Source organism: Micromonospora sp. NPDC049366, from assembly GCF_044466625.1.
Taxonomy (GTDB): Bacteria; Actinomycetota; Actinomycetes; order Mycobacteriales; family Micromonosporaceae; genus Micromonospora.
Window position 1 is genome coordinate 1 of sequence record NZ_JBITMV010000026.1, and the last position, 55,838, is coordinate 55,838.

Below are 55,838 nucleotides of genomic sequence, written 5' to 3' on the forward strand. Positions count from 1 at the left end.
CGCCATCTGGCACAACCGGACCACCGGACAACCCGTGACCAGGTCCCTCATCGCCTACGACCACTGACCAGGGTTAGGACTTACTCGTCTAGAGGATCGCCCGTGACGTCCGAGCCCACGCCCGCCGCCCGCCGGGCCCTGGTGACCGGCGCGACCGCCGGCATCGGCGCGGCGTTCGCCCGCCGGTTGGCCGCGGACGGCTGGCACCTGGTGCTGGTCGCCCGGGACGCCACCCGCCTCGGCGAGATGGCGACCGAGCTGACCGATCGGCACGGGCACGAGGTCGAAGTGCTCCCGGCCGATCTGTCCACCGACGACGGTTGCGCGGCGGTCGAGGCGCGACTGGCCGACGGCAGCCGCGTCGACCTGTTGGTGAACAACGCCGGAATCAGTCTGAACAAGCCTTTCCTGCGCTCGACCGCCGACGACGAGGCCCGCCTGCTCCGCCTCAACGTGCACGCCGTGATGCGACTGACGCTGGCCGCGGTGCGACCGATGACCGAAAGGCGGGACGGGGCAGTGATAAATGTCTCTTCCGTCGCCGGATTCGGCGCGGTGATGCCCGGCTCGACCTACTCGGCCAGCAAGGCGTGGGTCACCAACTTCAGCGAGTCGGTCGGCCAGTCGACTCAGCCGTTCGGCGTACGCGTGATGGCCTTGTGTCCCGGCTACACCCGCACCGAATTCCACGACCGGGCCGGCATCAACATGTCGAAGACGCCGGAGTGGATGTGGCTCAACGCCGACGACGTCGTCGACGAAGCCTTGCGTGACCTGCGGAAAGGTCGCCTGATCAGCGTTCCGGCGTGGAAGTACAAGCTCGCCGTCGCAGGGCTGCGGCACGCGCCGCGACGCCTGCTGCACGCGGTCTCCCGCGACACCCGGGGCCGGATCGGCCGCGACGAGAGCTGACCGCGCCACCACGGCGTGAGACGGACCGGTCACGGCCGCCGACGCCGAGCGATCCCGGGCGGTCGCACAGCGTAGCGGTACATCGCCACTCATCTGTCCCCCGGCCGGGTTGCCCCAGGTGGACCCCACATCCGGCGTCCAGACTCGAGCAGTACGCTCTATCGCCATGGGGGACCACGACGACCTGCGTAAATTCATCACCGACCTGGCTGTGGTCCACGGTCGGGTGGTGCTCTCCTCGGGCCGCGAAGCGGACTGGTATGTGGACCTGCGACGCGTCACGCTCCATCACCAGGCCGCACCGCTGATCGGGCGGGTGATGCTCGACCTGACCGCCGACTGGGACTACGAGGCGGTCGGCGGGCTGACGCTGGGTGCCGACCCGGTGGCGCTGTCGATGCTGCACGCCGCCCCTGCCGACCGAAATCTGGACGCCTTCGTGGTCCGCAAGGCCGGCAAGGCGCACGGGTTGCAGCGGCGGATCGAGGGACCGGAGGTGGCCGGCCGGCGGGTGCTGGCGGTGGAGGACACATCGACGACGGGTGGCAGTGTGCTGACCGCGGTCGAGGCGTTGCGTGAGGCCGGAGCCGAGGTCGTCGGGGTTGCGGTTATTGTTGATCGAGGCGCCGGCGACGCGGTGCGAGCCGCCGGACTGCCGTATCGGGCGGCCTATACGTTGGCTGACCTCGGCCTTGTGGCGTAAAAGTCTGCCGATTCGGATCTGCTGATATGCAGGCGGATCGATGCTGCTGGTGGAAGGATGGAAAACGTGGGAACTGCGTTGGCTGAAATGACTATGCCTCAGATCTCGCCGCTTGCTGGCGAGCCGATCGAACGTGCCGATGCCGAGCGCCTCGCCGGGGTCCTCAAGGCCCTCGCCGACCCCGCGCGGCTCCGGCTGCTCAGCCTGATCCAGTCGGCGCCCGAGGGTGAGGCGTGCGTCTGCGATCTGACCGCACCGCTCGGCCTCTCCCAGCCGACGGTCAGCCATCACCTCCGTATCCTCACCGAGGCCGGCCTGCTGGAGCGGGAGAAGCGCGGTGTGTGGGCCTACTACCGGCTGGTGCCGACCGCGATCGCCACGATCGCCGATCTGCTGACCCCGCCGCGCAAGCGGGCCACGAAGAAGGCCCGCTGACCCGTACCGATCGTCCGGTGCCATCCCCGAGCAGGGACGGCGCCGGACGGCCGGCCGGTGGTCAGTGCTTGCCGTAGTGCTGCCGGGTCTCCCGGATCGCCTCCTCGGCGGCGGCCCGCTCCGCGGCCGTCGCCCCGCGCTTCGCGGCCATCCGCGCCCGGAGCAGCTCGATCGCGATCGGGATCACCGAGATCGCCACGATCGCGATCAGGATGAACTCGATGTTCGCCTTCACGAACGGGATCTGGCCGAGGAAGTAGCCGAGCACCGTCACGCCCGTGCCCCAGAGCACGCCGCCGATGATGTTGTAGACCACGAACGTCCGGTAGTTCATCCGGCTGACACCGGCCACGATCGGCGTGAACGTGCGAACGATCGGCACGAAGCGGGCCAGGACGATGGAGCGGGCGCCGTACTTCTCGAAGAACTCGTGCGCCTTCAGCACGTTCTCCTGCTTGAACAGCCGTGAATTGGGGCGGCGGAACAACGCCGGGCCGACCTTGCGGCCGAACGCGTACCCCACCTGGTCGCCGGCGATCGCCGCAACCGTGATCAGCAGGCACACCAACCACAGCGGGTAGGTGATGTACTGCCCGTCGGCGGTCAGCAGGCCCGCGGTGAACAGCAGCGAGTCGCCCGGCAGGAAGAAGCCGATCAGCAGGCCGGACTCGGCGAAGACGATGGCCAGGATGCCGAGCAGCCCGAACGTCGAGATCAACCACTCCGGATCGAGCCAGTCCGGCCCCAGGGCCAGGGTGGTGGTGGGCGTCGGCACGAGCGACCTCCGTTGTCTGCCGGGTGAGGGTGGTGATCGGTCGCCAGGAGCGACGGCAACCCCCGTAGTCTAGGTGGCCCTCCGACACGCCCGGTGCTCGACGTCACACCTGCGCCCGCCCGCCTGGTCAGCCGGACGTCGGCCCGCTCGGCCGGATACGACGGTGCCCCGCCGCCCGTCGGGTCGGCGGGGCACCGGGTGCGGCACTGGTACGTACCGCTGACGCGGGCGTACCGCGTCAGCGGGGTGCGTGCCGGGTCAGGCCACGAAGCGGGTCCGGCGGCGCTTGGCCACCACGTAGCCGCCGACGCCGGCGACGAGCAGCAGGGCGCCGAGGCCGGCGATCAGACCGGTCGACGTACCCGTGACCGGAAGGCCGCCGTCGCCGCCGCCCTGGCCGCCGTCGGCGGCCGGGTTCACCACGAGCCTCGCGTTGTCGTTGGCCGGGTTCGTGTCGTCGACGAAGCCCTCGCACTCGCACTTGGTGTTGATGACGACCTTGCCCTCGGCGTTCGCCGTCACGGTGTCGATCCGGAGACCGAGGTCGACGGTCTGCTCCTCGTCCTTGGCGATGTAGTAGTCCGGGTAGCAACGGTAGGCATTCGCCCCCGGCTCGCCCGCGTGCTCCCAGTCCGCGTTCTCCCCGTCGAAAGGCATGCAGACATCCGGCACCTCGACCGCGGTGGTGCCGGTCGGGATGGTGACGTCGATCTTGGTGACCGGGGTGCCGCTGCGGTTGAAGTCCAGCGACGCGGGGCCGTTGTTGCGGACGCCCACGGTGGCGGTGACGACCGCCCCCGCCTTGCCGGAGACCATGTCACCGATCGCGGCGAGGTCGACGCCGTTCTTGCCGGTAACCGTGATCTCCATGCCGGACCAGTTGTTCTCCGGGTCGACGTCAGCCTGGAACGAACCGCGCTGCGTCATCTTCTGCCCGGTCAGCGTGAGGGGCCCGTCGGTGCCCGGCTTTCCGATGGTGACGCCCATGCTCGAGAGGTAGCCGACGAAGTCGTCGAACTCCGACAGGGTCATCCAGTTGTGGTAGCCGTACTCCCGGCCCGGGGCGTAGGTGTCCGCGCCCAGCAGGTACGGGACCTCCGCGGTGAGGGTGTCGCCCGGCTCCACCGTGTCGGTGAAGCGGCAGGTGCGCAGCTGGTCACCCTCGTACGTGCAGTTGCTGTAGTGCTTGCCCGGGCGGATCGCACGGTCGTTGTCGAAGATCGCAACAGCACCCTTGGCCGCCGTCTTGCCGACGTTGGCGAGGACCAGGGACGAGGTGAAGGCGTCACCCGGCTTGCCGGTGATCTTCACCTCGGTGCCGCCAGCCAGGTCGACCCCTTCACCGATCTTCACAGTGGAGGTGTGGCTGGCCGGCTGGAGACCTTCGGCGCTCAGCGTGACCTTGAGGTCTCCGGAATCGCCGTCCTCGGCGTCCTTCGTGGGCGCGATTGCGACGCTGAACAGGCCGCCAATGCCCCAGTCGTCGAGGCCGACCTCGAACGGGTCCTGGCAGACGAGGACGTTCTCTTCCGGGGTTGAGCACTCGCCGCTGATCTCAGGCTTGAGCGTGACCTTGCCGGCCAGGTCGCGGTAGTCGTAGCGAACGGTGAGACCGTTCACGACGATCGGCTCGGAGGCGTACAGGGTCGGTGAGTCGACCTTGCCCTCGGTGCCGACCGCGATGGTCATGTCCGTCATGTGCACGCCCAGCTCGACCGCCGGTTCTTCGGCGGCGGCGGGGGTGGCGGAGGCGGCGACGAACGCGCCTACGACGCCCAACCCGGCGAGCCAGCGCCGGGTGGAGTTCTTCAGCATGGGGTTCCCTCGGGTGGGGGGACGAAAGGTGAAGCCAGCGGATCTTAAGGATCCGCTAAGGTTCGGCGCTGTCCCGGACCGACGCCCGGTTGCTGATCTTGGCCGAACGGCTGATCGGAACCACCGCAACGTCCGGCGCCCCCTACCCGAAGTCGGGTCAGCGGTAGTCGTCCTCGTCGCCGACGACCACCCGCGCCTGCTCCATCGCGTCCCAGTCGTCGACCTCCAAGCCGCGGTGCGGCTCGGCGTCACCCTCGGTCGGGCCGACGACAGCGGCCTGCTCGACCGCGTCGGCGGTCTCGGCCTCCGGGTCGCGCTCCTCCGGGCCGAGGTGAGCGCTGGGGGTGAAGTCCTCGTCGGGCTGACCCATCGTCCCTCCCTGGATCTCGGCGCACCGCTACCCCACACACCGTACGGGCTCCGCCGGCCGCCCGCTCGGGTCGCGCCGTCGATCATCGGCCGAGTCGACGGAATCGGCCCACCAGGGCGTACGCCCGATGCCAGGATGGTGCCGTGGGCTTCCTGATCCGGCTGGCGATCACCGCGGTGGCGCTGTGGATCACCACGTTGATCGTGCCCGGCGTCCACGTCAGCGGCCGGACCGGCGCGAACACGGTGCTCACGCTGATCGTGGTGGCGCTGATCTTCGGCGTCGTGAACGCCGTGCTGAAGCCGGTGATCAAGGTGATCGGGTGCCTCTTCTACCTGCTCACCCTGGGCCTGTTCGCGCTCGTCGTGAACGCGTTGCTCTTCCTGCTGACCGACTGGATCGCCCACGTGCTGCGCCTACCGTTCCAGGTGGACGGATTCTGGGCGGCGTTCTGGGGCGCCATCGTGATGGCGGTGGTCACCTGGCTGATCAGTGTCGTCGTTCCGGACCGCCTGGAGGGCCGGTGACCGGCCGCGTCGGGTGGGCGGGCGCCGGGTCGGTTGCGTCGGCGCCGGCCGGCTGCGGGATACTGCCGGGCGGAGGACAGCGCGGTCCGGCGCACCCATGGACAACAGCGGCCTGCACGGCCGAGAGCGGTAAGTAAGGAGCGTTTGACATGCCCATCGCTTCCCCCGAGGCTTACGCGGAGATGCTGGACCGCGCCAAGGCCGGCCGGTACGCGTACCCCGCGATCAACGTGACCTCCTCCCAGACGCTCAACGCGGCGCTCAAGGGCTTCGCCGACGCGGAGAGCGACGGCATCATCCAGGTCTCCACCGGTGGCGCCGAGTACCTGTCCGGTCCCTCGATCAAGGACATGGTCACCGGTGCCGTCGCGTTCGCCGCGTACGCCCACGAGGTGGCCAAGAAGTACCCGGTGAACATCGCCCTGCACACCGACCACTGCCCGAAGGACAAGCTGGACAAGTTCGTCCGGCCGCTGATGGCCATCTCGCAGGAGCGGGTGAAGGGCGGCCAGGAGCCGCTGTTCCAGTCGCACATGTGGGACGGCTCCGCGGTGCCGGTGGCCGAGAACCTGCAGATCGCCGAGCAGCTGCTCACCGAGGCCGCCAAGGGCAAGATCGTCCTGGAGATCGAGGTCGGCGTCGTCGGCGGCGAGGAGGACGGCGTCGAGAACGCCATCAACGACAAGCTCTACACCACCGTCGAGGACGGCCTGGCCATGGTCGACGCGCTCGGCCTCGGCGAGAAGGGCCGCTACATGGCGGCGCTGACCTTCGGCAACGTGCACGGCGTCTACAAGCCGGGCAACGTGAAGCTCCGCCCCGAGGTGCTGAAGCACATCCAGGAGGCGGTCGGCGCCAAGTACGGCAAGGAGAAGCCGCTCAGCCTGGTTTTCCACGGCGGCTCCGGCTCGCTGCTGTCGGAGATCCGCGAGGCGCTGGACTACGGCGTGGTGAAGATGAACATCGACACCGACACCCAGTACGCCTTCACCCGGCCCGTCGCGGACCACATGTTCCGCAACTACGACGGCGTGCTGAAGATCGACGGCGAGGTCGGCAACAAGAAGCAGTACGACCCGCGCACCTGGGGCAAGGCGGCCGAGGCCGGCCTCGCCGCCCGGGTGGTCGAGGCGTGCGAGCACCTGCGCTCGACCGGCACCACGATGACCAAGTAACACCCGCACGGCACCGACGGCCGGCTCCCGCTCACCGGGGCCGGCCGTCGCCGTACCCGGCCGGCGCAGGTCGCCGCAGGTTCCCGGCCGGACGGTCAGGCCGTCGCGGTGAGCACCCGGACGGCCTCGCGCACGTCGTCGGTGAGGTGGATCGTCGACGACAGGTCACCGAACGGCGAGGCGGCGAGCAGGGGCCGCAGCAGCGCCTCGACCGGCAACTCCCGGGTCCAGTAGGCGCGGTCCAGGAAGACGTACGCGCCGCTGGCGCCGTCGGTGCCGTAGAAGGTCTTGGTGGCCGCCTGGAACACCTCCTGCACCGTCCCGGCCCGACCGGGCGCGAACACGATCCCGCCCCGGGCGAGCCGCAGGATGGTGTCCTCCCGGATGGCGTTGGAGAAGTACTTGGCGATCCGACCGGCGAACAGGTTCGCCGGCTCGTGGCCGTACAGCCAGGTCGGAATGGACAACCCGCCGGTCCGCGCCCACTCCAGTTCCGCGCCGCGCTGGCGGGGCACCGGCGGCGGCGTGTACCGCTCGCGGACCCGCAACGCCACCGCCGTGTACCGGTCGTGGTCGGTGAAGTCGGGCGCCGTCGCGAGCAGGTCGATCGCGGCGGTCAACTCCTCCGCCGGTCGACCCGCGAGGTAGGCGCCGAGATTCGCCGCCTCCATCACCCCCGGCCCACCGCCGGTGACCACCAGCCGGTCGGCCCGGGCCAGCTCCCAACCCAGCACGGCGGCCATCCGGTACGACGCACTGCCGCGCGGCACCGCGTGCCCGCCCATGATCCCCACCACCGACTGCGGCCCGTACGCGGCCAGCCACGCCCGCGTCGCGTCGGCCAGCGCGTTGTCGACGCCGTGATCGTGCAACCGCTGCCCGAGCGCCTCCCGTACGTCCGGCAGCGCGCCACCGCGCGCTCGGAAGTGCGCGTACACCCGGGTGTCGTACATCCCCGCGAAGCCCGCCTCGGCGAAGCCGGCGGCCAGCTCCTCTGGCGTGTAGAGGTGCGACGGCTGCGTCGGGTAGGGCAGCCCGGAGAAGGGCGGCACCACGTTGGCGCCCCGCCGGACCAGATCGGCGCCGACCTCCCGGGAGGCGAACCGGCAGCCGACGAAGAGCGTCCCGGCCACCGTGACGGCGGTGAGGTCCGGCGCCGGGTCGAGGTCCAGACGGAGACCCTGAATGGTCAACCCGGCGAGGTTGCCGGTGGCGAGTCGCCGGTCGAACTCGGCGCGGGTCTCGACCTCGTCGGTGGCGTGCGGTTCGAGAACGTCGGCGGGCGGTGGGGTCGGCACCCGGCCATCCTGCCCCCGTCAGCCGGCCCGCCGCACATCGGGCCGCTGTCCACCGGGTGTCCGGCTGCTGGTCGGCCCCGGGATCCGGCTGCTGGTGCCCCCGGTTGTCGGTGTTCGTGCCGGCCGACGTCGGGTGACCGTGCCCCGGACCGACAGGAGCCCGGCGGCCTGGACCACCGGGCTCCTGCGTAACCGGGTCCTGGGGAGGCTCCGGACCATTAGTTGTAGTGGAAAACAACTCCGTGCGGCATAGGCCACAGGCGTGACCAACTCCTCAGCCTTTCAGCCAGCCGGGTCCGTCGACCCTCTCGCATGTCGGTCGGCGAAGCGGGTTGAATGGGGCGATGCAGAACCTCATGCCGGAGCCACCGGCCACCCTCCTCCCCGCGTACGACGAGGCCGACGCCGCCCTGGTCGCCGCCGAACAGGCCGACGACGACGGCGCGTTCGCCGAGGTGGCGGCGCGCTATCCGACGTACAGCGCGGCGTGGGGCGCGCTGGGGGCCCGGGCGCTCGCGACGGGCCAGGTCGTTCCGGCGTACGCGTACGCCCGCACCGGCTACCACCGGGGCCTGGACCAGCTGCGCCGCAACGGCTGGAAGGGGCACGGCCCGGTGCCGTGGTCGCACGAGCCCAACCGCGGCTTCCTTCGCTGCCTCTACGTGCTGTCCCGGGCGGCCGACGAGATCGGCGAGGCGGACGAGGCGGCCCGCTGCGCCCAGTTCCTTCGCGACTGCGACCCCGCCGCGGCCGACGCCCTGGCCAGCAACTAACCCCCTCCCGCTCCTCTCCTCCCCGCGATCTTGCAGTTCCGGCCCTCGGTTCAGGGCGTTCGCCCGTTCTGTCGGGGCGCCAACTGCAAGATCGCGGGGCGGGGGCGGGGCTGGGGTCAGAGGCCTTCGGCTACGGCGGCGGCGATTTTCAGCCAGGCATCCCGGGTGGCGGACGAGAGAGCGCCGTAGCGGATCGGCTCGCCGCTGTCGATGAGCCGCTCGTACGGTGCCAGCAGCACCGCCCGCGTACGGGCGGCGAAGTGCTCCTGGATCGCCGGCAGGTCGATCTCCTTACGGGACGGTGGCATCGACACCACCGTGACCGCCTGCCGGACCAACCGCTGCCGACCGCTCTGCTCCAGGTGGTCGAGCATCCGGGCGGCCGTCTCGGCGGAGTCGTTCCGGGCCGACATGGTGACCACCAACTGGTCGGTGGCGTCCATCGCGGCCTGCCAGTTCTGCGCCCGGACGTTGTTCCCGGTGTCCACAAAGATCAACTTGTAGAAGCGGCTCACCACCTCGCGGATCTCGGCGAACGCCGCCGCCGTGAGCATCTCGCCGCCGGTGGCCGACTCGTCCGAGGCGAGCACGTCGAACATGCCCTCGCCCTGGGACCGCACGTACTGGGAGAGGTCGCCGACCCGCCCGTGTGCGCCATGGAACTGACCGAGGTCGCGCAGCATGTCCCGCACGGTGCGGGAGTGGAAGTCCTGCTGCGCGCGCATGCCGAGGGTGCCCTGGGTCTCGTTGTTGTCCCAGGCCAGCACGTAGCCGCCGCGCTTCTGCCCGAACGTCATCGCGAGCAGGAGGATGGCGACCGTCTTGCCGGCACCGCCCTTCGGGTTGACCACCGTCACCTGGCGCAGCCCGCCGAAGTTGCGGCGCACCATCTCGATGTCCCGCTTGCGCTCCTGCTCGTGCCGCCCGGGCGGAAGCTTCAGGCCGATCTTGTTGGCCATCGCCCGTACGCCCATGGTGGCCACTGGGTTGGCGGGCCGTACCTGTCGGCGGCGGGCGAAGTCCTCGGCCGTGGGCGGGGCGGCCTGCGGCGCGGCGTTCGGATCGGGGTGACCGGACGGCATGGCGGTGACGCCGGGGGCCGGCGGGTAGTGCTGCGGGGGTACCGGAGGCGCCCCGGCGCCACCCTGCCACGGCGGTGGGTACCAGCCGGGCGACGGCGGGAACGGGCCCGGCGGTGGGGCGGGCGGCGGAGGCAGGGTCGGCCCAGCCTGGGGCACTGGCGGGACCGGGCCGGGCGGTTGCGGGATCGGCGGGGGCACAGCCCCCTCGTGGGCGACGCCCGACCACAGTGCCGCCGGCGGTGCCCCGCCGGCACCCGCACCGGCGAACGACGTGCCCTCGGTCGGCACCGCACCGGTCGCGCCGCCCTCGGTGCCTGGCATCGCACCAGCCGCGCGGCTGTCAGTGCCGGGCGCGCCGACCTCCGCACCCGGCACCGGGCCGGCCGCGCCGCTGTCCGGGCCCAGCACCGGGCCGGTCGCGCCGCGTTCGGTGCTCGGTGGCGTGACGCCCGTCGCGCCGACGGCCGGCACTGGCCCGCCCGTGGTCGGAGCGACTTGCGCGGTCTCGTCCCGCCCGGAAGTGCTGGTGGGGCGCTGCGGCGGATGGGCCCACGGCGACTCGGCCGGCCGGCCCGAGGTGGCGGATCCGCTGGTCGGGGTGACGACCTTCGCCTCGCCCGTCGTGTCCGGTGCGCTCTCCTCGGCAGTCGTCGCCTGGGATTCGGGCGTGGCGGACCCGGCGGGCCGCGTGGCTGGGACCCCCGGGCTGGCCGGCCGGGCGGCTGCCTCGGCCGTGGTCGCACCGGCCTGCGTTGCGCGGGGGTGCTCGCCGCCGGCGGCGACCGCGGCACCGTCGGAAGCGGCCGGCGCGGACGGCGGGACGGGTACGCCCCGAGCGGCGGGCGGCAGCGGTGGCTGGTCGAGGCTGAACGGCAGGTCCAGGTCGACCTGGCCGCTGGCGGCCGGCCGGCCCGCTACACCCGGCGTGGCGGCACTGCCCGACGCGCCGTTCGTCGTCGGGCCGGGCGTGGCCGTGGTGGTCTGACCCGCCGGTGGCGGGGCAACGTCGGCCGGACCGGCGGTAGGTGGCGGGGCGGGCGATCCCGCGGCGCCGCCGGTGACCTCGGCGGGCTCGGCGGGCTCGGGTGCCGCCGGGGGCCAGGCGGGCCGCGTCACGGGGGCGCCCGAGGCGCGGGGAGCACCCGGCGCGCCACCGGTGGGCGTCTCCGCCCCGGCCGTGGCCCCGGTCGCGGGCGGCCAGGCGGCCCGCGCCGGGGGTGCGCCGCCGGCAGCGGTGCCCGCGCCCGCGCCGGTGGCGGAGCCGGCATCCGAGTCGGTGCCGGGGGCGGCGGGCGCCCACGCCGGCTGCGTCGCCGGTGGTTGCCAACCCCGCTGTGCGGGCGCCCAGCCGGAGGCCGGTGGCGGTGGTGGCGGCGGGGGCGCCCAGTTACCGCCCGGCGGCGGCAACGCACCGGTCAGCGAGGGGTAGTCCGTTGAGGACGGCGGTGGGCCCTCGACGCCGTTGTCGGCCGTGGAGGCGCCGGTCGTCGAGGGAGCCTTCGGGTCAGCGGCCGATGTGGAGGGTGCCGGCGATTCGGCGATCGGGTGCCGCACCACGGCAGCCCAGGGCGGCGCCGACGCGCCCGGATCCGTCGGCCAGGGCGGTTCGATGTCCCGCTCCGGCACCGGCTGCTGGCCGGGCGTACGCGCCCGGTCGGCGTTCTCGTCCACCACGGTTCCTCCCCATTCCTCCTGCCGAGGATAGGCCCACCAGCCGACGAGGGCTGGCCAGCGAGCGGGGCGGCGAGGTCAGACGGCCCAGACCGCCCAGGCGCCCCGCTCGGTCCACCAGGACCGCTTCCGGCTCAGCTCGCCCTCGACGCCGTCATCGAGGAACGGCACCTTCTCGTCACGCGGCACCACGGCGACCGCGCGACCGCGGGCCCGGCGCACCTCCAGGCGTACGCGCCTGCGGCCGAACCGGGACCGGGTCACCACCGGGACGGCCACGGCGACCTCGACCAGACCGTCGGTCGGGTCCGGCGCGGCCAGCAGGGCCACGTCGTCCAGGGTGGCGTACCCACCCGCGTTGCCGACCGCGCAGGCCAGCAGCGGGTCGTCGCCGTTGGTGAGCACGGTGTCGTCCACCTCGACCCGACCCCGCCAGTGCAACGGCCGACCGGCGTCGTCGGCGGCGCCGAGCAGCGCGCCGTCCAGGGTCACCGAGCCGCCGTCGGTGCGCAGCAGGTCCAGGCGGCGGGCTGTGCCGTCGAGGACCGCCGCGGCCACCGCCGCCGGGTCACGCGGCAACCCGAGCTGTGCGGCCAGGTCGCGGTGCCCGCCGCTGCGGGCCGGATCGAGCGGGAGTACGCCGATCGGCGGCAGGTCCGGCACCGTACGCCCGACGGGCAGGTCCTCGGGGCGCCGGCTGGGCGGCGGAGCGTACCGCCGGACGAGTCGGCGCAGCACGGCGCGCAACTGTGCGTCGCTGGCGGTGGCGACGACGAGCCGGATCTTGGAGTCCGGGTCGGGCCAGGTGAGGCCGTCGGCGCGCGCCGGGCCGTCCAGCCGGGCCAGCACCTCGTCGATCTCCTGGTCCGACCGGGCGGTGATCGTCTCGACGCGGGCGCCGCGGGCGGTCAGCGCGTCCGCGCACGCCAGCACCGGTACGCGCGGCGTCTCGCACCGTTCCGCCTGGTCCGGAGCGTCGTGCTCACCCTCCGTGACGCCACCGCAGCAGGCCCCACCGCTGCCGCAGCCACCGGACGAGTCCCGCTGCGAGGCGAGGGTGAGCAGCACCACGTCGTACACGGGAGGAGCCTCCTACCTGTCGACGCGACCCCTGCCGACCACGTCGTTACCTCTTGTTAGCCTGACACCCCGGGCTCGCCGAGCGGTCGCCACCTGGCACCCGAGCCTTTCTGGAGGCGAGAGACATGCCAGCGATCGTGCTCATCGGCGCTCAGTGGGGCGACGAGGGCAAGGGCAAGGTTACCGACCTGCTGGGTGAGCGGGTCGACTACGTGGTGCGTTACTCAGGCGGCAACAACGCCGGGCACACGGTGATCACGCCGGATGGCCAGAAGTACGCGCTGCACCTGATGCCCTCCGGAGCACTCTCGCCCAGCGCGAAGATCATCATCGGCAACGGTGTCGTGGTCGACCCGAAGGTGCTGCTCACCGAGATCGACGGCCTCGCCGAGCGGGGCGTGGACGTCTCCCGGCTGCGGATCTCCGGCGACGCGCACCTGATCATGCCGCACCACCGGGCGCTGGACCGGGTGGTCGAGCGTTACCTCGGCTCCTCCCGCATCGGCACCACCGGCCGGGGCATCGGCCCGGCCTACGGTGACAAGGTCGCCCGGATGGGCATCCGCCTGCAGGACCTGCTCGACCCGGGCATCCTGCGCAAGAAGCTGGAACTCGCGCTGCGCGAGAAGAACCAGATCCTGTTCAAGGTCTACAACCGCAAGGCGATCGACGTCGAGGCGACCGTCGAGGAATACCTGGCGTACGCGGAGCGGCTGAAGCCGTACATCGCCGAGACCCGGGGGCTGCTCTGGGACGCCCTCGACCGGGGCGAGACGGTCCTGCTGGAGGGCGCCCAGGCCACCATGCTCGACATGGACCACGGCACCTACCCGTTCGTGACGTCGTCCAACCCCACCGCCGGCGGGGCCTGCGTGGGCGCGGGCATCCCGCCGACCGCCATCAACCGGGTCATCGCGGTGAGCAAGGCGTACACGACGCGGGTCGGGTCGGGGCCGTTCCCGACCGAGCTCTTCGACGCCAACGGAGAGCACCTGCGCAAGATCGGTCACGAGTACGGCACCACCACCGGCCGGGAGCGGCGGTGCGGCTGGTTCGACGCCGTGGTGGCCCGCTACTCCTGCCGCCTCAACGGCGTGACCGACCTGGTGATCACCAAGCTGGACGTGCTCACCGGCCTGCCGAAGGTGCCGATCTGCGTCGGCTACGAGATCAACGGCAAGCGCGTCGACGACATGCCGATGACCCAGACCGACTTCCACCACGCCACTCCCGTCTACGAGGAGATGGACGGCTGGTCGGAGGACATCACCAAGGCCCGCAGCGTGGACGAGCTGCCGGAGAACGCCCGCCGCTACATCGCGCGCATCGAGGAACTCTGCAACACCCGCGTGAGCGTCATCGGCGTAGGCCCCGGCCGCGAGGAGAACGTGGTCCAACACCCCCTCCTCCCCTAACCCCGGGCCCTCCTCCCGGGCTCTCCGCTCAGGCTCTCCGCTCAGGCTCTCCCCGGTGATCAAGAGGTTCGCGTCACGCTCGGGCTCATCTCTGACGCAAACCTCTTGATCACGACGTGGTGCCGGTCGACCCGGAGCTGGGCAGGTCCGGCAGGGCGTTGTCCACAGGGAGGGTCGGGGTTATCCACAGGGGTGTCGGCGGTGCGGGGCGCGCCGGCATCGTGAGGTGGTGACGCCACTCGATATCTTGCGCAGGGTCGCCGCCGGGCAGGACGGGATGGTGACCGTCGAGCAAGCCGTGCGTGCCGGCCTGAGCAAGGACCAGGTTCGGCAGATGTGCAGGTCCGGTCGGTGGCAGCGGGTCCTGCGAGGGTGCTTCGTTCTGGCCGAGACGCGGAGCGTCGAGACCCTGCGGCGGGCACAGATAAGGGCTGCCGTGACCAGCCTCGGCCCGGGTGCGTTCGCCGTCCACGAGACGGCTCTCGAGCTGTACGGCATCGCCGGTCTGCGTTCGACCGGTCAGGTCCACGTCTCGGTGCCGGTGGATCGACCGCGGCCGCAGCGTGGCCTGGCCCCGTGGCTGGCGGTGCATCAGCTGACCGTCACTCCCGGCGACCTCGCCGGTGTTGTGGGCCTCAAGGTCACCTCACCGCTCCGCACCGTCTCGGACGTCATCCTCAAAGTTGACCGGTTCGCCGCGGTGTCCGTGCTCGATTCGGCGCTCAACCGTGGCCTCGTCACGCCGGACGACCTGCTGGCGGTGCCGGGCATCATCCATGGCCGGCGGGGAGCGGTTGCCGCTCGCGGCTACCTGGCCGAGGCGGACGGGCGGGCGCAGTCGCCGCTGGAGACGCGTACGCGGCTGCGCTGCGTCGACGGCCGGGTGCCACCGGACGCGCTCCAGCTGGAGGTACGCGACCACGACGGCTATCTGCTCGGCATCGGTGACCTGGGCTGGCGTGGCCCGCGGGTGCTCGCCGAGGCCGACGGGCGGGACTCGCACGACACCCCGGACGCGGTCTTCGCCGACCGCCGACGGCAGAACCGTCTGGTCAACGCCGGTTGGACGGTGCTCCGGTTCACCTGGGCCGACACCCTCCGCCCCGACTACATCCCCTGGACGGTCCGCCAAGCCATAGCCGCCGCCCGCCGCACCTGAGCCGCCGCCCCGCCCCCTCCCAGTGATCAAGAGGTTTGCGTCACGGATGAGCCAAAACTTGACGCAAACCTCTTGATCACCGAGGCGGGGCGGGGCGGGGCGGCGGGGCGGGGCGGGGCGGGGCGAGGCGGCGGGGGCGGGGCGGGGGGAGGCGGCGGTGGGGGGAGGTTGGCGGTGGGGTCAGTAGGATGCGGGTTTGTGCGGGTACTTCTGGTGGGTTCTGGAGGGCGCGAGCACGCTCTCGCGCTCGGGTTGGCGTCCGATCCGGCGGTCACGGAGCTGATCGCGGCCCCGGGTAATCCGGGGATCGCGGCGATCGCCGAGCTGCGTACGGTCGAGGCGACCGATCCGGCGGCGGTGGCCGCGCTGGCGGTCGAGACCGGGAGCGACCTGGTGGTGATCGGCCCGGAGGCGCCGCTGGTCGCCGGGGTGGCCGACGCCGTACGCGCCAAGGGGATCCCGGTGTTCGGCCCGTCCGCGGAGGCGGCCCGGCTGGAGGGGTCGAAGGCGTTCGCCAAGGACGTGATGACCGCGGCGGGGGTGCCGACCGCGCGGGCCTACACCTGCGCCGACCCGGAGAGCGTGGCCCGCGCGCTGGACGAGTTCGGCCCGCCGTACGTGGTGAAGAACGACGGTCTCGCCGCCGGCAAGGGTGTGGTGGTCACCGACGACCGCGCCCGCGCCGAGGAGCACGCGCGGGAGTGCGGCCGGGTCGTCATCGAGGAGTACCTGGACGGCCCCGAAGTCTCCCTGTTCGTGATCACCGACGGCGAGGCGGCGGTGCCGTTGCTGCCGGCGCAGGACTTCAAGCGGCTCGGCGACGGTGACACCGGCCCGAACACCGGGGGGATGGGGGCGTACGCGCCGCTGCCGTGGGCCCCACCCGGTCTGGTCGACGAGGTCATGCGGGACGTGGTCCACCCGACACTGGCCGAGCTGCGCCGCCGGGGCGCCCCGTTCGCCGGGCTCCTCTACGTGGGGCTGGCGATGACGGCCGCCGGCCCCCGCGTGATCGAGTTCAACGCGCGCTTCGGTGACCCGGAGACGCAGGTGGTGCTCGCGCTGCTGGAGACCCCGCTCGGTGGGCTGCTGCACGCGGCGGCGACCAGCACGTTGGCCGAGCACCCGCCGCTGCGCTGGCGGGACGGCGCCGCCGTGACGGTGGTGGTCGCGTCGGAGGGCTACCCGGCCTCGTCCCGCACCGGCGACGTGATCACCGGCGCGGACGGTCCGGGCATCATCCACGCCGGCACCGCCCGCCGGGCAGACGACGGTGCCCTGGTCTCCGCGGGTGGCCGTGTCCTCTGCGGTACGGCCACCGGCCCCGACCTGGCCACCGCGCGGGACGCTGCGTACGAGCTGGTGCGTGGCATCGGGCTGGCCGGTTCGCAGCACCGCACCGACATCGCCGCCGCGGCGATCGAGGGCCGGATCACGATCCCCGCCTGAGCCCGGGCGGCCGTCCCCGCCCGACGCCGCGTGAACAGTGGGGCGACGAAAGGCTGACGCACCGTCCGGCACCGCGCCGGGCGGTGTCAGCCGAAGTAGCGACGCAGCTCGCGGGTGAGCACCTTGCCGGTGGCGTTGCGCGGCAGGTACTTCACGAACACCACGTCCCGGGGCACGGAGTAGCGGGCGAGGTAGTGCCGCACGTATTCGCGGACGGCCTCCGGGTCCAGTGTCTCGCCGGGATGCAGGGCGAGGAACGCGGCGAGACGCTGGCCGAACTCGGGGTCGGGTACGCCGATGACGGCCGCCTCGCGGACCTGGGGCAGTCGGGCGAGCAGGTCCTCCACCTCGGACGGGAAGACGTTCTCGCCACCCGAGACGATCATGTCGTCCGCTCGCCCGTCGACGAAGAGCAGGCCGTCGGCGTTGAGTCGGCCCAGGTCGCCGGTGTCGAGCAGCCCGTCGCGGGTCTCCCGGCTCGCCCCGGAGGTGTACCCCTCGAAGAGCATCTCGTTGCCCACGAAGATCCGCCCGACGTGTCCGACGGGCACCGGTGCGCCGGCGGCGTCGAGGATCTCCAGCCGGGTGCCGTGCGGCGCGCGCCCGGCGGTGGTCGGTGCGGCGCGCAGGTCGGCGGGGCCGGCGATGGAGGCCCAGGAGACCTCGGTCGAGCCGTAGAGGTTGTACATGACGTCGCCGTAGACGTCCATGAACCGGGGCGCGAGGCCGCCGGGCAGGGCGGAGCCGCTGACCGCGACCACCTTCAGCGGGGGGCGTGGGTCGGGCGGCGGCACCTCCAGGAGCCGCTGGAGCATCACCGGCACGGCGAACAGCGCGTCGCACCGGTGGTCGGCCAGTGCGGCGACCGTGGCGGCCGGGTCGAAGCGGCGGTGCAGCACGATGGTGGCCCGCAGCGCGAAGCAGACCTGGAGGGCGGCGAATCCCCAGGTGTGGAAGATCGGGGCGGCGATCATCACCCGGTCGCGGGTGTGCAGCGGGATCCGGTCGATGATGGACACCAGCGGGCCGAAGCCGGTGGGGGTCCGGCGGCGGGCACCCTTGGGCGCGCCGGTGGTGCCGGAGGTGAGCACGATGATCCGGCCGTCGCGCTCCGGCGGGTGCAGCTCACCGGGGAGGGCGCCGACGACCAGCTCCTCGCGGGCGCGCTCGTCCAGGCGGGGCAGCTCGGGCGGCAGGGTGAGGACGCGTTCGGCGAACTCGTCGTCGTGCACGAGCACCCGGAGTCGCTGCTCCTCGGCAACGGTGCTGAGCTGCGCCGGGGAGAGGCCGGTGTTGACCAGCACCGCGTCGGCGCCGAGCAGGGTGGCCGCGACGATCGTCTCGATCAGTCCGTGGTGGTTGCGGCACAGGACACCGATGCGGTCCCCGGCCTGGATGCCGAGTCCGGCCCGTAGGGACCGCGCGGTCCGTTCGGCCCGGTCGAGCAGCCGCTGGTAGGTCAGCTCGACGCCGTCCTCGTCGATGATCGCCGGGCGGTCGGGGTCCCGGGCGGCGGCCTGGCGCAGCTCGCCGGCCAGGCTCCAGCCCCACCGACGCAGTGCGCTCAGCTGCGAGGCGACCCGGATGGGTCGGCCGGGGGTGAGCAGCCCGCGACGGGTCAGCGTGGTGACGATGAACGGCAGGTCCATGCCGCAGACCTCCTTGGGGGCGGTGCGCGGACGGGGTCGAGGGGGCCGTCCGGTCGGGCGTCTGTCGTGATCATGCCCTGGGTGTCCGCGTACGGCAGCTCGGCGGTGGCGCGGGGTGACGAAGACGGCACCGTTGGTGCGCCGGCCGGGCCACCCGCGGGCGGCCCGGCCGGTCAGCGGATCTGCATTCCGGAGATGGCGCGCGAGACGACGAGTCGCTGGATCTCGGAGGTGCCTTCGAAGATGGTGTAGATCTTCGCGTCCCGGTACCAGCGCTCGACCGGGTGGTCGCGCAGGAAGCCGGCACCGCCGAGCAGCTGGACGGCCTTCTCGGTCACGGCGACGGCGACCTCGCCGGCCTTCAGCTTGGACATCGAGCCCTCGCCCGCGGTGAACGGCCGGTTGTTGCGCCCCATCCAGGAGGCGCGCCACACCAGCAGCCGGGCCGCGTCGATCTCCATCTTCATGTCGGCCAGCGCGAACGCGACCGCCTGGTTCTCGATGATCGGGCGTCCGAACTGGACCCGGTCCTTCGCGTAGTCCAGGGCGTACTCGTAGGCGGCGCGGGCCACGCCGAGCGCCTGCGCGCCGACGGTGGGCCGGGTGATCTCGAACGTCCGCATCGCCGCCTGCCCGGAGGCGCGCTGCCCGGAGCGGGCCCGGTCGAGGCGTTCCCGCAGCGCCTCCCGGCCGCCCAGCAGGCAGTTTCCGGGCACCCGTACGTCGTCGAGGAAGACGTCGGCGGTGTGCGACGCGCGCAGCCCGAGCTTGCGCAGCTTGCGGGTCGCGCTGAGCCCCGCGGTGCCGGGCGGTACGACGAATGCCGCCTGCCCCCGGGATCCGAGCGACGGTTCGACCGAGGCGGTGACGACGTGCACCCCGGCGATGCCGCCGTTGGTGGCGTACGCCTTCTGCCCGTTCAGCACCCACTCGTCGGTGGCCTCGTCGTAGACAGCGCGGGTGCGCATCGCGCCGACGTCGGAGCCGGCCTCGGGCTCGGTGCTGCAGAACGCGGCCACGGCGGGCTCGTCGACCGAGCCGAAGCACTGCGGCACCCACTCGACCAGTTGGTCGGGTGTGCCGGTGCCGTAGATCGCGGCGACGGCGAGTGAGGTGCCGAAGATGCTGAGGCCGATGCCGGCGTCACCCCAGAACAGCTCTTCGCTGGCGATGGGGAGGGAGAGGCCGGTGGGGTCGGCCCAGCAGGTGGCGAGGAACTCGAAGCCGTAGAGGCCGACCTTCGCCGCCTCCTGGATGACCGGCCAGGGGGTCTCTTCGCGGGCGTCCCACTCGGCCGCGGCCGGGCGCACGACATCGGCCGCGAAGCCGTGCACCCAGTCGCGGAGGTCCCGCTGTTCCTCGGACAGGTCGAGCGAGAACTCGGCCATCTCAGGCCTTGGGGATGTCGAACAGGTTGGCGATGTTGGCGGCCAGGCCCAGGTCGCCCTTGGCCTTGAGCTTGCCGGTCATGAACATCATGACGGGGTTCGCACCGCCCGAAACGATCTTGAGGAACTCGACCGGGCCCAGGGTCAGGGTGAGCTTCGGGTCGCGCTGCGGGGTGTCCGAGACGGTGCAGGTGCCGTTCTCGATGACCACCTCGTAGGTGTCGCTGCCACCGTCCGGGCGGCCGGTGATGGTCCAGTGGATGACGGCGTTGGTCGAGCCGGCCCGGTCGGCCCGGAAGAGCGACGGCATCCGGTTGAAGACCTCGCTCAGCACCTTGCCGCGCAGGTCGCTGGCCATGACAGCGGCGATCTTGTCGTCCGGGGTGGACTTGACCAGCTGGGCGAACTCCTTCGGGCCGACGTTGGCGAAGTTCGCCGGGTCGAAGTCAGTCATGGGGGATACACCTCTCGGGCGGGGCCAATCTGGTTACTCTGGCGTAACCTTACGCACGAGTAGGTATGCTCGCAAGGTGTCCAGTACGCCCACCTTCAAGCGCCTGCCCCGGGCCGTCCGCGAGCAGCAGATGCTCGACGCGGCCGTCAAGGTCTTCTCCCGGCGCGGGTTCCACGGGGCCAGCATGGACGAGATCGCCGAGGACGCCGGCATCTCCAAGCCCATGGTCTACGCCTACCTGGGCACCAAGGAGGAGCTCTTCGTCGCCTGCCTGCACCGGGAGGGCACCCGGATGACGCAGGCCATCGCCGGGGCGGCCGCCCCTGACCTGCCCGCCGACGAGCGGCTGTGGCGGGGGCTACGGGCGTTCTTCGGATTCGTCGGGGCTCACCGGGACGGCTGGGCGGTGCTCTACCGGCAGGCCCGGGGCGAGCAGCCGTTCGCCGGTGAGCTGGCCGCCATGCGGGCGCGGCTCGTCGAGGTGGTCGCCGGCGTGCTCGACCACGCGCTGCGCGCGAAGGGGCGCGAGGTCGCCGCCACCGATCTGGAGGTGGTCGCGTACGCCCTGGTCGGCGCCAGTGAGTCCCTCGCCGACTGGCTCGCCGACCACCCCGAGGCCGACCCCGAGAAGACCGCCACCCGGATGATGAACGTGGCCTGGCTCGGCGCCGACCAGCTGCTCCGCGGCGTCACCTGGCGCCCACCCGCGAGCTGACCCGCCGCGTCGAGGGCGACCGCCGGGAGTCCGCGGTCCTCCGCGCGCCGAACCGCCGCCACCGACCGGTCACTCGCGGCGGGCCGCCCTGCGGTGGGCGCGGCGGCGCAGCTCCCGGACGAACTCCAGACCCAGGGTCACCGCGACGGCCAGCCCCAGCCCGGTCAGCACGCCCTTGATCGGGTCGCGCTCGAACGCGAGCCCGCCGAAGTAGCCGAGCAGACCGCAGTAGAGCCCCCAGGTGAGCGCCGCGATCGCGTCGAACAACAGGAAGTTGCGCCGGGGATAGCGGACCGCGCCCATGGTGAGGGTCACCGCCGTCCGTCCGCCCGGAATGTAGCGGGAGGTGGTCAGGATCAGGCCGCCCCTGCGTTGGACCGCTCGGCGGGCCCACTCCGAACCGGTCCGCCGTCGACTCCGTTCGGGCAGGCGGGCCAGCCGCCCCGCGCCGCCGGCACGTCCGATGGCGTACGAGATGTGGTCCCCGAGCAGCGCGCCGACCGCCGCGGACAGGATCACCCCGACCAGGTTGGGGTGCCCGCCGAAGGAGGAGAGCACGGCCGCCGTGATCACCGCGGCCTCGCTCGGGATCGCCGGAAAGAACGCGTCGATCGCGGTGGCGCCGATCAGCACCAGGTACACCCATGGCGACATGACGGTGTCCCGCAGCAGGTCGATCACGGCGTCCATGCCTCCATGCTGGGCGGGCGCGGTGTCAGACGGGGGCCCTTCGCGGACAAAAGGCGCTGGCCAGGGGCCCCGCCTTCGCCTCCGCGGTCGGGCCGTGCGAGGTGAGCAGCACCGGCACGCCGAGCGCGTCCTCGACGGTCGCCGGCCAGTCGGTGGGCGCCTCGTCGAGCACCGGGCGGTCGCGCAGCAGCCGGGCGGTGAGCGCGGCCTGCCGGTCCAGGTCCCCGGCCGGTCCGGGGGTGAGCCGGTCCAGCCCTTCGTAGCGGCGGCAGATCCGCAGGTCGGTGCCCGCCAGGTCGAGGTGGGTCAGCGCCAACCCGTCCACGCCGCCGGCCACGTCCAGCGCGTACCGGTGGGCGACCGCGTCGAAGTGCCCGAACCGGAACCGGCCCTGCCAGGGGTTCGTCGGGTTGTGCGGATCGTTGAACGGCAGCGCCGGGTCCTCGGTGACCAGCGGCCCGGGGCCGTGGCGGGTCGTCGTCACCCGCAGCACCCCGAGGCGCTGGGCGGTGCCGGCCAGGCCCGCCTCGGCGAGCAGCGCCTCGGCGTTGGCGAAGGTCGTGGTGCTCCACGTGGTGTACGGGTGGAAGCCGTGCCACTCGTCCAGCAGCACCCCCTGCGCGCCCTCGAAGACACAGGTGCCCTCGCGCAGCGCACTCGCCAGCCAGCTCCGATCGACGATCGCCACCCGCTCGGCGAAGGCCGCGTACGCCGGCAGACAGTCCGCCACCGGCGGCGCGTCCAGCGGCCCCAGCTCGGCGGTGAGCCGGTCACGCAGCGCGGTGAGCCGGCGGCGCAGCACCGCCGGGCGGCGGCAGTCCGCCACCCGGGGCGCCTCGTCGGGGTGGGCGAGCCCGTACGCGACCGCCTCGCCCACCCCGAGCCCGCAGGAGCCGTGCCGGTCGGCTCCCCGGGCGATCTCCCGGGCCCGGTTGGCGGCCCGGTGGTACGGGGTGGCCAGCAGGGCCTCCCCGTCCACGGTCAGCCGGTCGAGCGCGTCGGGCACCCCGACCGCCGCGAGGTGGTCGGCCTCGGCGGCCAGCGCCAGCGGGTCCACCACCACGTGCCGCGCCAGGTGCGTACGCACACCGGGGCGGAACGTCCCGGCGCCGAACTGCGCGAACGTGTGGTGCCGCCCGTCGCGCAGGACGACGTTGTGCGCCGCCTGCGCGCCCCCGTTGAAACGGACCACCGTGCGCACCGGCCGGGTGGCGCAGAGCAGGTCCACCACGGTGCCCTTGCCGGCGTCGCCGTAGCCGAGGTCGACCACCATCACGTGGTTCACAGCCGGGTGACCCCGCTTCCGCCGCCGGTCGGGGTGAACGGCAGCGTCGCCACCGCGCGCCGGCCGGAGTCCAGCCGGGCGAGCGCCTTCGAGACCGTCCCGGTGGCCGTGGAGCCGGCCCGGTCCAGGTCGCGCAGGCCGGTGTCCAGGTCGATGGCCTGCTCGCCGAGCCCGACGGTGAGCGCGATCGTCTCGCAGACCGCGTCCAGGTCGTCCAGCTCGACCGCGTTCTGCCCGAGCAGGTCACGCCAGAAGTCGAGCACCTTGCGGTTGCCCGCATAGTGGCTGCCGGCGGGGAGCAGGTAGTAGGTGTCCCAGCGCGCGGTCACCTCGTCCACGATCTGCCGGACCGGCACGTCCTCGGCCAGGTCGTCGCCGATGAGCCGGGCCACCTCCGTCGCCTTCACCCGGGGGTACGCCAGCTCGTCGCCGATGATGAACAGGTAGCCGCGCCGGCCACGCTTGGACCAGCTGTCGGTGACCGTGTGCCGGGCCATGAAGTAGAGCGCCAGCTCGTACGACTCGGTCATCTGACCGCCACCGCCGCCCTCCAGCACGATCCGGCCGAGGTCGTCGTCCATCCGGTTGTCGGACTCGAACTGCCCGATCTGCAACGGCACCCGGTCGCAGGTGGCGTCGCCGATGGCACCGAACATGACCTGCGGGTCACGGGCGTACCCCTGGCGGAGCAGCAGTCCGAGCAGCTGCGGCAGCTTGCTCTGCAGCACCCGGGGCACGTGCCCCATCGAGCCGGTGACGTCGAAGAGCACCGCGATCGGCGTCGACTGCGGGTGCTCGGCGGAGTCGCGGCTCTCCCGGGCCGCGCCGCGCGGGTCGAGCGCCGGGTGCACGGTCCGCGCCCCGCTGTCGCTGTAGGAGAACGCGCGCTTGCCGGTCTTGCGCCGGTAGCGGTCGGCGGCGTCGTACACGTCGGTGGACCAGATTCCACTGCCCATGGCAGCCTCCCTACGGGTTGAGGGTGAAGGGTCGGAAGGTGCGCGGCCCGTACAGCCGGTCGAGCACCTCGTCGAGTTCGCGCAGTAGCCGCCACGCGTCGTCCGGTCGGGCGGAGAGCGCGGGGCCCTGGCAGCCGGCCGCGAAGGCCCGCAGCTCGGGCGGCACGCGGGTGGCCATCAGCCAGGTCATGCAGCGGGCGGCCAACGCGATGTCGGTGCCGGGGCCGCAGGGTCGCTTCCCGACGACCTCCGGCGGGTAGAAGTCCTCCTGGCCGGGCACCAGCGCCGGCACGAGCCCGCCCGGCTCGGTGGAGAAGCACCAGTCGACCAGCACCAGGCCGTGCGCGTCCGGCTCGATCAGCACGTGCCGGGGGAGCACCGCGCCGTGCACGACCCCGGCCCGGTGGGCCAGGCCGAGCGCGACCAGCAGCCGTCGCCACATCCAGGCCGCGTCGCGCGGGTCCACCCCGGTCGGGTACGCGCGGCGCACCTCCGCCAGGCTGCGCAGCCCGGGCACGGTGGCCAGCTCGTTGACCAGCCGTTCCGCGCCGGTCGCCGGGTCACGCACCGGGTAGGAGTCGATCAGCCGGGGCACGTACGCCAGGTGGCGCGGATCGCCGTGCTCGGCGATCCGGCGTAGCGCGCGCGCCTCGCGGGCCATCAGGTCGTTGTCGCCGGGCTGCCGGGGCACCTTCAGCAGCCGCCCGTCCCCGTGGTCGTGCAGGTCGGCGACGTCGCCGAGGTGCACGGGGGCGGGGGCGGCGGTGCCGCGCCAGCGGGTGGTGACCGTGGTCAGCGCGTCGCTGGCGGCGGCGCGTACCCGGGGATCGGCCGCGCCCAACCGGTCGGGGTGCAGCGCGCCGACCAGCTCGCGGTAGCGGCGGGCCGGCGCGTCGGTGCCGAACAGGTCGGCGTCGGTGCGCGCGGCCGCGACCAGCCGGATGGCCTCCTCCGTTCTCATCGCACCGTCTCCTCCCGCGCGGGGCGCAGCAGGGCCGGGTGCAGCAGGTGGGCGTCGCCGGCGCGGTAGAGCTTGGCCCGGGGGCCGCCGCGCGCGCCGCCGCGTTCGGTGCTGGCGCCGGTGCTCTCGACGAAGCCCGGCACCGAGAGCACCTTGCGGTGGAAGTTGCCGGCGTGCAGCGGGTGGCCCCAGACCGTCTCGTAGACCGCCCGCAGCTCGGTGATCGTGAACTCGGGGGCGAGGAACCGGGTGGCCAGGGGGGTGTATTCCAGCTTGGACCGGGCACGCTCCAGCCCGTCGTCGATGATCCGGCCGTGGTCGAAGGCGAGCTGCCGGCTGGTCAGCGCGGTGACCGGCAACCAGACGGCGTCGTCGGCGTCGGTGTCGGCGACCGGGTCGGGCAGGTCGGGGGCGAATGCCAGGTGGGCGACGGAGACCACCCGCATGCGCGGGTCGCGGTCGGGCGCGCCGTAGCTGCCGAGCTGTTCGAGGTGCACCCGTCGCAGCCGCTCGCCGCCGAGCCCGGTCTCCTCGGCCAGCTCGCGTCGGGCACCGGTGGTCAGGTCCTCGTCGGGCTGGACGAAGCCGCCCGGTAGCGCCCAGTGGCCCGCGAACGGTGGCGCGCCCCGGCGGATCAGCAGCAGGTGCAGCGCGCTCTCCCGGATGGTCAGCGCGACCACGTCGACGGTGACCGCGACCGCCGGGTAGTCCCGGGGGTCGTACCCGGCGAGGAAGTCCTGCTCGTTCACGGCGCTCACTCTCTCAGCTTGAGAACAACTCAATCTGAGAACAACTTAACGTACGAAAGTGGGGGCGGCAAGCCCCGCCTTCGCCTCAGCGCACGGTGCCCACCAGATGCGGTCTCCCGTCCCGGGCGCTGTGCAGCGCGAAATCCCAGCTCGTGCCGGTCGCGGACGCGCTGAAGGCCACCGTGGACGGCAGCGGCACCGGCAGCTTGAACGACACGTCGACCGTGTACGCCTCCGGCAGCCGGCTCTCTAGCGCGGCCAGGCAGCGGGCCTTGCTCCACATGCCGTGCGCGATCGGGCGCGGGAAGCCGAACAGCCGCGCGCTCAGCCTCGAGGTGTGGATCGGGTTGTGGTCGCCGGAGACCCGTGCGTAGTCCGTACCCACCCGCGGCGTCACCCGCCACTGCGCCGACGAGGCCGGTGGCGCCGGGCGGTCACCCCGGTCGCGCCGCGGGCCACCCGCCGTGCGCTCCTTCCCGAGGTACGTCGACACACCCCGCCAGACCTCCTCGCCGCCGACCGCGGCGACCAGCACCACGTCGAGCTGCCGGCCCCGCTCGTGCGGACGCAGGTTCTCCGCGTACGTGCGGAAGTCGACGGTCTCGCCCACCCGGACCGGCCGGCGCACGGTGATCCGGTTCGCCACATGCACCACACCGGTCAGCGGGATGGGGAAGGCGGCGGCCGTCATCAGCCGCAGTGACAGCGGGAACCCGAGCACGTGCAGGTACGTCGCCGGCAGCCGGTCGGCCAGGCGGAACCCGCAGACGCGGTCGTAGTCGGCCAGGTGGGCGGGGTCCACCGGCACCCCGGTGACGCCCAACTCCACCGCCGGCACCTCCGCCGCGCGTCGGCCGCCGAGGCCGGGCAGCGCCCCGAGCAGGGCCCGCCGGTAGAGCGCGCCGGCGGCGGGCAGCCGGGGCAGCTCGACGGCCGCCCGGCCGGTGGCCCGCTGCGACGCGGGGGTGCTCGACTCCGGCGCGGCGCCGGCCGGGGAGGACGCGGGGGTGGTCGGCTCAGGCGCGGAGCCGGCGGCGGATGTCGCGTCCATCACGCCCCCAGCAGACTCTGGCCGCAGACCCGGACGACATTGCCGCTGACCGCGCCGCTGGCCGGCCAGGCGAGCCAGCCGATGGTCTCGGCGACGTCCACCGGCAGCCCGCCCTGGGCCATGCTGTTCATGCGGCGTCCCGCCTCCCGGATCACCAGCGGGATCCGGGCGGTCAGCCTCGTCTCGATGAAGCCGGGTGCGACCGCGTTGACGCTGATCCCACGTCCGCGCAGGGCGGGGGCGAGCGAGTCGACCAGGCCGATCACGCCGGCCTTGCTGGTGGCGTAGTTGGTCTGGCCCCGGTTGCCGGCGATCCCGGCGATCGAGGAGACCGAGACGAGCCGGCCACCGGCCGGGATCAGCTCGCGGGCCAGCAGCTCGTCGTTGATCCGCTCCTGACTGCTGAGGTTCACGTCGATCACCTGGTCCCACCGGTCGGCGTCCATCCGGCCGAGCGTCTTGTCCCGGGTGATCCCGGCGTTGTGCACGACCACGTCGACCCGGCCGTGGCGGGTGGCGAGGTGCTCGGCGAGCCGGGTCGGTGCGTCCGGCGCGGTCAGATCGAGCTGGACGGCGGTCCCGCCGATCTCGTTGGCGACGTCGGCGAGCGCGTCGCCGGCCGCCGGAACGTCCAGCGCCACGACCCGGGCGCCGTCGCGGGCGAGCACCCGGGCCAGCGCCGCGCCGATGCCCCGAGCCGCGCCGGTGACCAGGACGACCTGCCCGTCGAGCGGCCGGTCCCAGTCGGCCGGCACCGTCGCCGAACCGGCGCCGATTCGGACGACCTGCCCGGAGACGTACGCCGACCGGCCGGAGAGCAGGAAGCGGAGGGTGGCTTCGAGGCTGGTGAGCGTGCCGGCGTCACCGTCGGCGGTGACGTGGACCAGTTGGGCGGTGACGCCCCGGCCGAACTCCTTGCCGATGCTGCGGGTCAGCCCCTCCAGGGCCCGCTGGGCGGTGGCCTCCCGAGGGTCGGCGCACTCGCCCGGCGGGGTGCCCAGCACGATCACCCGGCCGCTCGGGGTCAGCGACCGGGCCGCCGGGTGGAAGAAGTCGTACAGCTGCCGCAGCCCGGTCGAGTCGGTGATGCCGGTGGCGTCGTACACCAGGGCGCCGAAGCGGTCCGTCGGGGCGACGGCGCCGGGCTCGCGCAGCTCGACCCCGGCGGCGGTCAGCAGCTTGCCGACCGGCTCGACGAGGCGGCCGCCGGTGGCCGCGCCGAGCAGGGCGGGCCCGGGCAGGAGCGGGTCGCCGGGGCGGTGCCGGCGCAGTCGCGGCGGGTCGGGCAGCCCGAGGCGCTTGACCAGCGCGCGACCGGCCCCCGATTGGACGAAGCTCGCGTACCTGTCGGTCATGGGCGTAGCCTACTGGCGAGTAGGGTAGCGGCAACACTGTTGAGGAGGCGGATCGTGCAGAGCATTCGGCGGGTCGCGGTCATCGGCGGCAACCGCATCCCCTTCGCCCGCTCCAACTCGCGCTACGCGAGCGCGTCGAACGCCGACATGCTCGGTGCCGCGTTGGACGGGCTGGTGGCCCGCTACGGGCTGGCCGGCCAGCGGGTCGGCGAGGTCGTCGCCGGCGCGGTGCTCAAGCACTCCCGGGACTTCAACCTCACCCGTGAGGTGGTGCTCGGCTCCCGGCTCGACCCGCACACCCCCGCGTACGACATCCAGCAGGCCTGCGGCACCGGCCTGGAGGCGGCGATCCTGGTCGCCAACAAGATCGCCCTCGGGCAGATCGACGTCGGCATCGCCGGTGGTGTGGACACCACCTCCGACGCGCCCCTCGCCGTCAACGAGGACCTCCGCCGCACCCTGATCAAGCTCAACAGCGCCCGGACGCTCGGCGAACGGCTCAAGATCGCGGCGAAGCTGCGCCCGCTCCAGCCCTTCAAGCCGGAGATCCCGCGCAACGCCGAGCCGCGCACCGGGCTGTCGATGGGCGACCACGCCGCCCGCACCGCGCTGACCTGGAACATCGACCGGCGTTCGCAGGACGAGCTGGCGCTGCGCTCGCACCAGCGACTGGCCGCCGCCTACGACCGGGGCTTCTTCGACGACCTGATGACGCCCTACCTGGGGCTGACCCGGGACCAGAACCTGCGCCCCGACACCAGCCTGGAGAAGCTGGGCGCGCTGAAGCCGGTCTTCGGCACGCGCGGCGCGGACGCCGACCAGGCCACCATGACCGCCGGCAACTCCTCGCCGCTCACCGACGGGGCGTCGACCGTGCTGCTCGCGACCGAGGAGTGGGCCCGGGAGCACAACCTGCCCGTGCTCGCCTGGTTCAGCTGGTCCGAGACGGCCGCCGTCGACTTCGTGCACGGCGACGAGGGGCTGCTCATGGCCCCCGCGTACGCGGTGCCGCGGATGCTCGCCCGGGCCGGCCTGACCCTGCAGGACTTCGACTACTACGAGATCCACGAGGCGTTCGCGTCGCAGGTGCTGGCCACCCTCGCCGCGTGGGAGTCGCCGGAGTTCTGCAAGGACCGGCTCGGGCTGGACGCCCCGCTCGGCGCGATCGACCGGGACCGGCTCAACGTCAACGGCTCTTCCCTGGCCGCCGGGCACCCGTTCGCCGCCACCGGCGGCCGCATCGTCGCCACGCTGGCGAAGCTGCTGGCCGAGAAGGGCGGCGGACGCGGCCTGATCTCCATCTGCGCGGCCGGCGGGCAGGGCGTGACGGCGATCCTGGAGCGCTGAGCGGCCGGCGCCCGCCGACGGTACGAGGAAGGTCACGCGTCCCGGTCCTCCTCGGGGCGGCGCGGCCCGGCGTGGAAGACTGAGCTGCGTGACGATCCCGAACGTGCTCGCCCACCGTTACGCCTCCCCGGAGCTGGTCGCCCTCTGGTCGCCGGAGGAGAAGGTCCGGATGGAACGCCGGCTCTGGCTGGCCGTGCTCCGCGCCCAGCGCGACCTCGGTGTGCCGGTCCCGGACGGGGCTGTCGAGGCGTACGAGCGGGTCGTCGACGACGTCGACCTGGCGTCGATCGCGGCACGGGAGCGGGTCACCCGGCACGACGTGAAGGCCCGGATCGAGGAGTTCAGCGCGCTCGCCGGGCACGAGCAGGTGCACAAGGGGATGACCTCCCGGGACCTCACCGAGAACGTCGAGCAGCTCCAGGTCCGGGCGTCGCTGGAGCTGATCCGGGACCGGGTGGTCGCCACGCTGGCCCGGCTGGCCTGGCACGCGCACGAGTACTCCGGCCTGGTGATGACCGGCCGCTCGCACAACGTGGCCGCGCAGGCCACCACGCTGGGCAAGCGCTTCGCCTCGGCGGCGGAGGAGCTGCTCATCGCGTACGAGCGGCTGGAGGACCTGATCGCCCGCTATCCGCTGCGCGGGATCAAGGGCCCGGTCGGCACCGCCGCCGACCAGCTCGACCTCTTCGACGGCGACGCCGACAAGGTGGCCGAACTGGAGCGCCGGGTGGCCGAGCACCTCGGCTTCTCCCGGGTGCTGGACAGCGTCGGACAGGTCTACCCGCGTTCGCTCGACTTCGACGTGCTCTCTGCGCTGGCCCAGATCGCGGCGGCGCCGTCCTCGCTGGCGACGACCATCCGGCTGATGGTCGGTCAGGAGCTGGTGACCGAGGGCTTCAAGCCCGGTCAGGTCGGGTCCAGCGCGATGCCGCACAAGATGAACACCCGGTCCAGCGAGCGGGTGAACGGCTTCGCGGTGATCATCCGGGGTTACCTGTCGATGGTCGGCGAGCTGGCCGGCGACCAGTGGAACGAGGGCGACGTCTCCTGCTCGGTGGTGCGCCGGGTGGCCCTGCCGGACGCCTTCTTCGCCGCCGACGGGTTGTTCCAGACCTTCCTCACCGTGCTGGAGGAGTTCGGGGCGTACCCGGCGGTGATCAACCGGGAGCTGGAGCGCTTCCTGCCCTTCCTGGCCACGACGAAGATCCTGGTGGCGGCGGTCCGGCGGGGTGTCGGCCGGGAGGTCGCCCACGAGGTGATCAAGGAGCACGCGGTCGCCGTGGCGCTGGGCATGCGCGAGAAGGGCGCCCTGGAGAACGACCTCTTCGACCGGCTCGCCGGGGACGGCCGCCTCAACCTGACCCGGGCCGAGATCGACGAGCTGGTCGCCGACCGGGCCGCCTTCGTCGGCGCCGCCTCGGCACAGGTCCAGGCGGTCACCCGCCGCATCACCAAGATCGTCGAAGCCCACCCCGAGGCCGCCACCTACTCCCCACCCCCCATCCTCTAACCCCCCCCGCCCACCGGGGGCACCGGGGCCGGTTAGGCCTCGCGGGTGGGGGTTTCGGCGGCGGTGGAGAGGTTGGGGGCGCTCGCGGGCTCGGTGATGCCGCCGGGCGCCGACGCGATCTCCGGGTCGTGGGCGGTCTCCGCGGCGACCAGCGGCTGGTCGGGCGGCATGACGTCGGGCACCTTGGGTACGACGATCACCGCCGTCCCGTACGCGCAGATCTCCATCCACATCTCGCCGCAGTCCCGGCTGTCGAACCGCATCCCGATCACCGCGTTCGCGCCGAGTCGGCGGGCCTCCTCGCCGAGGCGGGCCACCGAGTCCGTACGCCACCGGGTGAGGTTGTCCGGCGCCATCGGGTCGTACGCGCCACCGCGCAGGTTCTTGACCCCCTCGCGGTACGGGTTACGGGTCCTGGCCATCGATGACACCACCTCACCAAGGATCTGGCGGATTTCGTAGCCCGGCAGTTGGTCCGTCGTCACGACCAGCACGTTTCCGATGCTGTCAGGGTCGCCCCCACCCGATCGCGAACGTTGTTCACCTGATCGGATGCTGAAAAACGGCGCGGCGCGGACGGCCGGCACGTCGCCGACCATCCGCGCCGGTTGGGCGCTAACCGTCAGACACCGGCCGTTGAGGTGATCCAGGCCCGGTTGTACGCGACGCTGCCGTAGTTCTGGATGCTCGAACCGTCGGCGGTCGAGGCGACGCCGACCTGGCGGCCGTTGTAGAACTGCGGGCCGCCCGAGTCGCCCCGCCAGGCGTTGCCGTTGATCCGCGTGCTCCGGATCGCCTGCCCGCCGTACGCGTCGGTGGCGCTGTTGCTGGTCACCTGGACGTTGGCGGTCTTGAGCTGGGTCGACGCGGAGCAGCCGCTGTAGCAGGTCATGCCCCAGCCGTAGATCGAGTTGGTCGAGCCGATCGGCGGGTTGGCGGTGGCCAGCGTCACCGCCGAGGTGCTCACCGAGCTGGACAGGCGCATCAGGGCCAGGTCGTAGCGGGTGTAGGTGGCGCTGACCGTCCGGGTGACGCCGCCGGAGGTGCGGTTGACGCTGCCGACGCGCACGGACATGCTGCCGCTGATGCAGTGGCGGGCGGTGAGCACCCACTGCGGGGCGATGACGCTGCCGGAGCAGGTGAACGAGCCGTTGCTGAGGACGGCGGCGGCCCACGGGGCGGACGAGACGGTGCCGCCGCCGATGATCGGCTGAGGGCCGGCGGGGGCGGCGGCGGCGCCCGAGGCGGCGCCGACGACGCCGACCAGCGCGGTGCTGATCGCCACGAGCAGGGAACGGATACGCATGTCGCTGGTCTCCTTGTGACGCTGGGGACCCGGGTTCGCCGGGCGCGGGTGGCCGGTGGCGGGGATCACCCTTCACCGGATCATCGAGTTCTGTCGATGTACGCTAGGGGTCGACCCCGGTGATTTCAAGGATCTGATCGAGATTCGCCTATGTAACGATTCGGCGACCCTCGCCGCCGTATATGGCCTGGTGGGAGTGGGTGTGGCGCGCAACGGAGCGCTCCGCCGGCCGTCGGACGTGTGAACACGTCGATCACTGGCCCGACGAGGCCCGGCCGGTGCGGCCGTACCCGTATCTGCCAGGTAGGCTGGCTGCGCTCGCCCGTTGTGGGTCGGCACCCAACTGCGTACACAGTCAGGAGTGCCCCAGTGCCTCGCGTCGTCGTCGACGTCATGCTCAAGCCCGAGATCCTCGATCCGCAGGGCCAGGCCGTCGCAAACGCGCTGCCGCGGCTCGGCGTCAGCGACGTCGCCTCGGTCCGGATCGGTAGGCGGATCGAGATCGAGTTCACCGGCGAACCGGACCTGGACCGGGCCCGGGAGATCGCCGACAAGCTGCTCGCCAACCCGGTCATCGAGGACTTCACCGTCCGCCTGGTCGAGGCCGACGAGACCGCGGGCGCGCGACCGTGACCGCCCGGGTCGGAGTGGTGACCTTCCCCGGCTCGCTCGACGACGGGGACGCCGCCCGGGCCGTCCGGATCGCCGGCGCCGAGGCCGTCCGGCTCTGGCACGGTGACCCGGACCTGCACGGTGTTGACGCGGTCGTCCTGCCCGGTGGCTTCTCCTACGGCGACTACCTGCGCTGCGGCGCGATCGCCCGGTTCGCCCCGGTCATGGAGTCGATCGTCGACGCGGCCCGCGGCGGCCTGCCGGTCCTCGGCATCTGCAACGGCTTCCAGATCCTCTGCGAGGCCCACCTGCTGCCGGGCGCGCTCACCCGCAACCAGCACCTGCACTTCCGCAATCGGGACCAGTTCCTGCGGATCGAGACGGCCGGCACCGCGTGGACCAACGCGTTCCAGCCGGGCCAGGAGATCCTGATCCCGGTGAAGAACGGCGAGGGCTGCTACGTCGCGGACGACGCGACGCTCGACCAGCTCGAGGCGGAGGGCCGGGTCGTCGCCCGCTACATCGGCGGCAACCCGAACGGGTCGCAGCGCGACATCGCCGCGATCACCAACGAGGCCGGGAACGTGGTCGGCATCATGCCGCACCCCGAGCACGCGGTCGAGGCGCTCACCGGCCCCTCGCTGGACGGGCTCGGCTTCTTCACCTCGGTCCTCAAGCACCTGGTGGGGGCGCCCGCGTGAGCGCGGGCAGCGACACCGGTCCGGCGAGCCTCGCCATCGCGAGCGGGAGCGGGCCGGTGACCGGCGGCGACAGGATCATCGGTCAGCTCAACCGCCCGACGGGCGGCCACGAGCGCAGCGAGGAGAGGTCATGACCACCCATCCGGACCCGGTACGGGAGACGCCGGAGTCCTTCCCGGCGCAGCCGGCGGAGTCGCGCGCGGCCGACGTCGTACCGCCGGCCGCCCCCGCCCGGCCCGCCGAGCCGGCACCCGCCGACTGGGCCGAGGGCGTGGACACCGTGCCGCGTGCCGGTGGCACCCCGGGCGAGCTCCAGCCGTACACCGAGCTGGGGCTCCTCGACGACGAGTACGAGCGGATCCGGCAGATCCTCGGCCGGCGGCCCACCCAGGCCGAGTTGGCCATGTACTCGATCATGTGGAGCGAGCACTGCTCCTACAAGTCCAGCAAGGTCCATCTGCGCCAGTTCGGCGAGAAGGCGCCGCCGAGCGACCGGCTCCTCGCCGGCATCGGTGAGAACGCCGGTGTGGTGCAGGTCTCCGACGAGCTGGCCGTGACCTTCAAGGTCGAGTCGCACAACCACCCCAGCTTCGTCGAGCCCTACCAGGGCGCGGCCACCGGCGTCGGCGGCATCGTCCGGGACATCCTGGCCATGGGCGCCCGCCCGGTCGCCGTGATGGACCCGCTGCGCTTCGGCGCGGCCGACCACCCGGACACCGCCCGCGTTCTGACCGGCGTCGTCGCCGGTGTGGGCGGCTACGGCAACTGCCTGGGCCTGCCGAACATCGGCGGTGAGCTGGTCTTCGACCCGTCCTACCAGGGCAACCCGCTGCTCAACGCGCTCTGCCTCGGTGTGCTGCCGGTCAACCGGCTCCAGAACAAGGCCGCCGCCGGCCCCGGGAACGTCGTGGTGCTGATGGGCGCCAAGACCGGCCGCGACGGCATCGGCGGTGTGTCGGTGCTGGCCAGCGCCACCTTCGACGAGGGCAGCGAGGCGCGCCGCCCGGCCGTGCAGGTGGGTGACCCGTTCACCGAGAAGCTGCTGATCGAGGCGTGCCTGGAGCTGTACGACGCCGAGCTGGTCGTCGGTATCCAGGACCTCGGCGGCGCCGGCCTGACCTGCGCGCTCACCGAGACCGCCGCCGCTGCCGGCACCGGCATGCGGGTGTGGCTGGAGCGGGTGCCGCTGCGCGAGCCGTCGATGGAGCCGCACGAGATCCTGGCCAGCGAGTCGCAGGAGCGGATGCTGCTGGTCGTCGAGCCGGACAAGCTCGACGCCGTGCTCAAGACCGCCGACAAGTGGGGCGTCCTCGCCACCGCGATCGGTGAGGTCACCCCCGCGGCGCCGGACGGCAGCCCCGGCCGGCTGACCATCACCTGGCGGGACCACCTGGTGGTCGACGTGCCGCCGGGCTCCCTGGTCGACGACGGCCCGGTCTACGCCCGCCCGATGCGGGAGCCGGCCGACCTGATCCTGCTCCAGGCCGACCGGGCCGAGACGCTGCCCCGCCCGGCCGACCCGGAGGCGCTGCGGGAGACCGTGCTGCGCATGATCGCGTCGCCGAACCTGGCCGACAAGACCTGGGTCACCGAGCAGTACGACCGCTACGTGCTGGGCAACACCGTGCTCGCCCAGCCGGAGGACTCCGGTGTGATCCGCATCGACGAGCGGACCGGCCTCGGTGTGGCGCTGTCGGTGGACGGCAACGGCCGTTACACCCGGCTCGACCCGTACAACGGCACGAAGCTCGCGCTGGCCGAGGCGTACCGGAACGTGGCCGCGAGCGGCGCGAAGCCGATCGCCGTCACCAACTGCCTCAACTTCGGCTCGCCGGAGGACCCGGCCGTGATGTGGCAGTTCGCCGAGGCCGTTCGCGGTCTGGCGGACGGCTGCGCCGAGCTGGGCATCCCGGTGACCGGCGGCAACGTGAGCTTCTACAACCAGACCGGCGCGGCGGCGATCCACCCGACCCCGGTGGTCGGTGTGCTCGGTGTGCTGGACAACGTCGCCGACCGGGTGCCGATGGGCTTCGTGCCGCGGCCGAACGGCGACCACGACCAGCTCTTCCTGCTGGGCGAGACGCACGTCGAGCTCTCCGGCTCGGAGTGGGCCTGGGTGACGCACGAGCACCTCGGCGGCATCCCGCCGCAGGTCGACCTCGCCCGCGAGAAGGCGCTCGCCGACCTGCTGGCCGAGGCCGCCCGGGTGGGTCACCTCAGCTCCTCGCACGATCTCTCCGACGGCGGTCTCGCCCAGAGCCTGGTCGAGTCCTGCCTGCGGCGCGGGGTGGGTGCGCGGATCGCGGTGCCGGAGCAGTTCGCCGCCGGCTCGATGCCGTTCGTCTACCTGTTCAGCGAGTCCGCCGGGCGGGTGCTGGTGTCGGTGCCGCGCGGGCACGAGAAGGCGTTCACCGCGCTCTGCGCCGAGCGTGGCGTGCCGTTCGAGCTGATCGGCGTCACCGACCCGACCGGCGGCGCGCTGGAGGTGCACGGCCAGTTCCGGATCGGTCTGGACGAGCTGCGCGCCGCCCACACCGCCACCCTGCCGCGCCTGTTCGGCAGCGGGGAGTCGGCGGTGGAGGTTCCGGCGCCGGCCGCCGGGGTGGCCGGAGCCGTCGAGGCGGTTGCGCTGCCGGTGACCGAGCCGGCCGCCGAGGTCGCGCGGGTCGACCCGGAGTCGGTCGAGAGCGAGCCGATCGCCTCGGCCGGGCCGGTCGCGCCGGCGGGTCCGGTGGAGCCGGTCGCCAGCGAGGCGACCGCCGAGCCGGCCGACACCGACTCCGGTGCCACCGAACAGCCGTCGGCGCCCGACGAGCGCTGAGGCGTTGACCGCTGCGGTCCACGTCCAGCCCGGTTCCGGTGCCCGCTTCGACTGGGGCCTGACGGGCGCGGCCGAATTCGGCCGTGTCTGTGCCGCGTTGGTGGTGGTGGACGTGCTCTCGTTCACCACCGCCGTCGAGGTCGCCGTCGCCCGGGGCATGCGGGTGCATCCGTTTCCGTGGGGTGACCAGGCCGCCGATTACGCCCGTCGTGTCGGCGCCGTCGCGGCCGTCGGCCGCCGGCAGGTGAGCCCGGAGCGGCCGTGGTCGCTCTCACCGGCGGCGCTGAGCGTCGCGCCGGTCGCCGCCGACCTGGTGTTGCCCTCGCCGAACGGCTCCGCCATCAGCGCCGCGGCCAGCGCCACCGGCCTGCCGGTGGTGGCGGCCTGCCTGCGCAACGCACGCGCCGTCGGGCGTTGGCTGCGTCGCCAGGGGTACGGCTCGACGGAAGCCCCGATCGGGGTGATCGCCGCCGGGGAACGCTGGCCGGACGGGTCACTGCGCCCGTCGGTGGAGGACCAGCTCGGGGCGGCCAGCGTGCTGGACGCTCTCTCCGGCGTGGCGGGTGGGCTGTCCGTGGAGGCGGCGATGGCGCTCGCCGCGCTCGCCAGCACGCCGGACGTGCCGGCCGCCGTTCGCGGCTGTGTCTCCGGGCGGGAACTGGTCGAGCACGGCTTCGCCGGGGACGTCGACATCGCCGTCCAGGTCGACGTGTCGGACGTGGTTCCGGTGCTCTACCAGGGCAGATTCTCAGCCGCCTGATCCCGGCGTCGAGCCGGTCCGGCACCCGATCCGGCACCCCCGGTGGGTCGCCGGCATCGGCGCCGATATCCGCCCCGCCCGGTCGGTCGGGCATACCCGTCGGTCAGCTCTGACCGGTCGGTGGGTCATGCGGGCGTCGGCCCGCCCCGACCGGTGGGCGCGGAACGCTGTGCATAGCCCGAAGGGGCCGCCCGGTCGTGCCGGTCGGCCCCTTCGTGGTCGTGCCTCGTGACGGTCGTCCGCCGGTCAGTCGTCCAGCCAGTCCAGCCGGCGGCCGCCCCGGTCCTGCTGCCCGCCGTCCCGGCCACCACGGCCACCCTGGTTCTGGTCGCCGTAGCCGCCGCCCTGGCCGTAGCCACCCTGGTCGTAGCCGCGGTCGTCGTAGCCGCCGCGCTGCGTCGGCGCCTCCTGGCCGTAGCCGCCGCGCTGCGTCGGCGCCTCCTGGCCGTAGCCGCCGCGCTGCGTCGGCGCCTCCTGGCCGTAGCCGCCGCCCTGGCCGTAACCGCCCTGGTCGTAGCCGCGGTCGTCGTAGCCGCCGCGCTGCGTCGGCGCCTCCTGGCCGTAGCCACCGCCCTGCTGCGTCGCGGGCTCCTGGCCGTAGCCGCCGCCCGGCTGCTCGTACCCGCCCTGCTGGCCGTAGCCGCCCTGGTCGTAGCCGCCCTGCTGGCCGTAGCCGCCGGTCGGCTCCGCACCCCGGCCGTACGGCGCGGGCTCCGCCTGCCCGTAGCCCTGGCCCTGCTCGTAGAGCCCGGTGGCGTAGGGGTCGGCCGGGGCCGGGTACTGGGTGTTCTGGCCGGTGTAGCGGCCGGTGGGCTCGTCGTAACGCTCGCCGTAGCCGGCGGCGCCACTCGCCGGGGCCGGCGGGTAGCCCGCCCCGCCCGCCGGGGCGGTGTAGTCCCGGCTGCCGTAGCCGCCGTCGCCACCGGCGCCGTAGCCGCCGCCGGAGCCCGGGGCGTTGCCGTAGCCGCCGTCGCCAGCCGCGCCGTAGCCGGGGGCGTTGCCGTAGCCGCCGTCGCCACCGGCGCCGTAGCCGCCGCCCGAGCCGGGGGCGTTGCCGTAGCCGCCGCCGGAGGAGGGCGCGTTGCCGTAGCCACCGGCGCCGTAGCCGGCCGGCTCGTCGCCGTAGCCGCCGCCGGACCAGCCCTGCTGGCCGTTGGCGCCGTAGGTCTGCTGCGGGGGCACGCCGTACGGGTCCGGCGGGACGTCGTCCACCACCGGGCGGTGCATCATCGTCGGGGCCTCGCTCAGGGCAGTGCCACCGGCGACCATCGTCGGGTCCGGACCGGCGCCCACCGGGTTGACCACCCGGGTCCGGTCGTCGGCGCCGCGGTAGGCGCCCCGGGAGGCCGGCACGGCACCGGCATCGGCGGCACCGGTCGGCGCGTCGTCGTCGGCGCCGTCCGGGTTGTCCTTGCGCTTCATCCAGAGCAGCACGATCGTGCCGACACCCGCGGCGACGAGCAGGCCGCCGAGCAGGATGATGATGTACGAGCCCATGCCGCCGCCGGAGCTCTCGTTCGAGGCGTTGTCGGCCGCCGCGCCCTCGGTCGCCTCGGGAGTCTCCTCCGTGCCCTCCTCGGTCGCCTCCTCGGTGGGCAGCGCCTCCTCGGTGGCCGACGGAGTGGCGCTCGGCGTCGCCTCGACCTTGATCGCGAGGCTGATCCGCTGGCCGGTGACGGTCTGTCCGGCGCTGGCGTTGATGCTCTTCCGCGCCACGATGTTGTCGAAGCTGGCGCCGAGGTCGATTCGGCCCGGCGCGATCGGGCGGTCGGTGGTGCCGGTGAAGCGGAAGTTGCCGCTGCCGTCACTGGAGGTCTGCTGGATGCGGCCGGTGCTGTCCTGGAGCATGACGACGGCGTTCGGCACTGCGTCACCGTTCGCCTGAACGACGACCTTGCCGGAGATCGACCGAACGGTCTGCACCTCGTTCGGCGGCGGCGGGGCCGCCTTGGCCGTCACGGTGACCGTTGTCGAGCCCTCGCTGGGGGCACCGAAACCCCCGCGGGCCCGGACGGTGATCCGGGCGGTCCCGTTCTGCGCGTCGTCAGCGACCTTGAACTTGGCCGTGAGGGTGCCACCCTGCGTGACGTTCCCGCGGTCGCACCCGTCGATGCACTGCACCTTCGAGTTGCTGGAGCTCACGGTGACGTCAGCGGGAACCGGCGGATCGTCGAGGGCGAGGGTGTAGCTCACCGTGACCTCTCCGCCGGCCTGGACGGTGCCGGGGGAGGCCGAGACGTTGGTCACGGTGGGTGCGGCCAGGGCTGGTGTGGCGGGGAGGGCGAGCAGGGCGCCGGCAACCAGCGCTACGACCACACCGGCCCGCTGCTTCCAGGCACGTCGGTGTGTTGACACGTCCACCGCCTTCCGGACTGACTTCCTTCACCCGGCGGAGGCCGGGCCGGGATAATCACGGTACGAATACGCCGTCGGCAACTATGCCTTGTCCGGCTGCCCCCGCGCGACCCAGGGCCAGCGTCGGACCTCTCCCGCTCGGGCCGTATCGTCCCGGTGTGTCCTCTCCGCACGTTAAGTCCGCCGCGGTCGCGGCGGCGTTGTCGGCGCTCGATGAGGGGCGTACGCCCGAACGGCCGGTCCTCCGGGAGGCGGTCCGGACGTTGTTGACCGTCCTCGCGGAGCGCGCCCCCGGCCGATCGGTGGAGGTGCGCGTCCCACCATACGGCGCGGTCCAGTGCGTTGCGGGGCCCCGACACACCCGCGGGACCCCACCGAATGTGGTGGAGATGGACCCGACAACGTGGCTCGAACTCGCGTCCGGACGGCTGGCATGGGCGGAAGCCGTCACCGAGGGTCGCGTACGGGTGAGTGGGATTCGGGGGGACATTTCCGCCCTCCTGCCGCTCTGGCAGCGCCGATGACGCGGTGACGGTAACTACCCGCAGCGGGATCGTGACTTTCTGTATCGACAGCTGTTCGCGTACACTGTCAGGCGACGACAGTGGTGCGGCCGAGGTGTGCGGAGTTCACCCCCGTGGACCCGTGAGGCCAGCCCAGACGCAGCAAAGGGAGCGGCAGGTGCCCCGAGGCGATGGCCGGCTGAGCCACGACCTTGATCCCCAACGACCCGGCCCCCAGGACGCCTGCGGCGTCTTCGGTGTCTGGGCACCGGGGGAAGAGGTCGCCAACCTGACCTACTTCGGTCTCTACGCGCTCCAGCACCGCGGCCAGGAGGCCGCCGGGATCGCGGTGAGCGACGGGTCGGGCGTGGTGGTCTACAAGGACCTGGGCCTGGTCGCCCAGGTGTTCGACGAGCCGACGCTGGCGAGCCTGCGCGGGCACGTGGCGATCGGGCACGCCCGCTACTCCACCACCGGGGCCTCGACCTGGGAGAACGCCCAGCCGACCCTCCGGTCGACCACCGCCGGCACGACCATCGCGCTGGCCCACAACGGCAACCTGGTCAACACCGCCGAGCTGCAGCGCGAGGTCAACGAGCGGGGCCTGGTCACCGACGGCGCGACCAACGACACCTCGCTGGTGACCATGCTCCTGGCGAGCCGGCCCGACCTGTCCGTCGAGGCGGCCGCCTTGGAGGTGCTGCCGCAGCTGCGGGGCGCGTTCAGCTTCGTGTTCATGGACGAGTCGACGCTCTACGCGGCGCGCGACGCGCACGGCGTCCGCCCGCTGGTGCTCGGCCGTCTGGAGCGCGGCTGGGTGGTGGCCAGCGAGACGGCCGCCCTCGACATCGTGGGCGCCAGCGTGGTCCGTGAGGTCGAGCCGGGCGAGCTGATCGCCATCGACGAGGACGGGCTCCGCTCCACCCGGTTCGCGGCGCCGGAGCCGAAGGGCTGCCTCTTCGAGTACGTGTACATCGCCCGCCCGGACGCCACGATCGCCGGGCGGAACGTGAACGCGGCGCGGGTGCAGATCGGGCGCCTGCTCGCCAAGGAGCACCCGGTCGACGCCGACCTGGTGATCCCGGTGCCGGAGTCCGGCACGCCGGCCGCGATCGGCTACGCCGAGGAGTCCGGCATCACCTACGGCCAGGGCCTGATGAAGAACCCGTACGTCGGGCGCACCTTCATCCAGCCCTCGCAGACGCTGCGCCAGCTCGGCATCCGGCTCAAGCTGAACCCGCTGCGCGAGAACGTGCGCGGCAAGCGCATCGTCGTGGTCGACGACTCGATCGTCCGCGGCAACACCCAGCGGGCGATCGTCCGGATGCTGCGTGAGGCCGGCGCACTCGAGGTCCACGTTCGCATCTCCTCGCCGCCGGTCAAGTGGCCGTGCTTCTACGGCATCGACTTCGCCACCCGGGCGGAGCTGCTGGCCAACGGGCTGGACAACGAGGGCGTACGGCGTTCGATCGGCGCCGACACGCTGGGTTACGTCTCGCTGTCCGGCCTGATCGCCGCGACCGAGCAGCCGAAGACCCGCCTGTGTCGGGCGTGTTTCGATGGGGAGTACCCCATCGAGCTGCCGGCGGGCAACCTGATCGGCAAGCACGTGCTCGAAGGGGTGGGCCGCCGGGTCGCCGGCGGCGACGCGGACGCCCCGGAGCGCACCACCCTCCCGCTCGTCGCCACTCCGGGTGGCGCAGCCGTCCACCGCCCGTAGCACGACCCGACACGGCGCCGGGCCACCTCCGGCGCCGCCGTCGAGAACCACAAAGGGGAGAACCGTGACGCACGTGTCCGAGCGCAGCGGCGCAGGAAGCAGCCCGACCGGCGCTGGCGGCGACCGCCAGCCGTGGACGGCCGGCACCAGCCGCCAGACGCGCAAACGCTCGGTCTCGTACGCGGACGCCGGCGTGTCCATCGAGGCGGGCGACCGCGCGGTGGAGCTGCTCAAGTCCAAGGTGCGGCAGACCCGGCGCCCCGAGGTGCTGGGTGACCTGGGTGGCTTCGCCGGCCTGTTCCGGCTCGACACCCAGAAGTACAAGAACCCGATCCTCGCCTCGTCCACCGACGGCGTCGGCACCAAGCTGGTGATCGCCCAGCAGATGGACATTCACGACACGGTCGGCATCGACCTGGTCGCGATGGTCGTCGACGACCTGGTCGCCTGCGGCGCCGAGCCGCTCTTCCTGCTCGACTACATCGCCACCGGCGAGGTCGTGCCGGACAAGGTCGCCGAGATCGGCGCGGGCATCGCCGACGGCTGCCGCTACGCCGGCTGCGCGCTGCTCGGCGGCGAGACGGCCGAGCACCCGGGCGTCCTGCGCCCCGACGAGTACGACATCTCCGCCACCGGCGTCGGCGTGGTGGAGGAGAGCGAGATCCTCAGCCCGGAGCGCGTCGAGGTCGGCGACGTGGTGATCGCCATGCGCTCCTCCGGACTGCACTCCAACGGCTACTCGCTGGTGCGGCACGTGCTCCTCGGCGCCGGCCGGATGCGGCTCGACGTGGTGATCGACGACTTCGGCCGGCAGCGCACGCTGGGCGAGGAGCTGCTCACCCCCACCAAGATCTACGCGCAGGACTGCCTCAAGCTGATCGCCGAGGCCGAGGTGCGGGCGCTGGCCCACGTCACCGGCGGCGGCATCCCGGGCAACCTGGTGCGGGTCCTGCCCGAGCACGTCGACGCCGTGGTCAACCGCTCGACGTGGCGCCCGCAGCCGGTCTTCGACCTGATCCAGTCCAAGGGTCGGATCGAGGACCCGGAGATGGAGGCCACGTTCAACATGGGCGTCGGCATGTTCGCGATCGTCTCCGCCGAGGACGCCGACCGCGCGCTGGCCACGCTCACCGGGCGTGGCGTCGAGGCGTGGCAGGCCGGGGAGATCATCGAGGGCTCCGGGACCGTCCAGATGATCGGGCAGCACACCCGCGGGTGATCACGCTCCGCTGATCGTACGGCCACCTGATCAGGGGTTCACCCGAGTGGCCATCGCCGCCTAGCCTGAAGGGCACCCTCAGGCTGACAAGGGAGGGCGATGGCTGCTCGGGGACAGTCGTTCAACGGGATGCGTGGGATCGCCGCCGTTCCGTCGTACGTCGTGATGCAGCCCACCACCCTCTGCAACCTTGACTGCGCATACTGCTACCTGCCGTTCCGGGCCGCCGACCGGCGGATGCCGGTGGCGGTGGCGGAGGCGGTCGCCGCGTCGGTGAATCCGTGGGCGGCCCAGGGTCGCTTCTCGGTGGTCTGGCACGGCGGTGAGCCCCTGGCGGCCGGCCGTGAGCACCTGGCGGCCCTGCTGGCGCCGTTCGCACCCGAGGTCGAGCACCACGTGCAGACCAACGCGACGCTGATCGACGACGCCTGGTGCGCGTTCTTCGCCGAGCACCGGATCCGCGTCAGCGTGAGCGTGGACGGCCCGCGGGAGCGTAACGGCGACCGGGTCACCCGGGGCGGTCGACCCGCGTACGACCGGATCCTGCGTGGCGTCGCCGCGCTGCGCCGGCACGGGCTGCCGTTCTCGGCGCTCGCGGTGGTCTCCCGTCCACGAGCGGGGCTGGCCACCGAGCTGTACGACTACTTCCTCGACCTGGGCTGCGACGTGCTCGGCATCAACATCGAGGAGACCGAAGGGGTCAACACCCGCGACAACGCGCACGACCCGGCCGACGTCACCACGTTCTGGGCGGAGCTGGTGGCGGCGTGGCGCCGGGAGCCCCGGATCCACCTGCGTGAGGTCGAGTGGTCGTTGCGGTACGCCGCGGCGGTGCTGGACGACGTCGCGGAGGACGTGCTGCCGCGGCAACTGGACCCGATCCCCACGATCGGGCATGACGGCTCGGTCACCGTGCTCTCCCCGGAGCTGGCGGGCTTCACCGACCCGCGCTACGGCGACTTCAGCAGCGGCAACGTGTTGCGGGCCTCGCTGGCCGAGATCCTGGCCGGGGCGGAGCGTACGCCCTGGGTGGGCGAGTTCCTGGCCGGCGTGGAGGCCTGTCGGTCCGGTTGCCCCTACTTCGGCTTCTGTGGCGGGGGCCACGCGGCCAACCGCTACTTCGAGCTGGGGCGTTTCGACGGTACGGAGACCGAGCACTGCCGCAACAGCAAGATCCGCCTATTGGAGGGAGTGTTGGAGCATGCCCGAGACCACCAGTCACCGGCAGCCTGAGCGCGGAGCGGACACCGGCCCGGCCGGAATCGCCGAACGGGTGCGGGACGCCGCCCCGGGCCTCGTCGCCCTGCTGCGCGAGGCGGAGGACGCGCGGCGGCTCCGGGCGGAGGTGGCGGGCGGAAGCGGCGAGGGCGCGGTGTGCGCCTGGAACCACTTCGAGAACATCCCGACGTTCTACAACTGGAACAACCGACCGCGCTGAGCCGCGGTGTCGGGACCAGGGGCCTGTCTGGCGATATCCGCAGGGCAGGCCCCTGATCGTCCGTCGCTACGCCGCTGTGGTGGGCACATGCGTGAGCACGCGGGAGCTACCGCGTGCTCAGCTGCGTCGAGAGGTCAGCGGGTCGGCCGGACCCAGGTGTCTGGGTCCTCGTCCGCGTGATCCTCATCATCGTCGTCGACATACTCTTTGTAGTCGTCGTCGAAGTTGTGCTCAGACTTACCAGCACCCGCCAGTTCACGCTGCAAGGCGGTGAGGTCGGTGTTCGGGGAGTGGTACTTCAACTCCCGGGCCACCTTCGTCTGCTTGGCCTTAGCACGGCCGCGCCCCATGGCTCGACCCCCTCGCACAGAATGCGGGGCAGCCCGAAGGCGGGCCCCGATGACGTCAGGCATCTCTCGTGGCTCTTACGGTACATGGGGATGCCACCGTTCGGCACCTCGGGTTACCGTCAGCCGGCCCTGCGCGTCGCAGTGAACCGGCCGTCACCCAGTGTACCGGGTAAGGGGCGAAGCCGTGAGCACCCGTGACACCGGACAGAACGGCACGAAACAGGTGCCAGATCCAGCTTAACGGCCGGTGCCGGGCCGGGGAGGCCGCGGGAGCGGATCTGAGCCGTCCGCTCCCGGGCCGCCGGGTCAGCGGAGGTGAATGGTGCGCAGCCGCCCGACCTCGGCCATCCGCCGCTCGGCCAGCCGGTCCGCCGCCACCGCCGGCGGGACGCCCTCGGCGTCGGCCAGCTGGAGGATCTCGCGGGTCGTGTCGTAGATCCGGGTGGCCCGCAGCTTGGCCCGGTCGAAGTTGAAGCCCTCGATCTCGTCGGCGACCTGGATCACACCACCGGCGTTGACCACGTAGTCGGGGGCGTAGAGGACGCCCCGGTCGGCGAGGAGCTTCTCGATGCCCGGGTGGGCGAGCTGGTTGTTCGCCGCGCCGGCGACCACCTTCGCCCGAAGGGCCGGCACGGTGTCGTCGTTCAGCGCGCCGCCGAGCGCGCACGGGGCGTACACGTCGATGTCGGCGGCGACCAGCGTCGAGCTGTCGTCGACGAGGGTGACCTGCGGGTGGGTCGTGCGCGCCCACTCGAGCGCCCGCGGGTTGACGTCCGTCGCCACGACCTCGGCGCCGTCGTCGAGCAGGTGGCCCACCAGGTACTTGCCGACCTTGCCCAGCCCGGCCACGCCGACCCGCCGGCCGCGCAGCGTCGGGGCGCCCCAGACGTGCTCCGCCGCCGCGCGCATGCCCTGGAAGACGCCCCAGGCGGTGAGGATCGACGAGTCGCCGGCGCCGCCGTGCTCCACGCTGCGGCCGGTGACGTAGCGCGTCTCCCGGGCCACCACGTCCATGTCGGCCACGTACGTGCCGACGTCGCAGGCGGTGTAGTAGCGGCCGCCGAGCGACTCCACGAACCGGCCGTACGCGCGCAGCAGCGCCTCGCTCTTGATCTGCTCCGGGTCACCCCAGATGACGGCCTTGCCACCGCCGAGGTCCAGCCCCGCGAGCGCGTTCTTGTAGGCCATGCCCCGCGACAGGTCGAGGACGTCGGCGAGGGCCGCCTCCTCGCTGTCGTACGGGTAGAAGCGGGTGCCGCCGAGCGCGGGCCCCAGCGCGGTGGAGTAGATCCCGATGATGGCCTTGAGACCGGTCTGCGTGTCCTGGCAGAACACGACCTGTTCGTGGCCGGTCGATCCGGGGTCGTCGGTGCTCGCGAATACGCCCATGACTGGCTCCTGGTGTCGGTGCGTCCTTGTGGGACGCGGCCTGGTGGACGACGGCGGGGATGCTGCCGGTGAGGTTGAGCCTAATATCGGCCTCCGTCGGGCCGCCGACCACGGCGGGCCCCGCCCACCCAGCAGGACCGGTCCGGCCGCCGACCACGGCGCGCCATGTCCGGCGGGCGCTGACGGCGACGGCGTCGCGTTCGTGGGAGGATCGCGCCGTGCCGTCGCTCTTCGCTTCTTACCTGCGCGTGTACGAGCCGCTCACCGCGTTCGACCGGGACCGCCAGACCTACTGGCGGCGCTACGTGTCGGAGGGGCGGGCGGTCGCCCCGGTGGAGGGCCCCGGTCGACAGCGGACGGCCGTGATCGAGGCGCTCGGCGCCGGCTGGACCCGGCTGCCCGACCTGCCCGAGGAGGCGTACGTCCTGGAGACGGACGACACCCTGCTCATCTGCCCGTGGAACCTGCGGATCCGGGTGGCCGAGGCGGCGCTGAGCGCTCGGGACGGCGTTCCGTCGGTGCTCGCCGACGCCTTCGTGCCGCCGGTGCTCGCCGGGCAGGCCAAGGCGGTCGTCGACGACTGGCGCAGCGGCGCCCGGGTGCTGGAGCACGGGGTGCCCCGCGTTCACGAGCAGATCGCGACCTGGGGTGTGCCGCTGCGCTGGTTCGTTCTCTTCGACCCGGCGGAGCGGGACCTGGTCACCGCCCCCGACCGCCGGTCGCTGCGCTACCGCACGGAGATCTCGAAGGCCCGCCGTCGGTCGTCGCGCGCGCTCTCGGTGCTGCGCAAGTCGGTGGGCGAGGCGCCGATCACCGAGGCGGTCGAGGAGGCCGCCCGCTGGCTGGAGGAGTTCCACCCCCGGTCGGTCGTGGAACTGGACTACGGCGGCCTGGTCGAGCTGCTGTCGGCGGACACACTCGCCGCCGACGACTCGCCCGAGCTGGTCGCGGCGGGTCTCGCCGGGCTCTCCCGGGGTGAGGCCGAGGAGGCGTCCGCCGCGTACGACAAGCTGGTGGCGCGGTGGCGGGCGGTCCAGCTGCTGGAGCGGTGCAACTAGGGGCATTTCGCCCAAGGAGCGCTCCCAAGGCGAGGGGTGCTCGTAGTTGACGCTTCACGAACCGTGATCATGAGTCCGAATAAGGCAGATTCTGCCGTGTAAAAGTCGCATAAATCGGGCATGGTTCATCCGTCCGTCTAGGGACGTTCGGCCGTTCGGCCCATGTCGGACATCGGGGACTAGCCGGACCATGGGAGACGCGTCGGCCGGCGGGACCCCGGCCGATGTCTATACATGTGGAGGAGTGACCGATGGCATCGCGAACGCACGAACCAGAGCCGCTACTCACACCGGCCGAGGTGGCGTCGATGTTCCGTGTCGACCCGAAGACGGTGACCCGGTGGGCCAAGGCGGGCAAGCTCTCCGCCATCCGCACCCTCGGCGGACACCGCCGGTACCGCGAGTCGGAGGTCAGAGCCCTGCTGCAGGGGCAGATTCCCCAGCAGCGCCAGGGAGACTGAGCCGGCACCACGCACGTGGATCAGGGCGGTGGACTTCGGTCCGCCGCCCTGACTCATGTCTGGCCCTCCGCGAGGGTGATCCGGATGCCGACCGTGCCGCCGTCACCCCGGCGCAGCCGACTCCCGAGCAGGGTCAACCGGCCGAGCACCCGGTATTTGTGCTTGATGAGCCCGCGGATCCGGCGGCTGCCCGCCGGGTCGTAGAGCGTCGCCCGGGCGGGCACCGGCGCGCCGTGCGGTCGGCCCCGGACGTCGCAGGGCGCGACCGTGACGGCCCCGTTGCGGCGGATGCGCTTGACCTTGCCGGAGTCGGCCGCCGTCCACACCGCCAGGCCGTCGCCGTCACGGACCGCCCACACAGGCGTCGGAACCTCACGACCGTCGCGTCGGAAGGTCGTCAGAAGGATGTACTTCTCGGCCGACAAGCGATCCAAGGTGGCCACCCCGTCAGGATACGACTGAACGGCTGACTGACCGGCCGGATAGCGTGAAGCTCGTGACCGGCGAGCCGCGAATTGGTGACGTGGTCGGTGAACTGCTGCGGGACACGCTCGCCGTGGCCACCGGCGTCGGCCCGCGACCGCTGGTCGGCGGTCGGCTGCCCCGTCCGGTCATCGAGATCATCGAACGGGACGACGGGCTGATCAACGGCGCTCCGGCCGCGCCCTACCTCGACCCGCCGGCCTGGTGGCAGCCGTACGACCGCCGGGCGGTGGACCGGGCGCGCGGCGAGACCCTGGACGTCGGCGTCGGCGCCGGGCGGATCGCCCTGGCGTTGCAGGAGCGCGGCGTGCCGGTCACCGGGCTCGACACGTCCGCCGGCGCGCTGGACGTGTGCCGGCGCCGGGGCGTACGCAACCTGGTGCACGGCACCGTGGACAGTCACGTGGCCGACGGCGCCCGGTACGACACGTTCCTGATGCTCGGCAACAACCTCGGGCTCTTCGAGGGGCGGGAGCGCGCGCCGGCCCTGCTCGCCGCCCTCGCGGCGCTGGCCCGACCGGGGGCGCAGATCATCGCGCACGGCACCGACCCGTACGGCACCCGCGACCCGGTGCACACCGTCTACCACGAGCGCAACCGTCGGCGAGGCCGGCTCGGTGGGCAGCTACGGCTCCGGCTGCGCTACCGGGAGCTCGCCACCGACTGGTTCGACTACCTCGTCTGCTCACCGGACGAGTTCGCGGAGCTGGTCCGGGGCAGCGCCTGGCAGCTCATCGATGTGGACGACCGGGACGCCCCCTACTACCTGGCCACGCTCCGCCTGACGGGCTGACGGGCTGACGGGCTGACGGGCTGCCGGCGAGCGGCAGGGCTGGCACCGGCGACGTCGGGGCCGCGGACTCCGTGTCGGCCGGGACGCGACGGCCGGGTCGAGCACGACGAGGCCCCCGCGCCGGGGCGGCGGCGGGGGCCGGGCCGGTCAGACCTTGACGGTCGGGGGCAGCTGCTCGGGCGGGAGGCCGCCGTCGCCGTCGACGACCTCGTCCGGGGTGCCGTCCTCGTCCAGGTCGACCATGGTGATGTCCACCTTGCCGTCGTGGTCGGTGTCGAACTGGAACAGGTCGGCCTTGCCGTCGCCGTCGGTGTCCACCACCCAGACGTCGGTCTGCCCGTCGTTGTTGGTGTCCGCGCGCAGCAGCTCGACCCGCTCGTCCCCGCGGGTCTCCACCGTGTCGGTGCTCTCCGCGCCCACGACGCCCTCCGGTGCCTGGCTCATCTCGACTGGTCCTTCCCTCGGTTGACCGCCGTCTGTACCCGATCCGCCGCGCCCCCACGCATGGCGCCGCGCCCGGGGCCCATATGGTCGCAGCATGAGCGAGTGGAGCGCACCGTCGGCCGCGGGTGGACCCTCGGGCCGCCGCCGGGCGCAAGGGGGAGGCGCAATGAGCGAGCGCAGCGGAGGGCCGGCATGAGCGAACGGTTCGTCGTGGTCGGAGCCGGCACGATGGGGCTCGGCATCGCGTACGTGGCGGCGGGTGCCGGTCACGCCGTCGAGCTGGTGGAGGTGGACCGCGCCCGGGGAGCCGCCGCACTGACCCGGCTCGGTGACCTGTGGGACCGGGCGGTGGGACGCGGCAAGCTGACCGTGGAACAGGCCACCGCGAACCGGGACCGGGTCACGCTGCGCGCCGCCCTGGCCGAGGTCGCCACCGGGCCCGACGTGGTCGTGGAGGCGGTGCCGGAGCGGCTCGACCTCAAGCGGGCCGTGCTGCGCGACGCGGAGGCCCTCGACCCGGCGCTGCTCGGCAGCAACACGTCCAGCATCGCCATCGGCGAGCTGGCCGCCGGGCTGGCCCGGCCGGACCGCTTCGTCGGGCTGCACTTCTTCAACCCGGTCTGGGCGATGGCGCTGCTGGAGATCGTGGTCGGGCCGGCCACCGCCGAGGAGACCACCGCGGCGGCCGTCGCGCTCGCCGGTCGGCTCGGCAAGGACCCCGTCGTCGTACGCGACATGCCCGGCTTCGCCACCTCGCGCCTCGGGGTCACGCTCGGTCTGGAGGCGATCCGAATGGTGGCGGACGGGGTGGCCAGCCCCGCCGACATCGACAAGGCGATGGTGCTCGGCTACCGGCACCCGGTCGGGCCGCTGGAGCTGACCGACCTGGTCGGCCTGGACGTCCGGCTCGACATCGCGCGCACCCTTCAGGCCGCGTATGGGGACCGCTTCGCGCCGCCGCCGCTGCTCGAGGAGATGGTGGCCGCCGGGCGGCTGGGGAAGAAGTCCGGGCAGGGCTTCTACCGCTGGGAAGGCGGTGTGAAAGCGGTGGACCCCGCGGTCGCGAACGAAGGGCTGGACCGGTGAGCGGGCTGCGGATCGAGGAGTGTCCGGACCGCCTGGTCGTCACGCTGGACCGGCCGGAGAAGCGCAACGCCATCGACGCGGACCTGATCGGCGAGCTGCACGCGGTCTGCGCCGAGCTGGAGGCCCGGCCACGGCTGCTGTTGCTGACCGGCGGCGCGGAGGGCATCTTCGCCGGTGGTGCCGACATCGGCCAACTCCGGGAGCGGGGCCGGCTGGACGCCCTCGCCGCGATCAACTCGGCCGCCTTCGCCCGGATCCGGGCGCTGCCCATGCCGACCGTGGCCGCCGTCGACGGTCCGGCGCTCGGCGGCGGCGCCGAGCTGGCGTACGCCTGCGATCTGCGGGTGTGCACGGAGCGCGCCGTCTTCGGTCAGCCGGAGGTGCGGCTGGGGATTCTGGCCGGCGCCGGCGCGACCCACCGGCTGCCCGCGCTGATCGGCGAGGCGCGGGCCAAGGAGTTGCTCTTCACCGGCCGCCGCGTCGACGCGGCGGAGGCGCTGCGGATCGGGTTGGTCAACCGGGTGGTGGCCGAGCCGGATGAGCTGCTGCCCACCGCCCACGAGCTGCTCGACGAGATGGCCAAGGGGTCGGCCCTGGCGCTGCGGCTCACCAAGCTCGCCGTGGACGCGCCCGCCGCCGCCCACCCCCAGCTCGACCTCGTGAGCCAGGCCGTGCTCTTCGAGGACGAGGAGAAGCGCCGCCGGATGACGGAGTTCCTCGACCGGCGACGCAGCCGCTGAACGACCGCTCGGCACACGACAACGGCCGCACCGGTTCCCCGGTGCGGCCGTTCGTCGTCCGCGGTTCAGCGCCCGCTCAGTGGCGGATCTGCACGCCCGCGTCGGCCAGCGCGCGGATCACCTGCGCCGACTCGCCGAAGCCGATCAGCAGCACGGCGTCCGCCCCGAAGTCCTTGACCTCCTTGGCGCCGGCGCCGAAGTCCACCGGCGGGGCGTCCTCGCCCTCGGGCGGCTGGTAGGTCAGCAGCTTGAGCCGGTCGGCGCTGATGCCCGCCCGCTCCAGCTCCTTGCGGACCACGTCCTGCAGGCCCTCACCGTAGGAGTCCTTGCGGGCGACGATCGCGATCCGCTGCGAGCCGTCCCGCAGGATCACGTCCGCCAGCGCCCGGCCCTGGAGGCTGTCCGGCGGCGCGGTGCGGAAGTAGAGGCCCTTGTCGTCGACGGTGGTCAGGCCCGCGTCGGTGTTCGACGGCGAGAACAGGATCCGGCCGGCCTGCACCACGTCCGGCAGCACCGCCAGGGAGATGCCCGAACCGCCGGCGCCGATGATGACCGGCACCCCGTCCGCGATGTGCTTCGCGACGGTCGCCTTCGCCACCGTCGGGCTCGTGCCGTCGTCGCCCTCGGCCCAGGTGACCGGGTCACCGAGGATGCCCCCCGCGGCGTTGATCTCCTTGATGGCCAGCTCCGCGCCGGCGGCCATCGGCGGGTACGCGAGCGCCAGCTCACCGGTCTTCGGCAGCAGACCGCCGATGACCAGCGGCGAGCCGTCCTCCTTGTCGGCGGCGCCGGTCGGCTGCTTGCTGCCCTTCGGCGGGTTCTTGGTGCTGGCCGCCGATTCCTCGCCGGCGCCGACGAACTCGGTCTTACCGTCGTTGATCTGCTGCCCGTCGAAGTGCAGGGTGGCGTAGCTCGCGGTGGCCGGCTCACCGGCGTCGGTGAAGCCGGCGCGGGTCAGCGAGACGCTGCGGTACTGGATGTCCTGGCCGGCGCGGGCCAGCGTCAGGCAACCGGCCACGTCCTCGCAGCGCTGACCACCGTTGGTGACGCCGACGATCTGCCGCGCGATCGCGGCCGGCTCGGTGCTCCCGGCCAGCTGCGCGGCGAGCGCGCTGATCACCACGGCGTCGTACGTCTCCGCCGAGTACAGGAAGTCGGTCAGCTTCGGATCCACGGACCGTAGCCGACCCTTGAAGTCCTCCGGCAACGGCGTCAGGGGCGTGGTGCCCTTCATGCCGTCGACCAGGTCGGCGCGATCCTTCAACTCCGCAGGGAAGGAATTGAGCATGTTTCCGTCGGTCCCGTAGAGACGCGCCTGTTGGGTCGGCGCCTCGTCAGGGGTGTCAGTCCCGCAGGCGCTGGTGGCGAGCAGGAACGTGGCGCAGGCGGTCAGTGTGGCCGCCCGCGAGCCGCGCGATTTGAACATCGTCGTCCTTCCTCCGGCGAAGGTCCGCTGCGCACATTAGCGTGCCGACGCCGACTGCGGGGCTGTGGAGGTGGCCAACTCCGCAGGTCGCCGAGGGTGGTCACGGAGAGTGATTGACAAACGGTGGTCGATGGCTGCTTGACCGTCCGGCCTACTGTGCGGTGCGTGACGGACCTACCACAGCAGACGCTCGACGACGCGAATCTGGTGCTCCGCTCCGCGCTCGCCGGGGACGGTGACGGCGTGGTCGGGACGTTCGACGCGGTCGTCGACCGGTCCGGGCTGGCCGGGGCGTACGGGGTGGCGTGGTGCCTCGCGGCCACCATGGTCGGCGAGCCGGGACCGCCGGGGCAGTGCGCGTTGGACTTCCCGGGCATCGACGAGGCCGGCTACGACACCCGCTGGGTGGCGCGGTTCGTCAGCGCGTACGCCAACCGGGACGTCGACACCGGCGAGGCGCTGTTCGGGGCCGCGGCGGCCGACGGGCTGCTACCCGACTGTCTGCTCACCCTCGCCGGCTCGACGGTCGCCACGCTGCGCAGTCGCAACACCTGAGCCGCCCGGCCGCCCGGGCCGTGTGATAGCTGTGGTGGCATGTCCGAGGCCATGCTGAGCAAGGTGCGCAAGCTGCTGGCCCAGGCCGAGGACCCGGCCTGCACGCCCGCCGAGTCGGCGGCGTTCATGGCCAAGGCCACCGAGTTGATCGCCCGCTACGGGGTCGACCGGGCGCTGCTCGCCGCCCGGGACCCCGCCACCGACCTGGTCGGCGACCGGGTGGTCGAGGTCGTCGCCCCGTACGCCCGGGACAAGGCCGGCCTGCTCGCCGCGGTCGCCGACCCGCTGCGCTGCCGCTGCGTACGCCGTCCGCGCGACGACGGATTCACCCTCCACCTGTTCGGCTTCGCGAGCGACCTGGAGCGGGTCGACCTGCTCTTCACCTCGCTGCTGGTGCAGGCCGCACACGGCCTGGCCGGCGCCGCCGTCCCGGTGGGCGAGCACCCGGCGGCGTTCCGGCGCTCGTGGCTGGCCGGTTTCGCCCAGGTGATCGGGGCGCGGCTGCGGGCCGCCGAGACCGGGGCGGCGGAGGGCTCGGGTGTCCCCGGCGTCGCGCTCGTCCTGGCCGACCGGTCCGACCGGGTGCAGCGCCGGCTCGCCGAGGTCTATCCCCGGCTGCGCACGGCGCCGCGTCGGCGGCTCGCCGGTAGCGGGTTCGGCTCCGGAGCCGCGGCGGGCCACCGCGCGGACCTCGGCGGTCGGACCGTGGACACCGGCCCGGGCGCGGAGCGCGGCATCGCCGGCTGAATGGCCTCGCAGGCGTCCTCCCCTCGCTCCCGACTGTTGTCACGGTCGTCTGCTCGGGGGCCTCGCTCCCGCAGCCGTTGCCGACGCCCGTCAGGCCAGCGGCGGACGGTGGCCGTCGACGGTGGCGGCGTAGCGGGACAGCAGCTCGTGCCAGCCGGCGGTCAGCGCCTGCCGGTAGCCCTCGGCGGCCTCGCCGTGCCGGTCGAAGTGCCGGTGCTCCAACTCCACCCGGGTCTGCTCCGGTGCCTCCGGAAGGAAGAGCACCTCGACCTCGCTCGCCCGGGCCGGGTCCGGCACGGGCACCCGGTCCGGCCCGATCTGCCAGGTGAAGACGAGACGCCGGGGCGGATCCCAGGTGAGCACCCGCCCCCAGTCGCTGCGGAAGCCGTAGGGACCGATTTCGTACAGCATGCCGCCCGAGCGGGGCTCCATCCCCAGCTCGGCGAGCGCCTCCGGGCCGGACCAGGTGTATTCGACGACCCACCAGTGGGTCAGCGCACCGGTGAACACCTCGAAGGCGCGCTCCGCGGTGGCGGGAACGAGGACATCGCAGCGGAGGGAGAACTCGTCGACGTCCTGCCGGATGTCCGCCGGATCGACCATCTCCTGTCCCATAGGCCCGGACCATACCGGCTGATGTCCGAGTGTGCAGCGGTGCGCAACTGCCCGATTGCGGACAGCGTCCCGGATGCGCGGACCCCGCCCACGGACCGTGGACGACTGCCGCCCCCGGCGGGGCCACAGATCACCTGGATCCGCGCCCGGGAAACCGGCGGGAAAGGGATGGGGCGCGGCGAACCGGGTAAGCGCGCCCGGTCGGGCCCGGGTCACGCCGGGCGATGCGGGGATCGGCGGTCGGTGACGAGCCGGCGGTCCGGCCGAGCCGGGAGCGGGGCGGGCAGGATGAGCGAAACCGAGTCGGGCCAGGGGCAGTCGAGCCGGAGCCGGCCGGACCGGAGCCTGACGCAGCCGGGCCAGGAGGGCCGGTCGGCCGTCCCGCCCGAGCACCACGACCAGGAGGGCGGCGCGCCCGTCGGGCCGTCGCGCGGGAACCGGCCCGTCGGCCCGCCGCACCCCGAGGGTGAGCCGGACGTCCTGCTGGACGTGCCGGACCTGCACGTCGGGTCGATCCGGTTGGCCGTGGACGGGCTGGATGTCGACCTCTCCCTCCGGGCGCGGCTGGCGAACCTGCTCCAACTCGACGCCGGCGTCCACGTCCGGCTCGAAGCCGTCGAGATCGACATCGAGGACGTACGCGCGCAGGCGCTGCTCAAGGTGCGGCTGGAGCGGCTGGTGCAGATCCTCGACCGGGCGCTGACCACCATCGACCAGAACCCGCACATCATCGAGGCCGTCGCGAACAGCGCCCAGGCGGCCCTCGGCGACGCCGGCCAGGCCGCCCGGCGGATGACGGGCAGCACCCAGGACCTCGGCAGGGTGGTGGACCGGCTCGGGCAGGAGATCGGCTCCGTCACCGCCCGGACGAGCTACGCCGGCAAGAACGTGTTCGGCGGGCCCACGGAAGCGGGGCAGGGCCCGCGGGATCAGGGGCAGCGGACGGCTGGCCAGGAGGCCGCGGGGAGACACGGTGGCCCGAGCGGCCCCGGTCAGCGTGGGTCGGATCAGGCCGGCGGCGCTCAGGGTCCGGCCGGCGCGGGCGCTGGCGGGCGGGGTGGGCCAGGTCAGGGTGGGGCCGGCGGCGGTGTCGGGCCGGGAAAGTCGGGCGGGAGCAGGCCTGGCCAGGCCGGGAAGGCAGAGCCTCAAGGCGGGGCCGGCCAGAGCGGACGGGGCCGGACGGAGTCGGTCCGGGCGGGCGGTGGCGCGCCGGACGAGGGCGGACCGAGTTGGCCGGTGCCGAACCCGGGGGACCTCGCCGGGCAGGCCAGTGAGGTGCTGCGGCAGGTCGGGCGGAGCGTGTGGGACGTGATCCGGTCGGGCATGGAGCAGCACGGGCCGCCGTCCAAGCGTTGAGCCTCACGGCTTTCAGGAAGTCGGGGTGTCCCGATCTACCGGATACCCCGACTTCCTGAAAGCCGAGTGGATCGAGGCGACACGGTGCCCGCGCCGGGTGGGGCGAGGCCGAGCAACTACCTGTCGGCCGCCATCGGCAAGACCGGCACCC

55 protein-coding genes are annotated in these 55,838 nt (G+C 72.9%); 30 read left to right on the forward strand and 25 right to left on the reverse strand.

The annotated features are described in order from the left end of the window. Window positions 1–102: 102 nt before the first annotated feature. The 3 genes from ACIBTV_RS28670 (at window position 103) to ACIBTV_RS28680 (ending at window position 2,050) form a co-directional block, all read left to right on the forward strand. Entirely contained in the window at window positions 103–912 is an 810-nt protein-coding gene (locus ACIBTV_RS28670) for an SDR family NAD(P)-dependent oxidoreductase (RefSeq protein WP_396709864.1), read from the forward strand. A gap of 166 nt (window positions 913–1,078) precedes the next feature. Beyond that, window positions 1,079–1,615 carry an orotate phosphoribosyltransferase gene (pyrE, locus tag ACIBTV_RS28675; RefSeq protein ID WP_396709976.1) on the forward strand — a complete coding sequence of 179 codons (537 nt, stop codon included), beginning with the start codon at window positions 1,079–1,081 and terminating at the stop codon, window positions 1,613–1,615. A 57-nt stretch (window positions 1,616–1,672) separates the two neighbouring features. Then, window positions 1,673–2,050: a helix-turn-helix transcriptional regulator gene (locus ACIBTV_RS28680; protein ID WP_076468717.1), complete on the forward strand. Its 378-nt coding sequence runs from the start codon at window positions 1,673–1,675 to the stop codon at window positions 2,048–2,050. A 61-nt stretch (window positions 2,051–2,111) separates the two neighbouring features. Here ACIBTV_RS28680 and ACIBTV_RS28685 read toward each other — a convergent pair whose 3' ends face one another. The 3 genes from ACIBTV_RS28685 to ACIBTV_RS28695 all read right to left on the reverse strand — a co-directional run bounded on the left by ACIBTV_RS28685 (window position 2,112) and on the right by ACIBTV_RS28695 (window position 5,010). Continuing rightward, a complete protein-coding gene (locus ACIBTV_RS28685; protein ID WP_396709865.1) occupies window positions 2,112–2,825 on the reverse strand; it encodes a DedA family protein in 714 nt (237 codons plus the stop codon). A gap of 258 nt (window positions 2,826–3,083) precedes the next feature. After that, window positions 3,084–4,640 carry an LPXTG cell wall anchor domain-containing protein gene (locus ACIBTV_RS28690; RefSeq protein ID WP_396709867.1) on the reverse strand — a complete coding sequence of 519 codons (1,557 nt, stop codon included), beginning with the start codon at window positions 4,638–4,640 and terminating at the stop codon, window positions 3,084–3,086. A 157-nt stretch (window positions 4,641–4,797) separates the two neighbouring features. Next, window positions 4,798–5,010, reverse strand: a complete 213-nt coding sequence (locus tag ACIBTV_RS28695; protein WP_396709869.1) for a hypothetical protein — start codon at window positions 5,008–5,010, stop codon at window positions 4,798–4,800. A 143-nt stretch (window positions 5,011–5,153) separates the two neighbouring features. Between ACIBTV_RS28695 and ACIBTV_RS28700 the strand changes: the two genes are divergently transcribed. Then, window positions 5,154–5,537, forward strand: a complete 384-nt coding sequence (locus ACIBTV_RS28700) for a phage holin family protein (RefSeq protein WP_396709871.1) — start codon at window positions 5,154–5,156, stop codon at window positions 5,535–5,537. Between the two features lie 149 nt (window positions 5,538–5,686). Beyond that, window positions 5,687–6,712, forward strand: a complete 1,026-nt coding sequence (gene fbaA / locus ACIBTV_RS28705) for a class II fructose-bisphosphate aldolase (protein ID WP_396709873.1) — start codon at window positions 5,687–5,689, stop codon at window positions 6,710–6,712. Window positions 6,713–6,807: 95 nt separating this feature from the next. Here fbaA and ACIBTV_RS28710 read toward each other — a convergent pair whose 3' ends face one another. After that, window positions 6,808–8,010, reverse strand: a complete 1,203-nt coding sequence (locus ACIBTV_RS28710) for an LOG family protein (protein WP_396709875.1) — start codon at window positions 8,008–8,010, stop codon at window positions 6,808–6,810. Window positions 8,011–8,354: 344 nt separating this feature from the next. On the opposite strand from ACIBTV_RS28710, the gene ACIBTV_RS28715 reads away from it, so the two are divergent. After that, complete coding sequence (locus ACIBTV_RS28715) at window positions 8,355–8,783, forward strand: DUF3151 domain-containing protein (protein ID WP_396709877.1); 429 nt, start codon at window positions 8,355–8,357, stop codon at window positions 8,781–8,783. Between the two features lie 116 nt (window positions 8,784–8,899). Here the strand turns inward: ACIBTV_RS28715 and ACIBTV_RS28720 are convergent, their stop codons facing one another. Further along, window positions 8,900–10,981 (reverse strand): chromosome partitioning protein, encoded by a 2,082-nt coding sequence (locus ACIBTV_RS28720; protein WP_396709978.1) that lies wholly within the window; start codon window positions 10,979–10,981, stop codon window positions 8,900–8,902. 633 nt (window positions 10,982–11,614) lie between these two features. Continuing rightward, a complete protein-coding gene (locus tag ACIBTV_RS28725) occupies window positions 11,615–12,616 on the reverse strand; it encodes a hypothetical protein (RefSeq protein WP_396709879.1) in 1,002 nt (333 codons plus the stop codon). 125 nt (window positions 12,617–12,741) lie between these two features. On the opposite strand from ACIBTV_RS28725, the gene ACIBTV_RS28730 reads away from it, so the two are divergent. The 3 genes from ACIBTV_RS28730 to purD all read left to right on the forward strand — a co-directional run bounded on the left by ACIBTV_RS28730 (window position 12,742) and on the right by purD (window position 16,639). Next, window positions 12,742–14,031, forward strand: coding sequence for an adenylosuccinate synthase (locus ACIBTV_RS28730; RefSeq protein WP_396709880.1), 1,290 nt, complete (start codon window positions 12,742–12,744; stop codon window positions 14,029–14,031). A 229-nt stretch (window positions 14,032–14,260) separates the two neighbouring features. Beyond that, window positions 14,261–15,190 carry a type IV toxin-antitoxin system AbiEi family antitoxin domain-containing protein gene (locus tag ACIBTV_RS28735; RefSeq protein WP_396709882.1) on the forward strand — a complete coding sequence of 310 codons (930 nt, stop codon included), beginning with the start codon at window positions 14,261–14,263 and terminating at the stop codon, window positions 15,188–15,190. Between the two features lie 198 nt (window positions 15,191–15,388). Next, window positions 15,389–16,639, forward strand: coding sequence for a phosphoribosylamine--glycine ligase (gene purD, locus ACIBTV_RS28740; RefSeq protein WP_396709884.1), 1,251 nt, complete (start codon window positions 15,389–15,391; stop codon window positions 16,637–16,639). An 86-nt stretch (window positions 16,640–16,725) separates the two neighbouring features. Here purD and ACIBTV_RS28745 read toward each other — a convergent pair whose 3' ends face one another. The 3 genes from ACIBTV_RS28745 to ACIBTV_RS28755 form a co-directional block, all read right to left on the reverse strand. Continuing rightward, window positions 16,726–18,288 (reverse strand): AMP-binding protein, encoded by a 1,563-nt coding sequence (locus ACIBTV_RS28745; RefSeq protein ID WP_396709886.1) that lies wholly within the window; start codon window positions 18,286–18,288, stop codon window positions 16,726–16,728. A gap of 173 nt (window positions 18,289–18,461) precedes the next feature. Then, window positions 18,462–19,676: an acyl-CoA dehydrogenase family protein gene (locus tag ACIBTV_RS28750; RefSeq protein WP_396709887.1), complete on the reverse strand. Its 1,215-nt coding sequence runs from the start codon at window positions 19,674–19,676 to the stop codon at window positions 18,462–18,464. Between the two features lies 1 nt (window position 19,677). Continuing rightward, entirely contained in the window at window positions 19,678–20,130 is a 453-nt protein-coding gene (locus ACIBTV_RS28755; RefSeq protein ID WP_396709888.1) for an SCP2 sterol-binding domain-containing protein, read from the reverse strand. Window positions 20,131–20,206: 76 nt separating this feature from the next. Between ACIBTV_RS28755 and ACIBTV_RS28760 the strand changes: the two genes are divergently transcribed. Continuing rightward, window positions 20,207–20,845 (forward strand): TetR/AcrR family transcriptional regulator, encoded by a 639-nt coding sequence (locus tag ACIBTV_RS28760; RefSeq protein WP_396709890.1) that lies wholly within the window; start codon window positions 20,207–20,209, stop codon window positions 20,843–20,845. Between the two features lie 69 nt (window positions 20,846–20,914). Here the strand turns inward: ACIBTV_RS28760 and ACIBTV_RS28765 are convergent, their stop codons facing one another. From ACIBTV_RS28765 to ACIBTV_RS28795, 7 genes are all read right to left on the reverse strand, one after another. Beyond that, on the reverse strand, window positions 20,915–21,535 hold the full coding sequence (locus ACIBTV_RS28765) for a DedA family protein (protein WP_396709892.1): 621 nt from the start codon (window positions 21,533–21,535) through the stop codon (window positions 20,915–20,917). 25 nt (window positions 21,536–21,560) lie between these two features. Beyond that, a complete protein-coding gene (locus ACIBTV_RS28770) occupies window positions 21,561–22,820 on the reverse strand; it encodes an adenylosuccinate synthetase (RefSeq protein ID WP_396709894.1) in 1,260 nt (419 codons plus the stop codon). Next, window positions 22,817–23,776 (reverse strand): hypothetical protein, encoded by a 960-nt coding sequence (locus ACIBTV_RS28775; RefSeq protein WP_396709898.1) that lies wholly within the window; start codon window positions 23,774–23,776, stop codon window positions 22,817–22,819. Before ACIBTV_RS28775 ends, ACIBTV_RS28770 begins: the two co-directional genes overlap by 4 nt. A 10-nt stretch (window positions 23,777–23,786) precedes the next feature. Next, on the reverse strand, window positions 23,787–24,737 hold the full coding sequence (locus ACIBTV_RS28780) for a serine/threonine protein kinase (protein ID WP_396709900.1): 951 nt from the start codon (window positions 24,735–24,737) through the stop codon (window positions 23,787–23,789). Then, the gene (locus ACIBTV_RS28785; protein ID WP_396709980.1) at window positions 24,734–25,486 is read right to left on the reverse strand and encodes an NUDIX domain-containing protein; all 753 of its coding nucleotides are present in this window, start codon (window positions 25,484–25,486) and stop codon (window positions 24,734–24,736) included. Before ACIBTV_RS28785 ends, ACIBTV_RS28780 begins: the two co-directional genes overlap by 4 nt. An 85-nt stretch (window positions 25,487–25,571) precedes the next feature. Beyond that, entirely contained in the window at window positions 25,572–26,537 is a 966-nt protein-coding gene (locus tag ACIBTV_RS28790; protein ID WP_396709982.1) for a MaoC/PaaZ C-terminal domain-containing protein, read from the reverse strand. Further along, entirely contained in the window at window positions 26,537–27,892 is a 1,356-nt protein-coding gene (locus ACIBTV_RS28795) for a 3-oxoacyl-ACP reductase (RefSeq protein ID WP_396709902.1), read from the reverse strand. The genes ACIBTV_RS28790 and ACIBTV_RS28795 overlap by 1 nt, the downstream gene beginning before the upstream one ends. A gap of 54 nt (window positions 27,893–27,946) precedes the next feature. On the opposite strand from ACIBTV_RS28795, the gene ACIBTV_RS28800 reads away from it, so the two are divergent. Next, a complete protein-coding gene (locus ACIBTV_RS28800; RefSeq protein WP_396709904.1) occupies window positions 27,947–29,239 on the forward strand; it encodes an acetyl-CoA C-acetyltransferase in 1,293 nt (430 codons plus the stop codon). An 88-nt stretch (window positions 29,240–29,327) separates the two neighbouring features. Continuing rightward, entirely contained in the window at window positions 29,328–30,749 is a 1,422-nt protein-coding gene (gene purB / locus ACIBTV_RS28805) for an adenylosuccinate lyase (protein WP_396709905.1), read from the forward strand. Window positions 30,750–30,781: 32 nt separating this feature from the next. Here the strand turns inward: purB and ACIBTV_RS28810 are convergent, their stop codons facing one another. Together ACIBTV_RS28810 and ACIBTV_RS28815 are read right to left on the reverse strand one after the other, a co-directional pair. Next, window positions 30,782–31,348 carry a YbjQ family protein gene (locus tag ACIBTV_RS28810; RefSeq protein WP_396709907.1) on the reverse strand — a complete coding sequence of 189 codons (567 nt, stop codon included), beginning with the start codon at window positions 31,346–31,348 and terminating at the stop codon, window positions 30,782–30,784. A 23-nt stretch (window positions 31,349–31,371) separates the two neighbouring features. After that, entirely contained in the window at window positions 31,372–32,055 is a 684-nt protein-coding gene (locus tag ACIBTV_RS28815; RefSeq protein WP_396709909.1) for a S1 family peptidase, read from the reverse strand. 369 nt (window positions 32,056–32,424) lie between these two features. Between ACIBTV_RS28815 and purS the strand changes: the two genes are divergently transcribed. The 5 genes from purS to ACIBTV_RS28840 are packed head-to-tail and all read left to right on the forward strand — an operon-like array spanning window position 32,425 to window position 36,949. After that, complete coding sequence (gene purS, locus ACIBTV_RS28820; protein ID WP_091593523.1) at window positions 32,425–32,688, forward strand: phosphoribosylformylglycinamidine synthase subunit PurS; 264 nt, start codon at window positions 32,425–32,427, stop codon at window positions 32,686–32,688. Next, complete coding sequence (purQ, locus tag ACIBTV_RS28825; protein ID WP_091593521.1) at window positions 32,685–33,368, forward strand: phosphoribosylformylglycinamidine synthase subunit PurQ; 684 nt, start codon at window positions 32,685–32,687, stop codon at window positions 33,366–33,368. Before purS ends, purQ begins: the two co-directional genes overlap by 4 nt. After that, window positions 33,365–33,502 (forward strand): hypothetical protein, encoded by a 138-nt coding sequence (locus ACIBTV_RS28830; RefSeq protein WP_396709912.1) that lies wholly within the window; start codon window positions 33,365–33,367, stop codon window positions 33,500–33,502. The genes purQ and ACIBTV_RS28830 overlap by 4 nt, the downstream gene beginning before the upstream one ends. Beyond that, window positions 33,499–36,189, forward strand: coding sequence for a phosphoribosylformylglycinamidine synthase subunit PurL (gene purL / locus ACIBTV_RS28835; protein WP_396709914.1), 2,691 nt, complete (start codon window positions 33,499–33,501; stop codon window positions 36,187–36,189). Before ACIBTV_RS28830 ends, purL begins: the two co-directional genes overlap by 4 nt. 4 nt (window positions 36,190–36,193) lie before the next feature. Continuing rightward, on the forward strand, window positions 36,194–36,949 hold the full coding sequence (locus ACIBTV_RS28840) for a 2-phosphosulfolactate phosphatase (RefSeq protein WP_396709916.1): 756 nt from the start codon (window positions 36,194–36,196) through the stop codon (window positions 36,947–36,949). A 246-nt stretch (window positions 36,950–37,195) separates the two neighbouring features. Here the strand turns inward: ACIBTV_RS28840 and ACIBTV_RS28845 are convergent, their stop codons facing one another. Continuing rightward, the gene (locus ACIBTV_RS28845) at window positions 37,196–39,304 is read right to left on the reverse strand and encodes a carboxypeptidase-like regulatory domain-containing protein (RefSeq protein WP_396709917.1); all 2,109 of its coding nucleotides are present in this window, start codon (window positions 39,302–39,304) and stop codon (window positions 37,196–37,198) included. A gap of 158 nt (window positions 39,305–39,462) precedes the next feature. Here ACIBTV_RS28845 and ACIBTV_RS28850 point away from each other — a divergent pair, with 158 nt between their 5' ends. The 5 genes from ACIBTV_RS28850 (at window position 39,463) to amcA (ending at window position 44,184) form a co-directional block, all read left to right on the forward strand. Further along, the gene (locus ACIBTV_RS28850) at window positions 39,463–39,828 is read left to right on the forward strand and encodes a sterol carrier family protein (RefSeq protein WP_396709918.1); all 366 of its coding nucleotides are present in this window, start codon (window positions 39,463–39,465) and stop codon (window positions 39,826–39,828) included. 157 nt (window positions 39,829–39,985) lie between these two features. Further along, the gene (gene purF, locus ACIBTV_RS28855; protein ID WP_396709919.1) at window positions 39,986–41,527 is read left to right on the forward strand and encodes an amidophosphoribosyltransferase; all 1,542 of its coding nucleotides are present in this window, start codon (window positions 39,986–39,988) and stop codon (window positions 41,525–41,527) included. A gap of 64 nt (window positions 41,528–41,591) precedes the next feature. Continuing rightward, a complete protein-coding gene (gene purM, locus ACIBTV_RS28860; RefSeq protein WP_396709921.1) occupies window positions 41,592–42,746 on the forward strand; it encodes a phosphoribosylformylglycinamidine cyclo-ligase in 1,155 nt (384 codons plus the stop codon). 129 nt (window positions 42,747–42,875) lie between these two features. Next, the gene (amcB, locus tag ACIBTV_RS28865; protein ID WP_396709984.1) at window positions 42,876–43,979 is read left to right on the forward strand and encodes a cyclophane-forming radical SAM peptide maturase AmcB; all 1,104 of its coding nucleotides are present in this window, start codon (window positions 42,876–42,878) and stop codon (window positions 43,977–43,979) included. After that, on the forward strand, window positions 43,948–44,184 hold the full coding sequence (gene amcA, locus ACIBTV_RS28870) for a multiple cyclophane-containing RiPP AmcA (protein ID WP_396709923.1): 237 nt from the start codon (window positions 43,948–43,950) through the stop codon (window positions 44,182–44,184). Before amcB ends, amcA begins: the two co-directional genes overlap by 32 nt. 134 nt (window positions 44,185–44,318) lie before the next feature. On the opposite strand, the gene ACIBTV_RS28875 is transcribed toward amcA, so the two are convergent. Next, window positions 44,319–44,534 (reverse strand): DUF3073 domain-containing protein, encoded by a 216-nt coding sequence (locus tag ACIBTV_RS28875; RefSeq protein WP_088996883.1) that lies wholly within the window; start codon window positions 44,532–44,534, stop codon window positions 44,319–44,321. A 306-nt stretch (window positions 44,535–44,840) separates the two neighbouring features. Beyond that, window positions 44,841–45,923: a Glu/Leu/Phe/Val dehydrogenase gene (locus ACIBTV_RS28880; RefSeq protein ID WP_396709925.1), complete on the reverse strand. Its 1,083-nt coding sequence runs from the start codon at window positions 45,921–45,923 to the stop codon at window positions 44,841–44,843. A gap of 218 nt (window positions 45,924–46,141) precedes the next feature. Between ACIBTV_RS28880 and ACIBTV_RS28885 the strand changes: the two genes are divergently transcribed. Together ACIBTV_RS28885 and ACIBTV_RS28890 are read left to right on the forward strand one after the other, a co-directional pair. After that, window positions 46,142–46,981 carry a hypothetical protein gene (locus ACIBTV_RS28885; RefSeq protein WP_396709927.1) on the forward strand — a complete coding sequence of 280 codons (840 nt, stop codon included), beginning with the start codon at window positions 46,142–46,144 and terminating at the stop codon, window positions 46,979–46,981. 251 nt (window positions 46,982–47,232) lie between these two features. Continuing rightward, complete coding sequence (locus tag ACIBTV_RS28890; RefSeq protein ID WP_007073996.1) at window positions 47,233–47,442, forward strand: BldC family transcriptional regulator; 210 nt, start codon at window positions 47,233–47,235, stop codon at window positions 47,440–47,442. A gap of 53 nt (window positions 47,443–47,495) precedes the next feature. Here the strand turns inward: ACIBTV_RS28890 and ACIBTV_RS28895 are convergent, their stop codons facing one another. Further along, window positions 47,496–47,885, reverse strand: coding sequence for a PPOX class F420-dependent oxidoreductase (locus ACIBTV_RS28895; RefSeq protein WP_396709929.1), 390 nt, complete (start codon window positions 47,883–47,885; stop codon window positions 47,496–47,498). Window positions 47,886–47,938: 53 nt separating this feature from the next. Between ACIBTV_RS28895 and ACIBTV_RS28900 the strand changes: the two genes are divergently transcribed. Next, complete coding sequence (locus tag ACIBTV_RS28900) at window positions 47,939–48,718, forward strand: class I SAM-dependent methyltransferase (RefSeq protein ID WP_396709931.1); 780 nt, start codon at window positions 47,939–47,941, stop codon at window positions 48,716–48,718. 147 nt (window positions 48,719–48,865) lie between these two features. Here the strand turns inward: ACIBTV_RS28900 and ACIBTV_RS28905 are convergent, their stop codons facing one another. Next, window positions 48,866–49,162: a hypothetical protein gene (locus ACIBTV_RS28905; RefSeq protein ID WP_396709933.1), complete on the reverse strand. Its 297-nt coding sequence runs from the start codon at window positions 49,160–49,162 to the stop codon at window positions 48,866–48,868. 192 nt (window positions 49,163–49,354) lie between these two features. Between ACIBTV_RS28905 and ACIBTV_RS28910 the strand changes: the two genes are divergently transcribed. After that, window positions 49,355–50,248 (forward strand): 3-hydroxyacyl-CoA dehydrogenase family protein, encoded by an 894-nt coding sequence (locus tag ACIBTV_RS28910; RefSeq protein ID WP_396709935.1) that lies wholly within the window; start codon window positions 49,355–49,357, stop codon window positions 50,246–50,248. Continuing rightward, window positions 50,245–50,988, forward strand: coding sequence for an enoyl-CoA hydratase/isomerase family protein (locus ACIBTV_RS28915; RefSeq protein WP_396709936.1), 744 nt, complete (start codon window positions 50,245–50,247; stop codon window positions 50,986–50,988). Before ACIBTV_RS28910 ends, ACIBTV_RS28915 begins: the two co-directional genes overlap by 4 nt. A 76-nt stretch (window positions 50,989–51,064) precedes the next feature. On the opposite strand, the gene ACIBTV_RS28920 is transcribed toward ACIBTV_RS28915, so the two are convergent. After that, window positions 51,065–52,414, reverse strand: coding sequence for an ABC transporter substrate-binding protein (locus ACIBTV_RS28920; RefSeq protein ID WP_396709938.1), 1,350 nt, complete (start codon window positions 52,412–52,414; stop codon window positions 51,065–51,067). Between the two features lie 165 nt (window positions 52,415–52,579). Between ACIBTV_RS28920 and ACIBTV_RS28925 the strand changes: the two genes are divergently transcribed. Together ACIBTV_RS28925 and ACIBTV_RS28930 are read left to right on the forward strand one after the other, a co-directional pair. Beyond that, a complete protein-coding gene (locus ACIBTV_RS28925; RefSeq protein ID WP_396709940.1) occupies window positions 52,580–52,969 on the forward strand; it encodes a hypothetical protein in 390 nt (129 codons plus the stop codon). Between the two features lie 39 nt (window positions 52,970–53,008). Next, window positions 53,009–53,716, forward strand: a complete 708-nt coding sequence (locus ACIBTV_RS28930; protein ID WP_396709941.1) for a DUF2786 domain-containing protein — start codon at window positions 53,009–53,011, stop codon at window positions 53,714–53,716. A 90-nt stretch (window positions 53,717–53,806) separates the two neighbouring features. Here ACIBTV_RS28930 and ACIBTV_RS28935 read toward each other — a convergent pair whose 3' ends face one another. Next, window positions 53,807–54,331, reverse strand: a complete 525-nt coding sequence (locus ACIBTV_RS28935; protein WP_396709944.1) for an SRPBCC family protein — start codon at window positions 54,329–54,331, stop codon at window positions 53,807–53,809. A 288-nt stretch (window positions 54,332–54,619) separates the two neighbouring features. Here ACIBTV_RS28935 and ACIBTV_RS28940 point away from each other — a divergent pair, with 288 nt between their 5' ends. After that, a complete protein-coding gene (locus ACIBTV_RS28940) occupies window positions 54,620–55,687 on the forward strand; it encodes a hypothetical protein (protein WP_396709946.1) in 1,068 nt (355 codons plus the stop codon). Window positions 55,688–55,838: the final 151 nt, after the last annotated feature.

Bases quoted from the DNA above. Each gene is read 5' to 3' on its own strand.
- pyrE (WP_396709976.1), top strand. From the start codon at position 1,079: ATGGGGGACCACGACGACCTGCGTAAATTCATCACCGACCTGGCTGTG.
- ACIBTV_RS28680 (WP_076468717.1), top strand. From the start codon at position 1,673: ATGGAAAACGTGGGAACTGCGTTGGCTGAAATGACTATGCCTCAGATC.
- ACIBTV_RS28690 (WP_396709867.1), bottom strand. From the start codon at position 4,640: ATGCTGAAGAACTCCACCCGGCGCTGGCTCGCCGGGTTGGGCGTCGTA.
- ACIBTV_RS28695 (WP_396709869.1), bottom strand. From the start codon at position 5,010: ATGGGTCAGCCCGACGAGGACTTCACCCCCAGCGCTCACCTCGGCCCG.
- fbaA (WP_396709873.1), top strand. From the start codon at position 5,687: ATGCCCATCGCTTCCCCCGAGGCTTACGCGGAGATGCTGGACCGCGCC.
- ACIBTV_RS28715 (WP_396709877.1), top strand. From the start codon at position 8,355: ATGCAGAACCTCATGCCGGAGCCACCGGCCACCCTCCTCCCCGCGTAC.
- ACIBTV_RS28730 (WP_396709880.1), top strand. From the start codon at position 12,742: ATGCCAGCGATCGTGCTCATCGGCGCTCAGTGGGGCGACGAGGGCAAG.
- ACIBTV_RS28745 (WP_396709886.1), bottom strand. From the start codon at position 18,288: ATGGACCTGCCGTTCATCGTCACCACGCTGACCCGTCGCGGGCTGCTC.
- ACIBTV_RS28750 (WP_396709887.1), bottom strand. From the start codon at position 19,676: ATGGCCGAGTTCTCGCTCGACCTGTCCGAGGAACAGCGGGACCTCCGC.
- ACIBTV_RS28755 (WP_396709888.1), bottom strand. From the start codon at position 20,130: ATGACTGACTTCGACCCGGCGAACTTCGCCAACGTCGGCCCGAAGGAG.
- ACIBTV_RS28765 (WP_396709892.1), bottom strand. From the start codon at position 21,535: ATGGACGCCGTGATCGACCTGCTGCGGGACACCGTCATGTCGCCATGG.
- ACIBTV_RS28775 (WP_396709898.1), bottom strand. From the start codon at position 23,776: ATGGGCAGTGGAATCTGGTCCACCGACGTGTACGACGCCGCCGACCGC.
- ACIBTV_RS28780 (WP_396709900.1), bottom strand. From the start codon at position 24,737: ATGAGAACGGAGGAGGCCATCCGGCTGGTCGCGGCCGCGCGCACCGAC.
- ACIBTV_RS28790 (WP_396709982.1), bottom strand. From the start codon at position 26,537: ATGGACGCGACATCCGCCGCCGGCTCCGCGCCTGAGCCGACCACCCCC.
- ACIBTV_RS28795 (WP_396709902.1), bottom strand. From the start codon at position 27,892: ATGACCGACAGGTACGCGAGCTTCGTCCAATCGGGGGCCGGTCGCGCG.
- ACIBTV_RS28810 (WP_396709907.1), bottom strand. From the start codon at position 31,348: ATGGTCGGCGACGTGCCGGCCGTCCGCGCCGCGCCGTTTTTCAGCATC.
- ACIBTV_RS28815 (WP_396709909.1), bottom strand. From the start codon at position 32,055: ATGCGTATCCGTTCCCTGCTCGTGGCGATCAGCACCGCGCTGGTCGGC.
- purL (WP_396709914.1), top strand. From the start codon at position 33,499: ATGACCACCCATCCGGACCCGGTACGGGAGACGCCGGAGTCCTTCCCG.
- amcB (WP_396709984.1), top strand. From the start codon at position 42,876: ATGCGTGGGATCGCCGCCGTTCCGTCGTACGTCGTGATGCAGCCCACC.
- amcA (WP_396709923.1), top strand. From the start codon at position 43,948: ATGCCCGAGACCACCAGTCACCGGCAGCCTGAGCGCGGAGCGGACACC.
- ACIBTV_RS28875 (WP_088996883.1), bottom strand. From the start codon at position 44,534: ATGGGGCGCGGCCGTGCTAAGGCCAAGCAGACGAAGGTGGCCCGGGAG.
- ACIBTV_RS28880 (WP_396709925.1), bottom strand. From the start codon at position 45,923: ATGGGCGTATTCGCGAGCACCGACGACCCCGGATCGACCGGCCACGAA.
- ACIBTV_RS28890 (WP_007073996.1), top strand. From the start codon at position 47,233: ATGGCATCGCGAACGCACGAACCAGAGCCGCTACTCACACCGGCCGAG.
- ACIBTV_RS28905 (WP_396709933.1), bottom strand. From the start codon at position 49,162: ATGAGCCAGGCACCGGAGGGCGTCGTGGGCGCGGAGAGCACCGACACG.
- ACIBTV_RS28910 (WP_396709935.1), top strand. From the start codon at position 49,355: ATGAGCGAACGGTTCGTCGTGGTCGGAGCCGGCACGATGGGGCTCGGC.
- ACIBTV_RS28920 (WP_396709938.1), bottom strand. From the start codon at position 52,414: ATGTTCAAATCGCGCGGCTCGCGGGCGGCCACACTGACCGCCTGCGCC.
- ACIBTV_RS28930 (WP_396709941.1), top strand. From the start codon at position 53,009: ATGTCCGAGGCCATGCTGAGCAAGGTGCGCAAGCTGCTGGCCCAGGCC.
- ACIBTV_RS28935 (WP_396709944.1), bottom strand. From the start codon at position 54,331: ATGGGACAGGAGATGGTCGATCCGGCGGACATCCGGCAGGACGTCGAC.
- ACIBTV_RS28940 (WP_396709946.1), top strand. From the start codon at position 54,620: ATGAGCGAAACCGAGTCGGGCCAGGGGCAGTCGAGCCGGAGCCGGCCG.